Annotated in this window: 48 protein-coding genes (1 of these 48 running past the window's edge); 26 read left to right on the top strand and 22 right to left on the bottom strand. The window is 73.9% G+C overall.

Translation table 11 applies throughout. The features are described from left to right. Together ilvD and IE99_RS0116760 are read right to left on the bottom strand one after the other, a co-directional pair. Positions 1 to 610, bottom strand: partial view of a dihydroxy-acid dehydratase gene (gene ilvD / locus IE99_RS0116765; RefSeq protein ID WP_030171061.1) — the 5' portion only. 1,244 nt of this gene lie to the left of the window's left edge; only the first 610 of its 1,854 coding nucleotides appear in the window; the start codon lies at positions 608 to 610; its stop codon lies beyond the left edge, outside the window. A 234-nt stretch (positions 611 to 844) separates the two neighbouring features. Then, positions 845 to 1,660: a nuclease-related domain-containing protein gene (locus tag IE99_RS0116760; RefSeq protein ID WP_030171058.1), complete on the bottom strand. Its 816-nt coding sequence runs from the start codon at positions 1,658 to 1,660 to the stop codon at positions 845 to 847. A gap of 204 nt (positions 1,661 to 1,864) precedes the next feature. On the opposite strand from IE99_RS0116760, the gene IE99_RS0116755 reads away from it, so the two are divergent. Both IE99_RS0116755 and malQ read left to right on the top strand, forming a co-directional pair. Beyond that, positions 1,865 to 3,286, top strand: a complete 1,422-nt coding sequence (locus tag IE99_RS0116755; RefSeq protein ID WP_211258828.1) for an amidase — start codon at positions 1,865 to 1,867, stop codon at positions 3,284 to 3,286. A 56-nt stretch (positions 3,287 to 3,342) separates the two neighbouring features. Beyond that, on the top strand, positions 3,343 to 5,382 hold the full coding sequence (malQ, locus tag IE99_RS0116750; protein ID WP_425423835.1) for a 4-alpha-glucanotransferase: 2,040 nt from the start codon (positions 3,343 to 3,345) through the stop codon (positions 5,380 to 5,382). 45 nt (positions 5,383 to 5,427) lie between these two features. Here malQ and pepN read toward each other — a convergent pair whose 3' ends face one another. Further along, on the bottom strand, positions 5,428 to 7,965 hold the full coding sequence (gene pepN, locus IE99_RS0116745; RefSeq protein ID WP_030171049.1) for an aminopeptidase N: 2,538 nt from the start codon (positions 7,963 to 7,965) through the stop codon (positions 5,428 to 5,430). Between the two features lie 155 nt (positions 7,966 to 8,120). Between pepN and IE99_RS0116740 the strand changes: the two genes are divergently transcribed. From IE99_RS0116740 to IE99_RS0116710, 8 genes are all read left to right on the top strand, one after another. Beyond that, the gene (locus IE99_RS0116740) at positions 8,121 to 8,735 is read left to right on the top strand and encodes a mycothiol-dependent nitroreductase Rv2466c family protein (protein ID WP_030171046.1); all 615 of its coding nucleotides are present in this window, start codon (positions 8,121 to 8,123) and stop codon (positions 8,733 to 8,735) included. A gap of 149 nt (positions 8,736 to 8,884) precedes the next feature. Beyond that, entirely contained in the window at positions 8,885 to 9,580 is a 696-nt protein-coding gene (locus IE99_RS29290; RefSeq protein ID WP_037559584.1) for an energy-coupling factor ABC transporter permease, read from the top strand. Positions 9,581 to 9,606: 26 nt separating this feature from the next. Further along, complete coding sequence (locus IE99_RS32700) at positions 9,607 to 9,933, top strand: PDGLE domain-containing protein (RefSeq protein ID WP_037559583.1); 327 nt, start codon at positions 9,607 to 9,609, stop codon at positions 9,931 to 9,933. Next, on the top strand, positions 9,933 to 10,697 hold the full coding sequence (gene cbiQ / locus IE99_RS0116730) for a cobalt ECF transporter T component CbiQ (protein WP_030171043.1): 765 nt from the start codon (positions 9,933 to 9,935) through the stop codon (positions 10,695 to 10,697). Before IE99_RS32700 ends, cbiQ begins: the two co-directional genes overlap by 1 nt. Further along, on the top strand, positions 10,694 to 11,446 hold the full coding sequence (locus IE99_RS0116725) for an energy-coupling factor ABC transporter ATP-binding protein (protein WP_030171041.1): 753 nt from the start codon (positions 10,694 to 10,696) through the stop codon (positions 11,444 to 11,446). Before cbiQ ends, IE99_RS0116725 begins: the two co-directional genes overlap by 4 nt. Positions 11,447 to 11,566: 120 nt before the next feature. Further along, positions 11,567 to 12,505, top strand: a complete 939-nt coding sequence (locus tag IE99_RS0116720) for an ATP-binding protein (protein WP_030171039.1) — start codon at positions 11,567 to 11,569, stop codon at positions 12,503 to 12,505. 41 nt (positions 12,506 to 12,546) lie between these two features. Next, positions 12,547 to 13,527, top strand: a complete 981-nt coding sequence (locus IE99_RS0116715; RefSeq protein ID WP_030171036.1) for a hypothetical protein — start codon at positions 12,547 to 12,549, stop codon at positions 13,525 to 13,527. A gap of 43 nt (positions 13,528 to 13,570) precedes the next feature. Then, positions 13,571 to 14,047: a ribose-5-phosphate isomerase gene (locus IE99_RS0116710; protein WP_030171033.1), complete on the top strand. Its 477-nt coding sequence runs from the start codon at positions 13,571 to 13,573 to the stop codon at positions 14,045 to 14,047. Positions 14,048 to 14,050: 3 nt separating this feature from the next. On the opposite strand, the gene IE99_RS0116705 is transcribed toward IE99_RS0116710, so the two are convergent. After that, a complete protein-coding gene (locus IE99_RS0116705; protein ID WP_157610349.1) occupies positions 14,051 to 14,236 on the bottom strand; it encodes a hypothetical protein in 186 nt (61 codons plus the stop codon). 193 nt (positions 14,237 to 14,429) lie between these two features. Here IE99_RS0116705 and IE99_RS0116700 point away from each other — a divergent pair, with 193 nt between their 5' ends. After that, on the top strand, positions 14,430 to 15,548 hold the full coding sequence (locus tag IE99_RS0116700) for a PP2C family protein-serine/threonine phosphatase (protein WP_030171028.1): 1,119 nt from the start codon (positions 14,430 to 14,432) through the stop codon (positions 15,546 to 15,548). 25 nt (positions 15,549 to 15,573) lie between these two features. Here IE99_RS0116700 and IE99_RS0116695 read toward each other — a convergent pair whose 3' ends face one another. Next, entirely contained in the window at positions 15,574 to 16,758 is a 1,185-nt protein-coding gene (locus IE99_RS0116695; protein WP_051712584.1) for a serine/threonine-protein kinase, read from the bottom strand. A gap of 266 nt (positions 16,759 to 17,024) precedes the next feature. On the opposite strand from IE99_RS0116695, the gene IE99_RS0116690 reads away from it, so the two are divergent. Then, positions 17,025 to 18,512, top strand: a complete 1,488-nt coding sequence (locus IE99_RS0116690) for a carboxyl transferase domain-containing protein (protein WP_051712641.1) — start codon at positions 17,025 to 17,027, stop codon at positions 18,510 to 18,512. A gap of 9 nt (positions 18,513 to 18,521) precedes the next feature. Here IE99_RS0116690 and IE99_RS0116685 read toward each other — a convergent pair whose 3' ends face one another. Beyond that, positions 18,522 to 19,679: an epoxide hydrolase family protein gene (locus tag IE99_RS0116685; protein ID WP_030171019.1), complete on the bottom strand. Its 1,158-nt coding sequence runs from the start codon at positions 19,677 to 19,679 to the stop codon at positions 18,522 to 18,524. Between the two features lie 273 nt (positions 19,680 to 19,952). Here IE99_RS0116685 and IE99_RS0116680 point away from each other — a divergent pair, with 273 nt between their 5' ends. After that, on the top strand, positions 19,953 to 21,002 hold the full coding sequence (locus tag IE99_RS0116680; RefSeq protein WP_030171016.1) for an alpha/beta hydrolase: 1,050 nt from the start codon (positions 19,953 to 19,955) through the stop codon (positions 21,000 to 21,002). Here IE99_RS0116680 and IE99_RS0116675 read toward each other — a convergent pair. The 4 genes from IE99_RS0116675 to IE99_RS0116660 form a co-directional block, all read right to left on the bottom strand. Further along, positions 20,997 to 21,962: an LLM class flavin-dependent oxidoreductase gene (locus IE99_RS0116675; RefSeq protein ID WP_030171014.1), complete on the bottom strand. Its 966-nt coding sequence runs from the start codon at positions 21,960 to 21,962 to the stop codon at positions 20,997 to 20,999. The genes IE99_RS0116680 and IE99_RS0116675 overlap by 6 nt on opposite strands. Before the next feature lie 38 nt (positions 21,963 to 22,000). Then, positions 22,001 to 22,294, bottom strand: coding sequence for a hypothetical protein (locus tag IE99_RS0116670; RefSeq protein WP_030171012.1), 294 nt, complete (start codon positions 22,292 to 22,294; stop codon positions 22,001 to 22,003). 63 nt (positions 22,295 to 22,357) lie between these two features. Next, positions 22,358 to 24,046 carry an ExeM/NucH family extracellular endonuclease gene (locus IE99_RS0116665; RefSeq protein ID WP_030171009.1) on the bottom strand — a complete coding sequence of 563 codons (1,689 nt, stop codon included), beginning with the start codon at positions 24,044 to 24,046 and terminating at the stop codon, positions 22,358 to 22,360. A gap of 135 nt (positions 24,047 to 24,181) precedes the next feature. Next, the gene (locus IE99_RS0116660; RefSeq protein ID WP_030171006.1) at positions 24,182 to 25,432 is read right to left on the bottom strand and encodes a PucR family transcriptional regulator; all 1,251 of its coding nucleotides are present in this window, start codon (positions 25,430 to 25,432) and stop codon (positions 24,182 to 24,184) included. A 118-nt stretch (positions 25,433 to 25,550) separates the two neighbouring features. Between IE99_RS0116660 and selA the strand changes: the two genes are divergently transcribed. The 3 genes from selA to selD are packed head-to-tail and all read left to right on the top strand — an operon-like array spanning position 25,551 to position 29,601. Further along, positions 25,551 to 26,825: an L-seryl-tRNA(Sec) selenium transferase gene (selA, locus tag IE99_RS0116655; protein WP_030171003.1), complete on the top strand. Its 1,275-nt coding sequence runs from the start codon at positions 25,551 to 25,553 to the stop codon at positions 26,823 to 26,825. Positions 26,826 to 26,827: 2 nt separating this feature from the next. Continuing rightward, the gene (locus IE99_RS0116650; protein ID WP_030171002.1) at positions 26,828 to 28,573 is read left to right on the top strand and encodes a selenocysteine-specific translation elongation factor; all 1,746 of its coding nucleotides are present in this window, start codon (positions 26,828 to 26,830) and stop codon (positions 28,571 to 28,573) included. A gap of 11 nt (positions 28,574 to 28,584) precedes the next feature. Continuing rightward, positions 28,585 to 29,601, top strand: coding sequence for a selenide, water dikinase SelD (gene selD, locus IE99_RS0116645; protein ID WP_030171000.1), 1,017 nt, complete (start codon positions 28,585 to 28,587; stop codon positions 29,599 to 29,601). A gap of 13 nt (positions 29,602 to 29,614) precedes the next feature. On the opposite strand, the gene IE99_RS0116640 is transcribed toward selD, so the two are convergent. From IE99_RS0116640 to IE99_RS0116625, 4 genes are all read right to left on the bottom strand, one after another. After that, a complete protein-coding gene (locus IE99_RS0116640) occupies positions 29,615 to 31,354 on the bottom strand; it encodes a hypothetical protein (protein ID WP_030170989.1) in 1,740 nt (579 codons plus the stop codon). 170 nt (positions 31,355 to 31,524) lie between these two features. Next, complete coding sequence (locus tag IE99_RS0116635; RefSeq protein ID WP_030170987.1) at positions 31,525 to 33,678, bottom strand: acyl-CoA dehydrogenase family protein; 2,154 nt, start codon at positions 33,676 to 33,678, stop codon at positions 31,525 to 31,527. A 48-nt stretch (positions 33,679 to 33,726) separates the two neighbouring features. Continuing rightward, positions 33,727 to 34,362: a response regulator gene (locus tag IE99_RS0116630; protein WP_030170984.1), complete on the bottom strand. Its 636-nt coding sequence runs from the start codon at positions 34,360 to 34,362 to the stop codon at positions 33,727 to 33,729. Further along, the gene (locus tag IE99_RS0116625) at positions 34,359 to 35,537 is read right to left on the bottom strand and encodes a sensor histidine kinase (protein WP_051712582.1); all 1,179 of its coding nucleotides are present in this window, start codon (positions 35,535 to 35,537) and stop codon (positions 34,359 to 34,361) included. Before IE99_RS0116625 ends, IE99_RS0116630 begins: the two co-directional genes overlap by 4 nt. Before the next feature lie 169 nt (positions 35,538 to 35,706). Here IE99_RS0116625 and IE99_RS0116620 point away from each other — a divergent pair, with 169 nt between their 5' ends. Both IE99_RS0116620 and IE99_RS0116615 read left to right on the top strand, forming a co-directional pair. Continuing rightward, complete coding sequence (locus tag IE99_RS0116620; protein ID WP_030170979.1) at positions 35,707 to 36,759, top strand: ABC transporter permease; 1,053 nt, start codon at positions 35,707 to 35,709, stop codon at positions 36,757 to 36,759. Then, a complete protein-coding gene (locus IE99_RS0116615) occupies positions 36,756 to 37,442 on the top strand; it encodes an ABC transporter ATP-binding protein (protein ID WP_030170978.1) in 687 nt (228 codons plus the stop codon). The genes IE99_RS0116620 and IE99_RS0116615 overlap by 4 nt, the downstream gene beginning before the upstream one ends. An 11-nt stretch (positions 37,443 to 37,453) precedes the next feature. Here the strand turns inward: IE99_RS0116615 and IE99_RS0116610 are convergent, their stop codons facing one another. Together IE99_RS0116610 and IE99_RS0116605 are read right to left on the bottom strand one after the other, a co-directional pair. After that, on the bottom strand, positions 37,454 to 38,599 hold the full coding sequence (locus IE99_RS0116610) for a serine hydrolase domain-containing protein (protein WP_030170976.1): 1,146 nt from the start codon (positions 38,597 to 38,599) through the stop codon (positions 37,454 to 37,456). Between the two features lie 169 nt (positions 38,600 to 38,768). Next, positions 38,769 to 39,680 (bottom strand): LysR family transcriptional regulator, encoded by a 912-nt coding sequence (locus tag IE99_RS0116605; RefSeq protein WP_030170974.1) that lies wholly within the window; start codon positions 39,678 to 39,680, stop codon positions 38,769 to 38,771. Between the two features lie 88 nt (positions 39,681 to 39,768). On the opposite strand from IE99_RS0116605, the gene IE99_RS0116600 reads away from it, so the two are divergent. Then, entirely contained in the window at positions 39,769 to 40,809 is a 1,041-nt protein-coding gene (locus IE99_RS0116600) for an aminotransferase class V-fold PLP-dependent enzyme (RefSeq protein ID WP_030170972.1), read from the top strand. Here IE99_RS0116600 and IE99_RS0116595 read toward each other — a convergent pair. Then, positions 40,806 to 42,071: an MFS transporter gene (locus IE99_RS0116595; RefSeq protein ID WP_037559581.1), complete on the bottom strand. Its 1,266-nt coding sequence runs from the start codon at positions 42,069 to 42,071 to the stop codon at positions 40,806 to 40,808. The two genes, IE99_RS0116600 and IE99_RS0116595, sit on opposite strands and share 4 nt — an antisense overlap. A gap of 130 nt (positions 42,072 to 42,201) precedes the next feature. Beyond that, on the bottom strand, positions 42,202 to 42,783 hold the full coding sequence (locus IE99_RS0116590; RefSeq protein WP_030170968.1) for an Rv1733c family protein: 582 nt from the start codon (positions 42,781 to 42,783) through the stop codon (positions 42,202 to 42,204). Between the two features lie 207 nt (positions 42,784 to 42,990). Here IE99_RS0116590 and IE99_RS0116585 point away from each other — a divergent pair, with 207 nt between their 5' ends. From IE99_RS0116585 to IE99_RS0116560, 6 genes are read left to right on the top strand one after another with little or no spacing between them, the layout of a single operon-like run. Then, positions 42,991 to 46,671 (top strand): nitrate reductase subunit alpha, encoded by a 3,681-nt coding sequence (locus IE99_RS0116585; protein ID WP_030170965.1) that lies wholly within the window; start codon positions 42,991 to 42,993, stop codon positions 46,669 to 46,671. Beyond that, positions 46,671 to 48,215 carry a nitrate reductase subunit beta gene (gene narH / locus IE99_RS0116580; protein ID WP_030170962.1) on the top strand — a complete coding sequence of 515 codons (1,545 nt, stop codon included), beginning with the start codon at positions 46,671 to 46,673 and terminating at the stop codon, positions 48,213 to 48,215. The genes IE99_RS0116585 and narH overlap by 1 nt, the downstream gene beginning before the upstream one ends. A gap of 3 nt (positions 48,216 to 48,218) precedes the next feature. Next, positions 48,219 to 48,920 carry a nitrate reductase molybdenum cofactor assembly chaperone gene (gene narJ, locus IE99_RS32695; RefSeq protein ID WP_084219550.1) on the top strand — a complete coding sequence of 234 codons (702 nt, stop codon included), beginning with the start codon at positions 48,219 to 48,221 and terminating at the stop codon, positions 48,918 to 48,920. Beyond that, entirely contained in the window at positions 48,917 to 49,615 is a 699-nt protein-coding gene (narI, locus tag IE99_RS32690; RefSeq protein WP_037559580.1) for a respiratory nitrate reductase subunit gamma, read from the top strand. Before narJ ends, narI begins: the two co-directional genes overlap by 4 nt. A 6-nt stretch (positions 49,616 to 49,621) precedes the next feature. After that, a complete protein-coding gene (locus IE99_RS0116565; RefSeq protein ID WP_037559578.1) occupies positions 49,622 to 52,174 on the top strand; it encodes a multicopper oxidase domain-containing protein in 2,553 nt (850 codons plus the stop codon). Next, positions 52,171 to 52,605 carry a hypothetical protein gene (locus IE99_RS0116560; protein ID WP_030170950.1) on the top strand — a complete coding sequence of 145 codons (435 nt, stop codon included), beginning with the start codon at positions 52,171 to 52,173 and terminating at the stop codon, positions 52,603 to 52,605. Before IE99_RS0116565 ends, IE99_RS0116560 begins: the two co-directional genes overlap by 4 nt. Here the strand turns inward: IE99_RS0116560 and IE99_RS0116555 are convergent. Together IE99_RS0116555 and IE99_RS0116550 are read right to left on the bottom strand one after the other, a co-directional pair. Then, entirely contained in the window at positions 52,549 to 52,857 is a 309-nt protein-coding gene (locus IE99_RS0116555; RefSeq protein ID WP_157610347.1) for a hypothetical protein, read from the bottom strand. The two genes, IE99_RS0116560 and IE99_RS0116555, sit on opposite strands and share 57 nt — an antisense overlap. Positions 52,858 to 52,959: 102 nt before the next feature. Then, positions 52,960 to 54,291, bottom strand: coding sequence for a sensor histidine kinase (locus IE99_RS0116550; protein ID WP_030170944.1), 1,332 nt, complete (start codon positions 54,289 to 54,291; stop codon positions 52,960 to 52,962). 70 nt (positions 54,292 to 54,361) lie between these two features. Between IE99_RS0116550 and IE99_RS0116545 the strand changes: the two genes are divergently transcribed. Then, positions 54,362 to 54,862 carry a hypothetical protein gene (locus IE99_RS0116545; RefSeq protein ID WP_030170943.1) on the top strand — a complete coding sequence of 167 codons (501 nt, stop codon included), beginning with the start codon at positions 54,362 to 54,364 and terminating at the stop codon, positions 54,860 to 54,862. Positions 54,863 to 54,866: 4 nt separating this feature from the next. Here IE99_RS0116545 and IE99_RS0116540 read toward each other — a convergent pair whose 3' ends face one another. Together IE99_RS0116540 and IE99_RS0116535 are read right to left on the bottom strand one after the other, a co-directional pair. After that, a complete protein-coding gene (locus tag IE99_RS0116540; protein ID WP_030170939.1) occupies positions 54,867 to 55,544 on the bottom strand; it encodes a response regulator transcription factor in 678 nt (225 codons plus the stop codon). 157 nt (positions 55,545 to 55,701) lie between these two features. Next, positions 55,702 to 56,925 (bottom strand): MFS transporter, encoded by a 1,224-nt coding sequence (locus IE99_RS0116535; protein ID WP_245623233.1) that lies wholly within the window; start codon positions 56,923 to 56,925, stop codon positions 55,702 to 55,704. Positions 56,926 to 57,052: the final 127 nt, after the last annotated feature.

Genomic DNA, 57,052 nt, shown 5'->3' with positions numbered 1-57,052 from the left:
AGTTGGCCGTGAACATGCCGGAGCAGGACCCGCAGGTGGGGCAGGCGCTCTCCTCCATCTCGAGGAGCTTGTCGTCGGGGACGGAGCCGTCCGCGGACGCGATGATCGGGTCGATCAGGTCGAGCTTGTTGCCGCCCATGACGCCCTCGACGGGCTTGCCGGCCTCCATCGGCCCGCCGGACACGAACACCGTCGGGATGTTCAGCCGCAGCGCGGCCAGCATCATCCCCGGAGTGATCTTGTCGCAGTTGGAGACGCAGACGAGCGCGTCGGCGCAGTGCGCGTTGACCATGTACTCGATGGCGTCCGCGATCACCTCGCGGGACGGCAGCGAGTAGAGCATGCCGGCGTGGCCCATCGCGATGCCGTCGTCCACGGCGATCGTGTTGAACTCGCGGGGCACGCCGCCGGCCTCCCGGACGGCCCCGGCGACGACCTTGCCGACCTCGTCCAGGTGCACGTGGCCCGGCACGAACTGGGTGAAGCTGTTCGCGACGGCGACGATCGGCTTGCCGAAGTCCTCGCGCTGGACGCCGCTGGCCCGCATGAGGGCGCGGGCGCCCGCCATGTTCCTGCCGTGCGTGACCGTGCGTGACCTGAGCGGGGGCATTGTCGACTCTCCAACCTGGGATGTTCCGTGACACCGATCGTACGGCCGCGGGGCCGGTGTTCGGCGCGGCCGGGCGTTGCATCGGAGGGAGATCGGCGGCGGCGGATCGCGGCGCTGCCACCGGCCGCGGCGGAGATCACGCGGGGCCGGTCCTGTGCGTTCGATGCTACCCGACGGCGCGGGGCGTCCGGTGGGAGAGGACGCGGGCGACCCGGCCGGGCCGCCCGCCGGCCGTCAGTCGTCGGTGTACTTCGGCGGCAGGGCCTTCTGCGCCGCGTCGAAGATGCGCTGGACGTCGGTCTCGGTCAGGATCTTGGGGCGCCGCCGCAGGTAGGCGCGGGCGCGGTTGCCGGCGTAGACGTCCACGTCCCGCACCCGCATGACCTTCCACGGGATGGACGGGCCGTAGATCGCCACGGACGGCTGCACCGGGACGTCGAAGCCGACCTGCCCGCCGATGATCCGGCTGGCCTGGTCCGCCTCCCAGCGCGCCTCGTCCAGCCGGTCCTTCCGGTTGAACGGGCCGTGGAACAGCTTGCGGTGCGAAAGGGTGCGCACCGGGAGCCGTTTGTCCCAGTTCTCGGAGTCGATGGCGTAGACGCCGGACGGCCCGATCACCAGGTGGTCGATCTGCCCGTCGCTGACGCCCTCGTCGTCGCGGGGGACGGCCCGCGCGTGCAGCACGAGGTAGCCGTTGCGCTCCAGGGACCGCAACTGTTTCTCGGTCCGCCGCTCGGCGGCCGAGGACTTCCGCCACGCCGTGACGCTGGAACTGCGGCGCGACGTCCGGACGGTGTCCGCGACGACCACCAGGACGGCCACCGCGAGCCCGAGCCGGAACCCGAGGACGAGCCCGGCGGCGGCGCCGATCGCGACCCCGATCCCGATCCGGCGCAGCCACCGGCGAATCCGAGGGTCGCCGAACCTGGAACCGGTGGGCCGGTCGTCCGGCTCCTTCACGGGAGCCCCGTGTGCGTGGTCACGCGACTCCTCCTGCACCCGGGGCTGGGCCCGGGCCTCCTGCGTATCGCCCCGCTCCGTCATCGCCATGAGTGACGCTCCGTATACCTCTCCACTCGGGGGCATGATCCTCCGTGCGCAGAGTAATCATTCCCATGGTCGCCGACCAGTCATGCCGGGTTAATTCTTTCGTCGCCGCGAGTATCCGGTTACAGGCGTCCCGGACGGGTTCGTCCGTCCCGTCGCCCCTGCCATCTTTGATGCTCGTCCACGCGCCGTCTACCGTTCGGCGGTGTGACACTTCCCCATGACCTCACCGCCATGCGGATGGCCGCGGCCGTACGCGCCCGCGAGCTGTCCCCCGTCGAGATCACCGACCACTACCTGGATCGCATCGAACGGCTGAATCCGCAGGTCGGGGCCTATGTCACGGTCACCGCGGAGCGGGCCAGGCAGGAGGCGCGCGCGGCCGAGAAGGCGGCCCTGGACCTGCCGCCGGACGAGCTTGCACCCCTGCACGGGGTGCCGGTCCCGATCAAGGACCTGAACATGGTGAACGGCGTCCGGATGACTTTCGGATCGGCGGTGTTCACCGATCTGACGGGTTTCGCGGACGATAACGTCGTGTCACTGCTGAGGCAAGCGGGGTCTGTCCTTCTCGGTAAGACCACCACCCCCGAATTCGGTCTGCCCTGTTATACGGAAAGTGCCGTCGCGCCCGCGGCGCGCACACCCTGGGACCTCGAGCGCTCCGCGGGCGGCTCCAGCGGCGGCGCCGCCGCGGCGGTAGCGGCCGGCCTCGCCCCGATCGCGCAGGGCAGCGACGGCGGCGGCTCGATCCGGATCCCGTCCAGCGTGTGCGGCCTGTTCGGCATCAAGCCGACCCGCGGGCGCGTCTCGCAGGGCCCGATCATCCCCGACCTGTTCGGGCTGTCCACGAACGGGCCGATCGCCAGGTCCGTCCGCGACGCGGCCCTGATGCTGGACGTCATGTCCGGCCCGATGCCCGGCGACATCTACCTCGCCCCACCGGTCGAGGGAACGTTCCTGGCGCATGCGGACCGGCCGCCGGGCCGGCTGCGGATCGCGCGCGGGGCCCAGCCCGCCGTCGCCGGCGCCGAGGTGCACCCGCACTGCCTCGCCGCCTACGAGGAGGCGTCGGCGCTGCTGGAGGAGCTCGGCCACGAGGTCGTCGAGCTGCCGCCCGTGTTCGGGCCGGAGCTCGTGCCGCACTTCGAGCTGCTGTGGGGCGTCATGGCCACCCTCACGCCAGTCCCCCGCGAGCGGGAGCACCTCCTCCAGCCGCTCACGCGGTGGCTCCGTGAGAAGGGCTTCGCCACGTCCGCGCCGCAGCTGTTCGAGGCGCATGCCGCGCTGCAGGGCGCGCTGCGGAGCGCGTTCCCGGTGACGGACCGGTTCGACGCGATCCTGCACCCCACCCTGGCGCTGCCCCCCGCGCCCGTGGGCCACTTCCACGACCAGGAGCCCGAGGAGAACTTCGCCCGGCAGAAGGACTTCACCCCCTTCTGCGCCGCCTACAACATCTCCGGGCAGCCCGCCGTGAACGTCCCCCTGCACTGGAGCCCCGACGGCCTCCCGATCGGCGTCATGCTGGCCGGACGGCTCGGCGGCGAGGGAACGCTCATCTCACTGGCCGCCCAGCTGGAGGAGGCCCGCCCCTGGATCGACCGCAAGCCCGCCATCTGGGACGCCTGACCCTTTTGGTCCCGCCCTGACCGGGCATGCCTCCGGACGTGGCAGCGGATGTGGCAGTGGACGAACTGAGCAGGCTGGCGGAGGCGCACCGGGTCGCGACCCGGTACACCGACTGGCGGGGACGGGAGGCGGAGGTCTCCCGCGACACCCTCGTCGCCGTCCTGGGGGCGTTGGGCGTGGACGTCTCGTCCGAGGCCGCCATCCGGGAGGAGCTCCACCGGACGACAGGACGGCCGGAGGCGCTGCTGCCTCCGGTCGTCGTCCTCCGGGAGGGGGCCGCGGTGAAACCGGAACCGGACGTCGACCTCTTCGTGGAACTCGAGTCGGGAGAGGTGATCCGGTTCGCCCTGGACGATGTCCCGCTGGGCTGGCACCGCCTCCACGCGCACCGGGGCGAGGAGCACGCGACCGCCCCGCTCCTCGTCGCGCCGCACGCCCTGGAGCCGCCCGCGCCCGCCTGGGGGTTCACGACGCAGCTGTACTCGGTGCGCTCGCGCGCGTCGTGGGGGATGGGCGACCTGCGCGACCTCGCCGACCTGGCGGCCTGGAGCGCCCGCGAGCTCGGCGCCGGGTTCACGCTCATCAACCCGCTGCACGCCACCGAACCCGCCGCGCCGATCGGCCCGTCGCCGTACTCGCCGATGAGCCGCCGGTTCCCGGCACCGATCCACCTGCGGATCGAGGACCTCCCCGAGTACGGGGCGCTGCCGCCCGGGGAGCGCGCGGAGATCGACTCCCTCGCCGCGCCCCTTCGCGGGGCCGCCGGTGCCATCGACCGGGACGCGGTCTGGGCGGCCAAGAGCCGTGCCCTGGAGATCCTCCACCGCGTCCCGCGCGGCACCGAGGCCCAGCGCGACTACGAGGCGTTCCAGGCGCGCGAGGGCAGGGCGCTCACCGCGTTCGCGACCTGGTGCGCGCTCGCCGAGTCGCACGGTGCCGACTGGCGCCGCTGGCCGGCCGCGCTCCAGGACGCGCAGGGGCCCGCCGTCGCCGCCGAGGCGGCCCGGCTCGCGCCGCGCATCGGCTTGCACACCTGGCTGCAGTGGCGGCTGGACGGCCAGCTCGGCGCCGCCCAGCGGGCCGCCCGCGACGCCGGGATGCCGGTCGGGATCGTCCACGACCTGGCGGTCGGCGTGGCGCAGGGCAGCGCCGACGCCTGGATGTACCGCACCCGCTTCGCGCCCGGCATGAGCGTCGGCGCCCCGCCGGACGAGTTCAACCAGCGCGGCCAGGACTGGGGCCAGCCGCCGTGGGATCCGCGCCGCCTCGCCGAGGCCGCGTACGTCCCGTTCCGGGAGATGGTCGCCGCCGCGTTCCGGTACGGCGGGGGGCTGCGCCTCGACCACGCGATGCAGGTGTCGCGGCTCTGGTGGGTGCCGGAGGGCGCGTCGCCGGCGGACGGCACGTACGTCGCCTACGACCGGAACGCGCTCCTCGGCTGCCTCACCTGGGAGGCGTACCGCGCGGGGGGCGTCGTCATCGGCGAGGACCTCGGCACCGTCGAGCCCGGTGTGCGCGCGGACCTGGCCGAGCGGGGCGTGCTCGGCACGTCCCTGCTGTGGTTCGAGCGGGACGGCGCGGGCCGCCCGAAGCCGCCGGGGCAGTGGCGGGAGCTGTCCCTGGCCACGGTCGGCACCCACGACATGCCGCCCATCACCGGCTTCCTGCACGGCGACCACATCGGGCTCCGCGACCGCCTCGGGCTGCTCACCCGCCCCGTCGCGGAAGAGGAGGACGACCATCACCGCCAGCTGGCCGACTGGCTGGCCGTCCTGCACGCCGAAGGTCTCCTGGAGGCGGCCCCCGAAACGGTGATGGACGCGCTGAAGGAGGGATCGGACGTGTACGACGAGCAGGTCGTCGCGGCTCTGCACGCCTTCCTCGCCCGCACCCCGGCCCGCCTGACGGGGATCGCCCTCGCGGACGCCGTGGGGGAGCGCCGCACCCAGAACCAGCCGGGGACCACGGACGAGTACCCCAACTGGCGCGTGCCCCTCGCCGACGCGAACGGCGACCCCGTCCTCCTGGAGGACCTCGCGGCCCATCCCCGCATCAGGACCACCGTCGCCGTGCGGTCGCCGCAGGGACGTCCCTGACGGCCGACCGCACGGCCACGTGCGCCGGACGGAACGGGCGCAGGATCAGGCGGACGCCCGGTCCTTCGCACGGGCGCGCAGGGCGCGGGTCACGCCGTCACGGCCCTCGGACAGCAGCCGCCGGAGCGCCGCGGGCGGGTCGTTCTCCGCGATGTACGCCTCGGTGCGGTCCACCGTGGACTGCTCGACCACCAGGAAGGGGTAGGCGACCTCGGCGAACGTCTGCGACATGTCGCTCGTCCACTCCTTCCAGACCCGGCCCACCTCGGCGAAGTACCCGTCCACGTAGGGGACGAGCAGGTCCACCTGGTCGGGCTCGACGAAGCCGCCGAGGGTCGCGCGGAACACCGCGTTCGGCAGCGTCCCCGAGATGATCCGCTCCCACGCGGCGGCCTTCGCGTCCGCGGTCGGGATCGCCGCCTTGCAGGCGGCGGCGTGCCGCTCGCCGGCGGCGGTGCGGTCGCGCTCGTGCTCGGCGTCGATCTCCGCCTCCCCGGCCCTGCCGGTGACGACGAGACGGCGCAGCAGCGCCCAGCGGAGCTCGGTGTCGACCTTGAGGCCCTCCAGGGTGTCCGAGCCGTCCAGCAGGGCCCGCACGTGCGCGAGGTGCTCGTCGGTGACGGCCACGGTCGCGAACGCCTGCACGTAGGCGAGCTGGAAGTCGGATCCGGCCTCGGCCTCACGGGCGAGCGTCGCGAGGGCGTCCGCCATCAGGCCGAGGCCCTCGCCGCGCCACGCCGGGTCGGCGTACTGCTGGACGGCGGTGCGCGCCTGCCGCAGGAGCGTCTGCGTGACCGAGATGTCGGTGACGCCGCGGATGCCCCGCACGACCAGCTTCACATAGTCGCGCGTCGCCATCTCGGCGTCACGCGTCATGTCCCACGCCGCCGACCAGCACAGCGCGCGCGGGAGGCCGTCCCTGATGTCGCCGATCGCCTCGACGAGGGTCCTCTGCGAGTGCTCGTCGAGGCGGATCTTCGCGTAGGTGAGGTCGTCGTCGTTCACCAGGACGAGGTCGGGGCGTTTTCTCCCGATGAGGTCCGGGACCTCCGTGCGGGCGCCCACGATGTCGAGCTCGGCCCGGTCGCGCCGGACGATCCCGTCCGGCGTGCGGTCGTAGAGGCCGACCGCCACGCGGTGCGAGCGGAGGGTCGGGTGGTCGGCCTTCGCCTCCTGGAGGACGGCGAACGACGTGAAGTTCCCCTCCGCGTCGACGTCGTAGGACGGGCGCAGCGTGTTCACGCCCGCCGTCTCCAGCCACTCCTTCGACCACGACCCGAGGTCGCGCCCGGACGTCTCCTCCAGCGCGCCCAGCAGGTCGCTCAGGACGGTGTTGCCCCACGCGTGCCGGTCGAAGTACCGCCGCACGCCCTCCAGGAAGTTGTCGCGGCCGACATAGGCCACGAGCTGCTTCAGGACGGACGCGCCCTTCGCGTACGTGATCCCGTCGAAGTTCACCTCGACGGCGCGGATGTCGGGGATGTCCGCCGAGATCGGGTGCGTCGACGGCAGCTGGTCCTGCCGGTACGCCCACGCCTTCATCAGGTTCGCGAACGTCGTCCACGACCCGGTCCACTTCGTGGCCTCCGCCTGGCACAGGACGCTCATGTACGTGGCGAACGACTCGTTCAGCCACAGGTCGTCCCACCACCGCATCGTCACGAGGTCGCCGAACCACATGTGCGCCATCTCGTGCAGGATCGTCTCCGCGCGGCGCTCGTAGGCGGCGTCGGTGACCCGCGACCGGAAGACGTAGTCCTCCAGGAACGTCACGCACCCGGCGTTCTCCATCGCGCCCGCGTTGAACTCCGGCACGAACAGCTGGTCGTACTTCGCGAACGGGTACGGACGGCCGAAGACCTTCTCGAAGTACGCGAAGCCCTGGCGCGTCACGTCCACGATCGCGTCCGCGTCGAGGTGCTCGGCGAGCGACGCCCGGCAGAACACGCCGAGCGGGATGACCGTGCCGTCCTCGCGCCGGTACTCGTCCCGGACGGCGTGGTACGGGCCCGCGACCAGCGCGGTGATGTACGTGGAGATCTGCGGGGTCGGCATGAAGTGCCAGGTGCCGCCGCCGGACGTCTCCGCCGCCTCGTTGGTGACGACCTCCCAGCCCTCCGGGGCCCGCACCGTCAGCTCGAACGTCGCCTTCAGGTCGGGCTGGTCGAAGCAGGTGTACATCCGGTGCGCGTCGGCCGTCTCGAACTGCGTGTAGAGGTAGACGCTCTCGTCGACCGGGTCCACGAACCGGTGCAGGCCCTCGCCCGACCGGGAGTACGCGCAGTCGGCGACGACGCGGAGCTCGTTGTCCGCCGCGAGTCCCGGCAGCGGGATCCGGCCCTTGTCGGCGTCGTAGGTCGAGGGGTCCAGGGCCCTCCCGTTCAGCGTCACCTCCCGCACGGCCGCGCCGTGCAGGTCGATGAAGGTGTCCGCGCCCGCCTCCGCGCTGCCGAACCGGACCACCGTGGTGGAGCCGAACCTCTCGGCGTCGTCCCCCGCGAGGTCGAGCTCCACCGCGTACGACTCGACGCTGAGCAGCCTGGCCCGTTCCCGCGCCTCGTCGCGCGTCAGGTTGCCTGCCACATGCACTCCTTGGTCGGTTCATTGCCTGTTCCCCCATGTCTACCAACCGGCCGGTGCTCCGGTCCTGGCGCCACGGCCTTCGAATCGCGCCGGCGGGGAATCAGCGGCGGCGGCGGAGGGTTGATCGGGGCGGACACGACTACTAGGAGGCTCTCTTGTCGAACGGCGACCGCACCCCCGTGGACTTCTGGTTCGACCCCAAGTGCCCGTGGGCGTGGATCACGTCCCGCTGGATCCTGGAGGTGGAGAAGGTCCGCCCGATCCAGGTGCGCTGGCATGTGATGAGCCTCGCCGTCCTCAACGAGGACAAGGACATTCCGGCCGAGTACCGGGAGCTGCTCGCCGACGCGTGGGGCGCGGTACGGGTCTGCGTCGCGGCCGAGCGGAAGTACGGCCCGGAGGTCCTGGGCCGGCTCTACACGGAGATGGGCACGCGCAAGCACCACGAGGACCGCGCGCTCGACGAGGCCGTGCTCGCGGAGGCGCTGACCGCCGCCGGCCTCGACCCGGCGCTCGCGGCGGCGGCCGAGTCGACCGAGTACGACGAGGCGCTGCGGGCCTCGCACAAGGACGGCATCGACCGCGTCGGTCAGGAGGTCGGCACCCCGGTGATCGAGGTCGAGGGCTCGGCGTTCTTCGGCCCGGTCGTCTCCCCGATCCCGCGCGGCGAGGCCGCCGCCAAGCTCTTCGACGGCGTCGTGGCCGTCGCGTCGACGCCGGGGTTCTTCGAGCTCAAGCGGACGAGGACGGTCGACCCGATCTTCGACTGAGCCCCGGCCGATCTCCGGCGGCCCCCGCGGATCCGGACGTCTCGCCACACCGCCACCAATAGGTTGCTATTGCGAGTAACTTGCAACTACCAGGGATGTGCCAGCACACTGGTCCCATCAGGCCATCCAGGTAGGACGGTGAGTACGGAATGCACGTGCCCAATGGCTTCATCGACGCGCCGGTATCCGTGGGGGCGGGCCTCGTCGCGGCGGCCGGGGTCGCGGTCGCGCTGCGCGGGGCCCGGCGCGAGCTCGACGACCGGACGGCGCCGCTCGCCGGGCTGACCGCCGCGTTCGTGTTCGCCGCGCAGATGCTCAACTTCCCGGTCGCGTCCGGGACCAGCGGGCATCTGCTCGGCGGCGCGCTCGCGGCCATCCTGGTCGGGCCGTACACGGGCGTACTGTGCGTATCGGTGGTGCTGCTGGTGCAGGCCCTCCTGTTCGCGGACGGCGGGGTCAGCGCGCTCGGCGTCAACATCGTGCTGATGGCGATCGTGACCGTCCTGGCCGGATACGGCCTGTTCCGCGGGCTGCTGAAGGTCCTGCCGAAGAACCGCGCCGCGGTGACCGGGGCCTCGTTCGCCGCCGCGCTGGTCTCGGTGCCGGCGTCGGCCGCCGCGTTCACGCTGATCTACGCCCTCGGCGGCACCGCCGACGTGCCGATCGGCGGGCTCGCGACCGCGATGCTCGGCGTGCACGTCCTGATCGGGATCGGCGAGGCGCTGATCACCGCCGTGACCGTGTCGAGCGTGCTCCGCGTCCGGCCCGACCTCGTGTACGGGGCCCGCGAGCTGATCGGGCGTCCGGAGCTGCGGGTGCAGGCGCCCGTTCCGGCGCAGGCGTGAACGTGAAAGGCGGGAGAGGGACCGACATGAACCGCAAGCGCTTCTTCCTCGGGTTCCTGCTGGTGTCGCTGGTCCTCGCGGGGGTCGTCAGCTTCTACGCCAGCGCCAGCCCGGACGGCCTGGAGAAGGTCGCGACCGACAAGGGCATCGCCGAGAAGGAGAAGGAGCACTCCCTCGGCGACTCGCCGCTCGGCGACTACGGCGTCAAGGGCGTCGACGACGCCCGGCTCTCCGGCGGCCTCTCCGGCGTGATCGGCGTCGGGGTGGTGCTGCTCGCGGGCGGCGGGCTCTTCTGGATCATCCGGCGGCCCGGAGCGAAGGACTCCGGGGGCGCGTCCGGGACCGCCTCCTAGTGGGCGCCGGGCACGTCCACCGGCTCTACCTGGACCGCGCGTCCCCGGTGCACCGGCTGCCGCCGCACTGCAAGCTGGTGGCGGTCCTCGCGTTCGTGCTGCTGGTCGTCGCCACGCCGCGGGAGCGGATGTGGGCGTTCGCGGCGTACGCGGTGCTGCTGGCGGCGGTCGCGGCGGTCGCGCGGATCCCCTTCGGGACGGTCGTGCGCCGGACCGCCATCGAGGTGCCGTTCGTCGCGTTCGCCCTGCTCATGCCGTTCGTCGCGACCGGTGAGAAGACCACGGTGCTGGGGCTCTGGCTCAGCGAGAGCGGGCTGTGGAGCGCCTGGGACATCCTCGCCAAGGGCACGCTCGGCGTCGTCGCGTCGATCCTGCTGGCCGCGACGACCGAGCCGCGGCTGCTGCTGCTCGGCCTCGACCGGCTCCGCATGCCGCAGCTGCTCACCCAGATCGCGACGTTCATGCTGCGCTACGGCGACGTCGTCGCGGCCGAGCTCGGCCGGATGCGGGTGGCGCGCGCGTCCCGGGGATTCGAGGCGCGGGACGTCCGCGCCACCGGCGTCCTGGCGAAGTCGGTCGGGGCGCTGTTCCTGCGCTCGTACGAGCGGGGCGAGCGGGTCCACCTCGCGATGGTGAGCCGCGGGTACGACGGCCGCATGCCGCTCCTGGACGACGTGGGGGCGACCGCGGGGCAGTGGTCGGCGGCGGCCCTGCTCCCCGCGGCGGCCCTGCTGGTGGCGGCGGGTGCTTGGATGGGGATATGACGGCTTCCCTGGAGGTCGAGGGGCTCGCCTACGCCTACCCGGACGGGACGCAGGCGCTCTTCGGCGTCGACCTGACGATCGGGCGCGGCGAGCGCGTCGCGCTCCTCGGGCCGAACGGGGCCGGGAAGACCACGCTCGTCCTGCACCTGAACGGCATCCTGCACGGCGGGCTCGGCGAGGTGCGGGTCGGCGGCCTCGCCGTCGACCCGAAGGACAAAAAGGGCCTGCGGGAGATCCGCCGCCGCGTCGGCATCGTCTTCCAGGACCCCGACGACCAGCTGTTCATGCCCACCGTCCGGGAGGACGTCGCGTTCGGCCCGGCGAACCTCGGGCTGCGCGGCGCCGAGTTGGAGGGGCGCGTCCGGGTCGCCCTCGACCGCGTCGGGATGGCGCACGCGGCCGACCGGCCGCCGCAGCACCTCAGCTTCGGCCAGCGCCGCCGGGTCGCCGTCGCGACCGTGCTCGCGATGGAGCCGGAGATCCTGGTGCTGGACGAGCCGTCCTCCAACCTGGACCCGGCGAGCCGCCGGGAGCTGGCCGAGATCCTGCTGAGCCTGGACGTGACCGTGCTGATGGTCACGCACGACCTCCCGTACGCGGCGGAGCTGTGCCCGCGGTCGGTGGTCCTCTCCGGCGGGGTGATCGCGGCGGACGCGCCGACCCGCGACCTGCTCGCCGACGCGGACCTGCTCGCCGCGCACCGGCTGGAGCTGCCCTTCGGGTTCGACCCGGCCGCCGCGCCGCGCTGAGGTCCCCGCGCGACTCCGGCCCGCCCGTCTTCGGCCGTTCCGCTTGAAAACACCTGTCACGCTGCGTCACACTCGTGCGTGGAAAATGGCAACGGTTTTCATATCCGAATCGAGGCATTTGTGAAGGTCGCATTCGTGGGCAAGGGCGGCAGCGGCAAGACGACCCTGTCGTCGCTGTTCGTCCGGCACCTCGCCGGACGGGGGCTGCCGGTCGTCGCCATCGACGCCGACATCAACCAGCACCTCGGCGTCGCGCTCGGCCTGGACGAGGACCGCGCCGCCAAGGTCCCGGCGATGGGCGACCACCTCCCCGAGATCAAGGAGTACCTGCGCGGCGACAACCCCCGCATCCCGTCCACCGCGCAGATGGTCAAGACCACCCCGCCCGGCGCCGGCTCGCGGCTGCTGCGGTTCCGCGGCGACGACCCCGTCCACCACCTGGGCCAGGAAGTCGACGGCGTCACCCTGCTGGCCACCGGGCCGTTCAACGACGACGACCTCGGCGTGGCCTGCTACCACTCCAAGACCGGCGCGGTCGAGCTCTACCTCAACCACCTCGTGGACGGGCCGGGGGAGTACGTCGTCGTCGACATGACCGCCGGGGCCGACACGTTCGCGTCCGGTCTGTTCACCCGGTTCGACCTCATGTTCCTGGTCGCCGAACCCACCCGGAAGGGCGTGGGCGTCTACCGCCAGTACGTCGAGTACGCCCGCGACTACGACGTCGCCATCCGCGTCGTCGGCAACAAGGCGCAGAGCGCCGACGACATCGCCTACCTGCGCGAGCACACCGGGGACGACCTGCTGACCTGGCTCGGGCAGTCCGCCGCCGTCCGGGCGCTGGAGCAGGGGCGGGACGGCGTCGCCCTGGAGGACGGCAACGAGGAGGCGCTCTCCCGGATGCTGGCCGAGGTCGACGCGCGCGCCAAGGACTGGGGCAAGTTCCACCGCCAGGCCGTGGAGTTCCACGTCAAGAACGCGCGGAGCTGGGCGAACCGCGCGACCGGCGCGGACCTCGAGCGCCAGGTGGACCCGGCGTTCCGCTACCCGGCGGCCTGAGGGCCTACCGGCGGCGGAGGATCCGCACTACCCTGCCCGGCATGACGATGCGGCGGATGATCGCGATGGCGCTCGGCGCCCTGCTCCCCGTCCTCGCGATCGCGCTGGTGATGGGCAACCAGTGGGTCGCGGACGAGATCAACGAGAGCGATCTCGAACGCGGCGAGGGTCTCGCCCCCCTGGTGACGTGGCTGCAGGTCCCCATGTGGCGGATCAGCGGACCGGGCTCCCGCACCGAGTGGAAGTACATCTTCGCGATCGACTTCACCCTGCTCGTCATGCTCGGGCTCCTCGCCGCCCTGGTGGTGGTGGGGGCGCGGAGCGTCGATCCGCGGCGCGGGGCGTTCGGCGCCTTCATCACCGGCTGGTGGGCGGCCGTCCTCGCCGCCGGCCTGTCCGGCATCGTGGAGGGGGTCCTGCTCAACTGGGCCTTCCCCTTCCCCGGCGGCGCGTCCAGGACCATCTGGATCTCCATCTCCACCGGCCTCGGGTTCGGGTTCGCCTACGGCTGGCTCGTCGGGCTCGGCACGCTCGCCGGATACGCCGTCGGGCGTTCCCGCACCCCCGCCGCTCAGCAGCCCTACGGGCAGCCGCAGCCGTTCGGCGGGGGGACGGGGCCGCAGCCGATGCCGTTCGGCGGAAGCACCGGGCCGCAGCCGATGCCGTACGCGCCGCAGCAGCCCTACGGGCGGCCCGCGGGCTACCCGCCCGTGCAGCCCGGCCCGCAGATGGGGACGGGGCCGCAGCACCCGGCGGCCGTTCCGTACACTCCGCCGCCCGGGACGCCGCAGCCGCCCGCCTGGGGCGCGGCCCCCGCCCCGGGCCAGCCGCCGGCCCAGCCGCCCGCCCAGCCGGGGCCACCGGCTCAGGACGAATCGGACGGCGACGCCGGCCCGCCGCGCGAGGCCCCGCCCCGGGACGAACCGAAGGACGGGCCGCAGGAACCGCCCGAGGACGGGCCGCAGGACCCGCCGCGGGACCCGTCCGGCGACACGGGTCCGCGCCTCCCGCCGCCGAGCTGACCCCGGGGCCGGAGCGCGGCGGCGGCCTGGGAGAATCGGTGCCATGCGCGTCTTTCTTGGAACCGACCATGCCGGGTACGAGCTGAAGGAGTACCTGGTCTCCTGGCTGAAGGAGAACGGTCACGAGCCCGTCGACTGCGGTGCGTTCGCCTACGACGCGGTGGACGACTACCCGCCGTTCGTGCTGCGGGCCGCGCAGCGGACCGCCGCGGAGCCCGGCACCGTCGGCATCGTGATCGGCGGATCCGGCAACGGCGAGGCGATCGCCGCGAACAAGGTGCGGGGCGTCCGGGCCGCGCTGGTCTGGAACGAGGAGATCGCCACGCTCGCCCGCGAGCACAACGACGCGAACGTGATCAGCATCGGCTCCCGCCAGCACGACCACGAGACGGCCGCCCGCTTCGTGGAGCTGTTCCTCGGCACGGCCTACTCGGACGAGGCGCGCCACACGCGCCGGATCCGGATGCTGACCGACTACGAGACCACGGGGCAGCTCCCGCCCCTCCCCGGCGAGGCCTGAGCCTCACGGGTTCCGCTGGGCGCCGCCTCGCTTGCCGAGGCGGCGCCGTTCGTTCTTCTGGGCCTTGGTGCGCCGGGGCGGCTCGGCGGCCCGCGCGGAGGCGGGTTCGCCGGCGGCGGGACGCTCCCGCGCCACGTCCCGTGCGCGCATCGCCGCGTCCACCGTGATCCGCATGCTGGGCTGCCCCATCGTGTCCCCCACCGCATCCGCGCGCCCGCCCCGCCGGCCGGCCTCGCGGGGAACCTTCCCTGAACGGACGTAGGGGAATCAGCGCGCGACCGGTTTCATCTCCCCCCGAAGCGGACGGGGTGGAGCGTTGCAAGTCAGCTCGGCGCCGCCGAGGGGAGCGGCGCCGCACCATTGCTCGATACAGTGCGGAATCATGCTGCAGCGACTCGTCCACCGCCTCCCGCCCGGGGTGCGGGCCGTGCTGCGCCGCATCCCCCCGCTCGTGCTGCTGTACCGGTGGATGCGGCAGGGACGGCTGATGCGCGAACGGCATGTCTTCGTCGTCCTCGCCGTCCTCGCCGTGGCGATCGGCCTGGCCGCGGTGACCGACCGGCGCGGTCTGGCGCCGTCCGGGGCGCTGGTGCTGACCGTCCTCGGCGGCGGCCTGTGGCTGCGCGTCCGCAGCCTGGTCGCGCTGCTCGCCATCGTCGCGGTCATGGTCGGCTACAACGGCTGGCAGGACAGCGCCGCCGCGGGCCCCGGCATGATCGCCACCCTGGGCATCACGGCGGTGCTCTCGCTGACCCTCGCCCGCACCCGCCAGCAGCTCGGCGTGCAGGGCCTGCGCGGCGACACGATGCTGCTGGAGCTGCGCGACCGCCTGCGCCGGCAGGGCGAGATGCCGAGCCTCCCGGACGGCTGGGCGTCCGAGATCGTTTTGCTTCAGGCGGGCGGCTCGTCGTTCGGCGGCGACTTCGTCGTGTCGGCGTGCGACGGAGACATCCTCGAGGTCGCGCTCGTCGACGTCTCGGGCAAGGGCATCGACGCCGGGACGCGGGCGCTGATGCTGTCCGGGGCGTTCGGGGGGCTTCTTGGATCGGTCCATCCGGAGGACTTCCTGCCCGCCTGCAACACCTACCTGCGCCGCCAGCGCTGGGACGAGGGCTTCGTCACCGCCGTGCACCTCGTCGTCAACCTGGCGACGGGCGAGTACACGGTGGAGTCCGCGGGCCATCCGCCCGCCGTCCAGTTCGACGCCGCCACGGGCAACTGGCGCGTCAGCCCGGCGAAGGGCGTCGTCCTCGGCGTGGTCCCCGACCTGAACTGCGTCCCCGAGCACGGGCGCCTGCGCTCGGGCGACGCCCTCCTGCTCTACACCGACGGCCTGGTGGAGTCCCCCGGCAGCGACCTCGACGAGGGCATCGACCGCCTGCTCGGCGAGGCGGAGCGGCTCGTCCCGCAGGGCTTCGGCCATGGCGCCCGGGAACTCGTCGAGACGATGGCGGCGGCCCGCGACGACGACTGCGCGCTGGTCGTCATCAGGCGCGTCTGACCCGGAGCCGCGGAGGCGGGGCCGCTCAGCCCCGGTCGGCCGCCCGGGGCCGGTCGCGGTTCCGGTTCTTCTTCTTGCCGCGCTTCTTCTTCTTGCCGGGCCTCGTCGGCGCGGCGGAGGTCGCCGCCTCGACGGGCGCCGGTGCCGCGCCCTGCGTCGGCGTGACCGACGCGCTCGGGGCGGCCGGCCTGGGCGTGACCGGGGCGCTCCGGTCGCTCAGGAGACCGATGAGGAGCGCGCCCACCAGCGCGACCCCCAGCGCGGTGACGGAGCCGGCCAGCACGCGGACGCGGGTCGTGGAGCGGGCGCCCACCATGCCGATCGGGGTGAACGCGCGGGTCGCCACCTCCACGCCGGCCGTCCGCCCCGACGGCGGCGCCGGCGTCTCGTCGCCCGACCCGGGCTGCTCCACCAGCCCGAGCAGCAGGTCCGCCGCGGACGGACGGTCCGAGGGCTCGCCCGACAGCGCGGCCCGGACGGCGGGGACGATGGGGTCGGGCACGCCGCGCAGGTCCGGCTCGGCCGACGTCATCAGCGCGGTGACGGGATCGTGGCCGAACGGCATGCGCCCGGTGCCCGCGTTGGCGATGAGGCAGCCCCACGCGAACACGTCGGCGGCCGGGGTCGCGGTGCCGCCGCGGAGCAGCTCGGGCGCCATCCAGCCCGGGGTGCCGAGGACGGTGCCGGAGACGGCGGTGAGGCCCCCGGAGTCCAGGCTGCGGGCGATGCCGAAGTCGATCACGCGGCAGCCCGACAGGGTGAGCATCACGTTGGCCGGCTTCAGGTCGCGGTGCACCAGCCCCGCGGCGTGGATCGCCGCGAGCGCGGACGCGACGCCGACCGCGACGCCGTGGAGTTCGGCGGGCGGCAGCGGGCCGTCCTGCGCGAGCCGCTGGCGCAGCGAGACGCCGCCCACGTACTCGGTGACGAGGTAGGGGCGGCCGTCCTCCTCGCCGTGCGCGAGGACGCGCGCCGTGCAGAACGACGCGACGCGGCTCGCGAGGACGGCCTCGTCCCGGAACCGCTGCCGGTACATGGGGTCGCCCGCGAGGTGCGGATGGATCGTCTTCACCGCGACGCGGTTGCCGGAAACGGGGTCGGCGCCCAGGTAGACGGTGCCCATGCCGCCCGACCCGAGCCGCCCGAGCAGCCGGTGCCCGCCGACCATCCGGGGGTCCGCGGGATCCAGCGGGCGAATGTCTCCGTCCATGCCGTGTCCTGGCTCCCTTGTTCCACTTGCGTCCATCCATCCCCGCTGGGCGCGAAAGTATGGCGCCCCGATCCGGGTTCCTGGGTGGCGAAGCGAAACGTGACCGTCACGCCGATGTTCCGTCCTGTGCATATGGAACGTGCAGGATCAGAGTCACTCCGGTTCACCGAAGCACCGGACGAGCGGACCGCGCGACCGGCGCCCCAGGGGTGGGAGGCGCCGGCGCGCGGCCCCCGCCGCCCGGTCCTCCCGACGCCCCCGTCATCATGCTGGTGACGGCGGAGGGAGTTCACGTGACCGACCGGGTCGGAGCCCGCGCACTGCTCGACCGCGTTCTGGACGGCTGGACGTCGTGGGACGCGCCGCCGCCCGCGGCCGGTGATGGAGCGCCCGGCGGGTACGCCGCCGAGCTCGACGCCGCGCGCGACCGCAGCGGCTGCGACGAGGCGGTCCTCACGGGCGAGGGCGGGCTGCGCGGCAGGCGGGTCGCGTTCGTGGTGTCGGAGTTCCGCTTCCTCGCGGGCTCGATCGGCCGCGCCACCGCCGACCGGATCGTCGCCGGCGTCGAGCGCGCCACGGCGGAGCGGCTCCCGCTGCTCGCCGCCCCCTCGTCCGGCGGGACCCGGATGCAGGAGGGCACGGCCGCGTTCGTGCAGATGGCGCGCATCACCGCCGCCGTCATGGCGCATCGCGCGGCGGGCCTTCCGTACCTCGTCTACCTGCGGCACCCGACGACCGGCGGCGTGTTCGCGTCATGGGGCTCGCTCGGCCATGTGACCGCCGCCGAACCCGGCGCCCTGATCGGCTTCCTCGGCCCGCGCGTCCACGAGGGCCTGTACGGCGAGCCGTTCCCGCCGGGCGTGCAGGTCGCCGAGAACCTCGCCGCGAAGGGCCTCGTGGACGCCGTGGTCGGCATCGACGACCTCGCCGGCGTGGCGTCCGCCGCCCTGGACGTCCTGTGCGGAGGCCCGTCGGAGGCGCCCCCGGAAGAACCTCCGGCACGTCCGGACGAGACCCCGGCCTGGGAGTCCATCCAGAGATCGCGCCGCGACGACCGCCCGGGGGTGCGCGAACTCCTCCGCCACGGCGCCACCGGCGTGACCCTGCTCTCCGGCACCGGCCAGGGCGAAGCGGACCCGGGCCTCCTCCTCGCCCTGGCCCGCTTCGGCGGCGCGTCCTGCGTCCTGGCCGGCCAGGACCGCCGCAGCCAGCGCACCGGTCACCCGCTGGGCCCGGCCGGCCTTCGCGTCGCCCGCCGCGGCATGGCGCTCGCCGCCGAACTGCGCCTGCCGCTGGTCACGGTCGTGGACACGCCGGGCGCCGTGCTGTCGGCCGAGGCGGAGGAGGGCGGCCTGGCCGGCGAGATCGCGCGCTGCCTCGCCGACCTCATCACCCTCCCGGCCCCCACGGCCTGCCTGCTCCTCGGCGAGGGCACGGGCGGCGCCGCCCTGGCGCTCCTTCCGGCCGACCGCGTCCTGGTCGCCCGGCACGCCTGGCTGTCACCGCTTCCGCCCGAGGGGGCGTCCGTCATCGTTCACCGCACGCCCGACCGGGCACCGGAGATGGCCGCCGCCCAGGGCGTCCGGTCCGCCGACCTGCTGTCCGCCGGTTTCGCGGACGTCCTCGTGGACGAGCGCCCGGACGCCGCCGACGAGCCGGAGGCGTTCTGCCGCAGGGCCGCGACCGCGATCGAGCGCGCCCTGCACGCCCTGCCGCCGGGCACCCCGGGAACGCGCTCCGCCCGCTTCACCTGAGGACCCGCCTCACCTGAGGGGGCGGAAGAAGGCGCGGACGTCCTCGGTCAGCAGGTCCGGCTTCTCCAGGGCGGCGAAGTGGCCGCCCTCGTCGAAGTCCGTCCAGTGGACGATGTTGTTGGCGTACTCGGCGTAGCGGCGGATGGCGACGTCCTCGGCGAACACCGCGACGCCCGTCGGCGTGGCGGGGGCCTCCCCGCCCCAGTCGCCGGCGGCGTGCATGTTCTCGTAGTACATGTTCGCGGCGGAGCCGATCGTGCCGGTCAGCCAGTAGAGCATCACGTTGGTGAGGATCCGGTCGCGGTCGATGACGGCCTCGGGGAGCGCGTCGGCCGGATGCGTCCACTCCTTGAACTTCTCCATGATCCAGGCGAGCTGGCCGGCGGGGGAGTCGGTGAGGGCGTGCGCGAGCGTCTGCGGGCGGGTCGCCTGGATCTGGAAGTAGCCGCTCCCGTCGTCCGTCCACGCCTTGAGGCGGTCGACGCGGGCGCGCTCGGTCTCGCTGAGCGACGCGCGCTCCTCGTCGGGGACCTCGCCGAACGGGATGAACCCGTAGGTCGCGGCGTTCACGTGGACGCCCACGACGTGCCCGGCGTCGAGGCGGCCGAGGGCGGGCGCGACGAACGCGCCCATGTCGCCGCCCTGCGCGCCGTACCGGTCGTAGCCGAGGCGGCGCATCAGCTCGGCGATGGCGCCGGCGACGCGGTCGCTGGTCCAGCCGGTGTCCTTCGTCGGCCCGGAGAACCCGTAGCCGGGCATGGACGCGGCGACGACGTGGAACGCGTCGGCCGGGTCGCCGCCGTGCGCGCGGGGGTCGGTGAGCGGGCCGATGACGTCGAGGAACTCGACGATGGAGCCGGGCCAGCCGTGGTTGAGGACCAGCGGCAGCGCGTCCGGCTCCGCCGAGCGGACGTGCAGGAAGTGGACGGTCTGCCCGTCGATCTCGGTGACGAACTGGGGCAGCTTGTTGAGCTCTGCCTCGTGCCCGCGCCAGTCGTAGGACGTCCGCCAGTATTCGGCGAGGTCCCGCAGGTAGTCGACCGGGACGCCGCGCTCCCAGGCCGCGCCGGGCAGCGGCGCGCCCCAGCGGGTCCGGGCGAGGCGCTCGCGCAGGTCGTCGAGCTGGGCTTCGGGTACGTCGATGCGGAACGGACGGATCTCGGTCATGCCCGGGGCCTCCTCGGAACGAATCATTCTGTTCTGATTATAGCAGAACGGAATGCTCTATTCCTCTTTTGTCGCCGTCCCGGAGCGGATTTCTCGCCGCCGCCGGATCCCGCCCCGCCGGTCGCGTCGCCCGCCTCCGGGGAACCGCCCTCGGACGGCCTTCGGTACCGCGTGCGCCTGTGCCGCCGTGCGCACGGGGCCGCCGTGTGGACGGGGCCGGAATGGCGTTCGGTTACCATCGGCGCACCGGACCCGTCCCCGCTGGAGGCCCCCATGTCGCAGCCGTTCGAGAAGATCCCGCCGTCCCTGGTCGGTGCCGTGCTGCGGGGCGTGTTCGCCCTGCCGGCGCCCGTCAAGCGGCTGATCGCCGGGGCTCCGGTCGTCCGGGACGGGCAGCGGCTCGCCCTGGACGCGCAGCTGCTGCTGAAGCTGTCGCGGCTGGAGCAGCGCAGCCTCAGCGCGTCCACGCCGGAGAAGGCGCGGCAGGCCATCACGCGGGCGCAGCAGATGATCACGCGCGTGCCCGCCCGGCCCGTCCTGACGCGGCCCGTCGCGATCCCCGGCGAGCACACCATCCCCGCCCGGCTCTACACCCCGAAGGGCCTTGCCGAGGGGTCGCCCCTGCTCGTCTTCTATCACGGCGGCGGCTGGGTGATCGGCGACCTCGACACCCACGACGTGGTCTGCCGGTACCTCGCGGTGAACGCGGAGACGCGCGTGCTGTCGGTCGACTACCGGCTGGCCCCCGAGTGCCCCTTCCCGGGGGCCGCGGACGACGCCGTCACCGCGTTCGAGTGGGCCGTCGAGAACGCCGGATCGCTCGGCGCCGACCCGGCGGCGATCGCCGTCGGCGGCGACAGCGCGGGCGGCAACCTGTCGGCGGTCGTGGGGCTGCGCGCGGCCGTCAGGCCCGCCTTCGCGCTGCTGCTGTACCCGGGCGTGGACTTCTCGACCCGCCGCCGCTCACGCGATCTGTTCGCCGACGGCTTCTACCTCACCGACGCCGACATGACGTGGTTCAGCGATCACTACTGCCCGCCCGAGCACCGCAAGGACCCCTCGGCGTCGCCGCTGCTCGCCGACGACCTGTCCGGATTCCCGCCCACCTACCTCGTCACGGCGGGCTTCGACCCGCTGCGGGACGAGGGCGAGGCGTTCGCGGAACGGCTCCGCGAGGCGGGCGTGCCGGTGGCGTCGCGCCGCCAGGAGGACCTCATCCACGGCTTCGCGAACATGTACGGGCTCGGCGGCCGGTTCCTGGAGGCGCTGGCGGAGGCGGCCGGCGCCCTGCGCACCGGCCTCGCCCTGCACCGCGGGTCATAGCCCGGCGAGGATCTCGTAGGAGCGGATCCGGTCGGCGTGCTCGTACACCTGCGTCACAGCCATGACCTCATCGGCGGCGGTGTCCTTGACGAGCGCGCCGAGCCGGTCGCGGACGGTCTCCGGGCCGCCGACGACCTGGTCCCGCACGCGGGACTCGATGAGCCCCCGCTCCAGCGGCGTGTACGGGTGCGCCGCGGTCTCCTCGGGGCTCGGCAGCGGCCCGGGGCGGCCCTGGCGCAGCCGCAGGAACGCGAGGGCCTGCGGCTGGGCGAGCTCGCGGGCCCGCTCGTCGGTCTCGGCGGCGACGACCGACACGGCGATCATCGCGTACGGCTCGTCCAGGACGCCGGGGCGGAACGCGTCCCGGTACACCGCCAGCGCGGGCAGCGTGTTCTCGGCGCTGAAATGGTGCGCGAACGCGAACGGCAGGCCGAGCAGCCCGGCGAGGCGCGCGCTGTACCCGCTGGAGCCGAGCAGCCACATCGGCGGCTCGTTCCCGGCGGCGGGCGTCACGGTGCCGCCCGCGGCGAAGTAACCGCGCAGCTCGGCGAGCTGCTCGGGGAAGTCGTCGACGGAGAGGGCGTCGGGGGAGCGGCGCAGGGCGCGCGCGGTGGCCTGGTCGGTGCCGGGGGCGCGGCCGATGCCGAGGTCGATCCGCCCGGGGTACAGCGCCTCCAGCGTGCCGAACTGCTCGGCGACGACCATCGGCGCGTGGTTGGGCAGCATGACCCCGCCCGAGCCGACGCGGATCGTCGCGGTGGCCGCCGCGACCTGGCCGATCAGGACGGCGGTCGCGGAGCTCGCGATCCCCGGCATGGCGTGGTGCTCGGCGAGCCAGTACCGGTGGTAGCCGAGCCGCTCGGCGTGCCGGGCCAGGTCGAGGGTGTTGCGCAGAGCGGCGGCGGACGTGGAGCCGCTGACGACGGGCGCGAGGTCGAGGACGGAGTACGGGACGCTCATGACCGGTCCCAACCCGTCCGCGTGCCGGACTCTTCCCGTCAGCCCGTGACCGCTGTGACGATCATGGCGATGCCGAAGCCGAGGACCACGACCGCGACCGGCAGGGCGGTGAGGCACAGCCACGACCAGATGACGAGGACGCGGGCACGTCCCGGGTCGGTCGCGAACTTCGGCTCGGCCCAGCTGTAGAGGAGGGCCGCGAGGACGGTCAGCGGCACGAAGACCACCGTCGTCAGCAGGCCGAGGACGAAGGCGAAGAACTGGCCCGGACGGGTGTAGGACCCGTCCGGGCCGATGCCGAGCGCCGGGTTGCGGGGGAGCGCGTCGTTCATGGGCCGCACCGTTCTGTCGATGTGACCCGGATCATACGCCCGGCGATCTTGATGCGCCAGAGGTCAGCGCAGCCGCAGGCCGATCAGGACGGGGTCGTGGTCGGACGAGCGGAACGCGTCCGGCCGGTAGAACCGCGCCGGGTTGAACTCGGTGTCGTAGTCGAGGAAGGTCGGCTCGTCCGCGTTGATGTGCCAGATCGTCGCGCCCGTGACGCGCCGGGAGAGGCCGCGCCCGGCCAGGACGTGGTCGAGTTCGCCCGCCTGGCCGTCGAACACGTACGAGTACCGCTCGGACGGCCGGACGAACCGCTCGGTCTGCCCGATGAGCCCGGCGCCGGTCAGCGCCTTCACGGGGTCCTCGCCGGTGTAGGCGTTGAGGTCGCCGAGGACGAGCGGGTTCTCCGTCCCCGCCGCGAGCGCGGCGACGGCCTTCGCCTGGAGGACGCGGCGGGCGTTGAAGCAGCTCTGCCCGTCGCCCTGGTCCCGGTCCGCGCCGGTCGCGCCGTCGCAGCCCTTGGACTTGAAGTGGTTCACGATCACTGTGGCCGTCGCGCCGCCCCCGACCGGCCGGAAGCCCTGGACGAGCGGCGGCCGCTCGAACACCGGCTCCGACGACGAGCGCGCCGCACCGACCGGCTCGACCTTCCTCGCCTTGTAGATGAGCGCGACATGGATCTGGTCGGTGCCCGGGTTCGGGTGCCGGACCCACGCGTAGGTCCCGGCGCCGGCCTCCTCGTTCAGCCGGGCGACGAGCGCGCCGATGGCGGTGTCGCCGTTGTTCTCGACCTCCATCAGCCCGGTGACGTCGGCGTCCAGGCCGCGCAGGGCGGCGGTGAGCTTGGCGAGCTGCCGCTCCTGCTCCTCGGGGGTGTCCGCGCCGCGCTCGTTCAGCGTCGTGAACCAGTTGAGCGTGTTGAACGCGGCGACCCGGACGTCGCCGCCCACGGGGCGGGGCCTCTTCGGACGCGGGTTCACCCGCGCGAACCGCGCGGTCGCCGTCGGCTGGAGCCGGTACGCGCCGAAGCCCTGGCTCAGGACGCCGGTCAGCCCGGCGGTCGCGTCGCCGATCCGGACGACGCGCGGCTCGGTGAACGGGACGGAGGCCGGGTTCTGCACGTTGGAGGCGTCGTCGACGAGGAGGCGGCGCGCGTCGTTCCCGGCCTGGGTGGGGCCCTGCCGGTCCGTGGGCTGGTACAGGCGGCCGCCCGCCGAGACGGTCAGCTCGCCGTAGCGGCCGAGCCGGTAGGTCTCGGTGGCGGTGAGCCGCTGCGGGAACCGGACGAGGACGCCCTCGTAGCGTTCCGGCGTGGTGCCGGCGGCCAGCGGCAGCCGGACCCTCACCGGCGCGACGCGGCCCGTCCCGCAGACGTTCACGGCGGTGACGGGCGACAGCTCGGTCAGCCCGCCGTACTCGATCGCCGTGCCCGTGACGAGGACGCGGTCGCCGACCGCGACCTCCTGCGTCGAGTAGACGAAGAGGCCGTCGGACGTGGCGGGGTCGGCGTCCGGCGACGGGTCCTGGACGAAGAACCCCTTGAGCTGGTCGGCCCGCTGGAAGTCGGCGGTCACGACGCCCTCGATCCGGACGGTCCGCCCGGCGACAGGAGAGGCGTCCCCGCTGCCCTGGACCTGGGAGATCCGGTGGGTGGCGGGGACGTCGCAGGTGGGCGTCTCCTCCGCCCGTGCCGTCTGCGCGCCGGCGGCCAGGCCGGCGGTCAGGACGGTCGCGAGTGCTGCTGCTGTTCGGCGCATGAGCGGCAGAGTAGAACGGGCATCACGTCCGAAGGCGAGCAATTGGTGAAGATTCCGCCAATTCGCTCCAGATTGGGGGGTCTCATGGCGATCCGTTGAACCGCACAGCAGCGTCGCTTCATCGATCCAGGTCGGTCATGCCTGCTCCTCGCCGTACGCCTGGATCCAGACGGGGAGGAGCAGCATCAGCTCCAGGCGGATCGCCGGGTCCTCGATGTCGTAGTCGAACAGGCCGTGCAGCTGCGTCATCCGGTACCGGACGGTCTGCGGGTGCACGCACAGCGCCTCCGCCGCGTCCGTCGCGTTGAAGCCGTGCCGCAGGCAGGCCAGCAGCGTCGCCGCGAGCCGCCCGCCGCGCTGCGGGCCGAGCTCGGTGAGCGGCGCGAGCCGTTGCCGCGCGGCCGCGTGGGCGAGCGTCCAGCCCTCCTGGAGGAGCAGCTCCGGCACGTGCCGCTCGGCGTGGACGAGCCTGCCCGCCCTGCGGGCCGGCCGGTCCGGCGCGGGGCCGGCCCCGCCCGCGGCCATGAGGTCCAGGGCGCGGTGCGCCCAGTGCAGGGAGACGCGCGCCTGGTCCGTCGGGACGGACGGCCCGACCGCGCCCGTCCAGCCCGCGAGGGTCGCGGCGAGCCGGTCGGTGCCGCCCGGCCGGTCCGGGTCGGGCAGGATCAGGCACGGACGGCCCCGGTCGAGGCCGCTGAGCAGCGCGGGCGGCAGCCCGGCCGGGCCCTCGCCGCCGCTGCCCGGCCGGGGCCGCAGCACGATCACCGCGAGCCGGTCCGGCAGCGGCCAGCCCGCGCGGGCCGCCTGCTCGGCGACGACGTCGTGCGGCGCCGGCGGATCGGACAGCAGCAGGCTCAGCAGCCGGCCGCGGCGCTGCTCCCGCTCGCCCGCCGTCCGCTCCCTGGCCCGCGCGTAGCCCTGCGCGGCGGCGGACGCCAGCATGTCGAGGTAGACGAAGTTGAACTCGGTGAGCGAGAACGCGATCTCCGGGGGCCGCCGCAGCCGGAGCGCCTCCCCGGAGAGGTACCGCCACGCCGTCCGGGACGCGACCCGCAGCGCGTTCTGCAGGTGCTCCAGGTTCCGGCCCTCGATGGCCTCCCCGTACCCGATGTCGAAGAAGAGCTGGTGAACGCCCTGCCACGGGGCGTCCGGGTCGGCGATCATCTGGATGAAGTGGCCCATGCCCTCCGTGACCGCGCTGCGGATGACGTCGACGTAGACGGCGTCGTCGCGGCGCGCGTACTCGGGGACGTGCCGCAGCACCCCCTCCACCATGGCGTCGGCGAGGGCGGGCAGGTGGGGGCGCATCCACTGCGCCTCCTCGCGCGGGACGTCCCGCCACGGTTCCCCCGACAGCGCCTCGATCGCGGCGGGTCCGTCGTGCACGTCCGTCAAAGAGACACCTCCACTGGGCCGGGTGGCCAGACTAGGTAACCCACGTCACATCCGACACCCACAAGCGCGACAAATCAGCCGGAGTGCCCGGCCGTGCGATGCTGTGCCGATGGACGAAAGGCGCCGGATCGCCCGTACCGACGTGCTCCTCGCCGACCCGAGGCTCGCCGAGGCGGCGGGCCGGCTGGGCCGGGACCTGGTGAAGGCGGCGGTCGTGGACGCCCAGCGGCGCGCACGCGCCGGGGAGGTCCCGGTGGACGCGGTGGCCGACGCGGCGGCGGCGGCGCTGCCGGAGTCCGCGTCCGGGCTGCGCGAGGTCGTGAACGCGACCGGCGTCCTGCTGCACACCAACCTCGGGCGGGCGCCCCTGTCGCCGGCGGCCCGGGACGCGGTGCTGCTGGCGTCCGGCGCCACCGACGTCGAACTCGACCTCGCGACGGGGGCGCGGGCGCGGCGCGGCCGGTCGATGCTGGCGGCCCTGCTGGAGCGGGTGCCCGCCGCCGGGGCCGCGCACGTGGTGAACAACGGCGCGGCGGCGCTCGTGCTGGCCGCGACCGCGCTCGCGGCGGGCCGCGAGATCGTGGTGAGCCGGGGCGAGATGGTGGAGATCGGCGACGGGTTCCGGCTGCCGGACCTGCTCGTCTCGACCGGCGCCAGGCTCCGCGAGGTCGGCACCACGAACCGGACCTCCCCGGGCGACTACGCCGCCGCGATCGGGCCGGACACCGGGTTCGTGCTGAAGGTCCACCCGTCCAACTTCCGCATGACCGGGTTCACGCGCGAGGCGTCGGTCGCCGAGCTGTCCGGGCTGGGCGTTCCGGTCGTCGTCGACATCGGGTCCGGGCTGCTCGCCCCCGACCCCGTCCTGCCCGGCGAGCCGGACGCCGCGACGCGGCTCGCGGCGGGCGCCGACCTCGTCACCGCCAGCGGCGACAAGCTGCTCGGCGGCCCGCAGTGCGGGCTGATCCTCGGCCGCGCCCCCCTGGTGGAACGGCTCGCCCGGCATCCGCTCGCCCGCGCGCTCCGGGTCGACAAGCTGACGATCGCCGCCCTGGAGGCGACCCTGCGCGGCCCCCGTACCCCGACCGCCGAGGCCCTGCACGCCGACGTCCGGACGCTGCGCGCCCGCGCGGAGCGGATCGCCGCCGAGACCGGCGCCGAGGCCGTGCGCTGCGACGCGGCGGTCGGGGGCGGCGGCGCGCCCGGCGTCGTGCTGCCGAGCGCGGCGGTCGCGCTCCCGGAGCCGTACGCGGAGCGCCTGCGGCTCGGCGCACCCGCCGTGATGGGCCGCGTCGAGGACGGCCGCTGCCTGCTCGACCTGCGCTCCGTCCCGCCGGAAAGCGACGGCGCGCTGATCGAGGCGATCCGCGCCGCGGGCTCGTGACGATGCACGTCGTCGCGACCGCCGGGCACGTCGACCACGGCAAGTCGACCCTGGTGCGCGCGCTCACCGGGATGGAGCCCGACCGGCTGGCCGAGGAGCGCCGCCGCGGCCTGACGATCGAGCTGGGCTTCGCCTGGACGGCCGACGGGCTCGCGTTCGTCGACGTCCCCGGGCATGAACGCCTCGTCACAACGATGCTCGCCGGGGTCGGGCCGGTCCCCGCCGTGCTGTTCGTGGTCGCCGCCGACCAGGGCTGGCAGCGGCAGTCGGCGGAGCATCTCGCGGTGCTGGACGCGCTGCGGGTCCGGCACGGGCTGCTGGCCGTGACGCGCTGCGACCTCGCCGGCGCGCGGGCGAGGGCCGCGACGCGGGCGGCCGCGCTGGAGCACATCGCGGGGAGCACCCTCGGCGCGGTCGAGTCCGTCGAGGTCAGCGGCCGTACCGGCGCGGGCCTGGACGACCTGCGCGCCGCCCTGCGTCGGCTGACCGCCGCGCTGCCCCCGCCCGACCCGGACGCCGACGTCCGGCTCTGGATCGACCGGGTCTTCACCGTGCGGGGCCGGGGCACGGTCGTGACCGGCACCCTCCCCGCCGGGACGATCGCCGTCGGCGACCGGCTGGCACCCGCGTCGGGCGGCGACGCGCTGCGCGTCCGGGGACTTCAAGCGCTGCGGCGCGACCGGGACGCGGTCGGGGCGGTCGCCCGCGTCGCCGTCGACCTGCGCGGCGACACGTCGTCCGTCCGGCGGGGCGACGCGCTCGTCACCCCCGGCCGCTGGCTCGCGACCGAGGCCGTGGACGTCCGGTTGCGCGGCGACCGGGCCGCCGACCTGCCCGCGCAGCTCACCTTCCACGCCGGGACGGCGGCCGTCCCGGCGCACGTCCGCCCCCTCGCCGACGACACGGCCCGGCTCATCCTCCGCCGCCCGCTGCCGCTGCGCGTCGGGGACCGGGCGCTGCTCCGCGACCCCGGACGGCATCGCGTCTCCGCCGGGGTGACCGTCCTGGACGTCCGCCCCGAGCCGTTCACGCGCCGGGGCGCGGCGAAGGCCCGCGCCCGCGAACTCGCCGTGCTGACCGGCCGTCCCGACGGCGCCGCCGAGCTGCGCCGCCGCGGCCTGATCCGGCGCGCCGACCTGCTCGCGATGGGCGTCCCCGCACCGTCCGAGCCCGTCGCGGGCGACTGGCTCGCCGACCCCGCCCACTGGGACGGCCTCCGCCGCGCCCTGGCCTCGGCCGTCGAAGCGCACGCGGCGGCGCACCCCTCCGATCCCGGGATGCCCGTGGAGGCGGCCCGCCGCGCCCTGGACCTCCCCGACCGCGCCCTCGTCGAGGCCCTCGCGTCCGGGCTGGCGCACCGCGACGGCCGCCTGTTCGGGGCGGCGCGCCGCCCCGAACTCCCGCCCGCCGTCGACACCGTCCGCCGCGACCTGGCCGAACGGCCGTTCCACGCGCCCGACGCGGGCCGCCTGGCCGAACTCGGCCTCACCCCCGCGCTCCTCGCGGCCGCCGCGGCGGCCGGCGCCCTGCTCCGGCTGCCCGGCGGCATCGTCCTTCTCCCGGACGCCGCCCGCCGCGCCGCCGCGATCCTCGCCGGCCTGGACGGGCCCTTCACCCTGAGCGAGGCCCGCCGCGCCCTCGGCACCACCCGCCGGGTCGCCGTCCCGCTGCTGGAACACCTGGACGCCCAGGGCTACACCAAACGCATCGACGACCAGCGCAGAATCCGAACGGAGCGGACGCCGTGACGAACAACGCCGTGACCGACCACGCCGCGACGAGCGACGCCCGCGCCCCGCGGCTCACCCGGTACGCGCGCGGTGGCGGCTGCGCCTGCAAGATCCCGCCCGGCGAGCTCGAGGACGTGGTCGCCGGCCTGGTCCCGCCGCCGCGTCCCGGCTCCGACCTGCTCATCGGGCTCGACACGGGGGACGACGCGGCGGTCGTCCGGCTGTCCGGCGACCTCGCGGCCGTCGCGACCGCCGACTTCTTCACCCCGGTCGTGGACGACCCCTACGACTGGGGCCGGATCGCCGCCGCGAACGCCCTGTCGGACGTGTACGCGGTCGGCGGCCGTCCGCTCGTCGCGGTGAACCTGCTCGGCTGGCCCCGCGACGTCCTGCCGTTCGACCTGGTGCGGGAGGTGCTGCGCGGCGGGGCCGACATCGCCGCCGAGGCGGGCTGCCACGTCGGCGGCGGCCACAGCGTGGACGACCCGGAACCGAAGTACGGGATGGCCGTCACCGGCGTCGCCGACCCGGCCCGGCTGCTGCGCAACGACACCGGCGCGCCCGGCGTCCCGCTGTCGCTGACGAAGCCGCTCGGGATCGGCGTCCTCAACAACCGGCACAAGGCGACCGGCGAGGTCTTCCCGCAGGCGATCGCCGCGATGACCGCCCTGAACCGGGACGCGTCCGCCGCCGCTCTCGACGCGGGCGCGGTCTGCGCGACCGACGTGACCGGCTTCGGGCTGCTCGGGCACCTGTTCAAGCTGGCCCGCGCGTCCGGCGTCACGGCAATGATCGACGCCGCGGCCGTCCCGTACCTGGACGGGGCGCGCGAGGCCGTCCGGGACGGCTACGTCAGCGGCGGCACCCGCCGCAACCTCGGCTGGGTCGCCCCGCACACCGACTTCGGCGCGGCCGGCGAGCACACCCGACTCCTGCTCGCCGACGCCCAGACGTCGGGCGGCCTGCTCATCGCCGGGGAGATCCCCGGCGCCCCGGTGATCGGCGAACTCGTCCCGTACGACGGCAGCGCGGTGCGGGTGCGCTAGCCGCCGTCCGCGCTCACCTGAGGGCGAACGCGGCGAGGTTGAGGGAGATCGGCTCCGGCCTCCCGTCGTTCTGCCTCGCGGACGCCGTCAGCACGTCGATGTGCTGGTATCCGGGCGCGATCACGTCGCCCGGCAGCGGGGCGGCGGAGACGAGCCCGTCGCCCGCCTCCAGGTTGATCGTCGGGTTCGCCGCGATGCCGCCGTCGTGGACGGCCCCGTCCGCGACGCCCTCGGCGTCGGCGAACGCGATGTCGGTCACGATTCGCGTCGGGAAATAGTGCTCCGTGAAGTCGAGGGGGTGCTCTGACAGGCTGCGGGCGAGTTCGGCGATGTCGGTGACCTCCTTGCCCGCCGCGGTGAACGGCTTCCCGTCCTTCGACCTGTGGACGGGGTCGTCCGCCGCGCCGACCCGGTCGTAGTTCCGCCATGTGAAGAGCGGGCCGTTCGGCTCGTCCGGGATGGCCTTCTTGTCCGGGCCGACGAGCTGCTTCAGTCCGCCCAGTCCGATCTCCTCCAGGTCGTTCGGTGCCGGGAACCCCTTGTCGACGATCTTCCCGCCGTCCCAGAACCCGACGCTCGCCTGCATGAACGCGAGCGGCTGCGAGTTGTCGTCGAGGAGCCCGCCGAGCGCAGCGGCGTTGGAGAACCGGAAGTCCTTCACCGTCGGCGTCCCCTTCAAAAACGTCGGGTAGTCCTTCGAGAACAGGAGCCGGTACGTCATCGACTGGTTGAAGCCCTCGGGCACGTACGTCGCGAGGTCGGACAGGCCGTCCGGCGCGACGCTCGCCGCGAGGCCCGCGATGCCGAGCAGCTGCATCGTCTCGGGGTTGATCACGGCGGGGGCCGACAGCGTGCGCGGCACGACCCCGCTCTCCAGCCCGAGCCGCACCGCGCCCGCCCCGAACTCCATGAGCGGCACCATGCCGGTCGGCACCTGCGCCTCCAGGCCCGGTACGCCCTTGCGGATGCGGGTGTCGAGCGCGAAGTAGCCGGAGCACTGGTTGTATCCGGCGTCGGCCGTCGTGGCGGGATTCCCGTCGAAGTCCCATTCGGCGAAGAACGCGGTGAGGATGCCGCCGAGCGAATGGCCGCCGCACAGCATCTTCCGCTTCCGGGCGGCCTGGTCCGGCAGTTCACGCGCCATCAGGTCGTACTGGTCCCGGACGGTCTGCGCCAGGCCCTGATTCTGCAGCCAGGTCACCTTGTCGTTGCCGAGGAACCCGCCGAACCTCTTCCCGCCGATCTCCTTCTGCCGGTAGTAGTAGTCGACCGCCAGGTGCGGGTCCTTCGCGGCGACCCCGGCGAGGACGCCGGTGTTGTCCTCCAGGCAGTTGGAGCGCCGGTCCAGCGCCCAGAACTCGATGTACCTCCCGCTCTTCGCGGCCTGCGCGATCGTGTTGCGGGCGACGCTGTCGAACGCCCCCGCGCCCTCCAGCACTCCGGGCTGAGCCACCAGGATCCGGTCGGCGCGCGCCGCCGCGGCCGGCCCGTCCTTGTGCCGGAACCGCAGGTAGGACAGCCAGTCGCAGGCTTCGGGATGCGGACCGGCCGAGGCGGGCAGCGGGACCTTCACTCGGACGGCCGTCTCGGTGACCTCCGTGACGGGCGAGCCGGACGCCACCGGCGTCTCGACCCGGCCGGTGTCGCGCGCCGCCGCCGGACCGGCCGCGACGACGGACGCGCCCGCGACGACCAGCGCCGCCACGACCCGTGCCGCCGTGGAAGAGGAGAGGGCGGGGGATGAGTGCCTCATCGGGACTCCAGGGGGAGCGGTCGGATACCGGAGAGGATGCCGGGGCGGCGTGACCCGTGCCACTCACCGATCGCACAAACCACACCGGGAAATGCTCAGCCCCCGCGCGTCGGCGGCGCCGGGGTGAGGCGGTGCCCGGACGGGGAGTCCCGTCCGGGCACCGGCTCCGGTCAGCGGATGAGCGGGTCGCGGGGGAGGCCGAGGATGCGCTCGCCGATCTGGTTCCGCTTGATCTCGGACGTGCCGCCCGCGATCGCGAGCGCGCGCGTCCACAGCAGCATCAGGCCGGCCATCTCGCCAGGCCCCTCCTGGAACGCGAGGTCGGGGCCGGTCAGCTCCGCGAGGATCTGCGCGCCCTCCGCGCCGTTCTCCGTCATCACGAGCTTCGCGACGTTGCCCTCGGGGCCGGGTCCGCCACCCGCGACGGCGCGGTGCGCGGTGCGCAGGTTCAGCGCCCGCATCGCCTCCGTCGCGGCGATGTTGCGCCCGACCCTGCCCGCACCGCCCGCGAGCCGCTCGGGATGCGCGTCGAGCGCCGCGACGATCTGCCGCGTCGGGATGGAGACGGCGCCCTCGCCGCCGCCGATGCTGACGCTCTCGTTGCCGAGCGTCGCGCGCGCGACCGTCCAGCCCTCGTTCACCGGGCCGACGACCTGGTCGTCCGGGATGAACAGGTCGGTGAAGAACACCTCGTTGAACTCGGTGCCGCCGGACGCCAGCCGCAGCGGCCGCACCTCCACGCCCTCCGCGTGCATGTCGATCACCACGGTCGTGATGCCCTTGTGCTTGGGCGCGTCCGGGTCGGTGCGGACGGTGGCGAGACCGAAGTCGGCGACCTGCGCGCCGCTCGTCCACACCTTCTGGCCGTTCAGCCGCCAGCCGCCCTCGACCCGCGTCGCCTTCGTCCTGACGCTCGCCGCGTCCGACCCGGCCTCCGGTTCGCTGAACAGCTGGCACCAGGTGATCTCCTGGAGCAGCGTCGGCCGCACCCACCGCTTCGCCTGCTCCTCGGTGGCGTGCTGGGCGACGGTGAGGATCACCCACGCGGTGATGCCGTAGCTCGGCTTCCTGACGCCCGCCCTGCCGAACTCCTCCTCGATGACGAGCTGCTCGACGGCGCCCGCGTCCCGCCCCCACGGCCGCGGCCAGTGCGGGACGGCGTACCCGGAGTCGACGAGCGCGAGCCGCTGCTCCTCCGGCCCGAGGTCCTTGACCTCCTCGGCGAACGCGCGGACGGTGTCGCGGATCCGCTCGGCGCCCTCCGGCAGATCGATCTTCCGCTTCCGGCGGGCGCCCGCGCGGGCCAGGTCGGTGACCCGGACGGCCGCCGCCTCCGGGTCGAGGATCGCGGCGAGCGCGTGGGCCCGGCGCGCGTACATGTGCGCGTCGTGCTCCCAGGTGAACCCGATGCCGCCGTGCACCTGGATGTTCAGCTGCCCGTTGCGGACGGCCGCCTCCAGCGCGAGGGACGCCGCCATCGCGGCGGTGTAGGAGCGCTGGGTCTCGTCGTCGGACGCGGCGCGCGCCGCGTCCCACACGGCGGCCGTCGCCATCTCGGCGGCGACCAGCATGTTCGCGCAGTGGTGCTTGACCGCCTGGTACATCGCGATCGGCCGGCCGAACTGCTCGCGGACCTTCGCGTACTCGACGGCCAGCTCGGTGGCCTCGCGGGCGATGCCGGTGGCCTCGGCGGCCAGCACGATGCGGGCGAGGTCGTCCAGCACGGCGCGGGCGCCGGGGATCACCTCGGCGGAGGCGCCGTCGAGGGTGATCCGCGCGGCGCGGCGCGTCCGGTCCAGGTTGACGGGCGTCTCGACCGTGACGCCGCTCGCGGTGTCGACGACGGCGACGTCATCGCCGACCCCGACGAGCAGGACGTTCGCGAACCCGCCGCCGAGCACGACCCCCGCGGAGCCGCTCGCGGTCCCGCCGCCGAGGGTGACGTCGGCCTGGAGGGCGACGGCGCCGAAGGCCGACCCGTCGGCCAGCCCCGGCAGGAGGCGCGCCTGCACGTCCTCGGGCGCGGCGGCGGCGAGGACGGCGCTCGCGATGGCGGTCGGCACGAACGGGCCGGGCGTCACGGCGCGGCCGAGCTCCTCCACGACCACGACCAGCTCTTCCAGCCCGAAGCCGGCGCCGCCGTGCTTTTCGGGCAGGTGCAGGCCCGTCCAGCCGAGTTCGCGGAGCTCGGGCCAGAAGGCGGGCAGCGTTTCGTCGGCGGCGTCCAGCAGGGCGCGGGCGGCGCCGCGGGCGTCCTTGCGGCGCAGGAAGTCGGCGGCGGTCTCGGCGAGGGACCGGTGCTCGTCGTTGATGGCGATCGACATGACCGAACCATATTCGGAATGGTTTGCTCTGGCCATGGGTTCCGGGACCTAGACCGGACGGATCAAGCCGCGTCGCGTCGCCACCGCCACCGCCGCCGTCCGCGAGTCCACCCCGAGCTTGGCGTAGATGTGGACGAGATGGGTCTTCACGGTCGTCTCGCTCAGGAAGAGGCGCTTGCTGATCCCCCGGTTCGACAGGCCCTCCGCGACCAGCCCGAGCACCTCCAGCTCGCGCCCGGTCAGCGTCACCGACGGCTCCCGCATCCGCCCGAGCAGCCGGGACGCGACGCTCGGCGCGAGGGCGCCGGCCCCGGCGGCGGCCGCCCTGATCGCCGCGTGCAGCTTCTCCGGCGGCGCGTCCTTCAGCAGGTACCCCGTCGCGCCCGCCTCGATGGCGGCGAGGACGTCGGCGTCGGTGTCGAACGTCGTCAGCACCAGCACGCGCGGCGCGTCCGGGCCCGCCCCGGTGATCCGCCGGGTCGCCTCGCCGCCGTGCATCCCGGCGCCCAGCTGAAGATCCATGAGGACCACGTCGGGCTTCAGCCGGCCGGCCTCCGCGACGCCCTCCTCACCGGTCGCGGCCTCGCCGACGAAGACGAAGTCCGGCTGGTCCTGGAGCATCGCGCGGATGCCGGAGCGGACGACGGGATGATCGTCCACGAGCAGGATCCGGATCGGGCTCATGCGCCGCCCGGCCGCAGCGGCACGCTCGCCGCGACCGCCGTGCCCTCGCCCGGCGCCGACTCGACCGTCAGCGTCCCGCCGAGCGCGGCGGCCCGGTCCCGCATCGCGCGCAGCCCGTAACCGGTGCCGCCGGACCGCGCGGGCCCGTCCGGGACGAACCCCTTGCCGTCGTCCACAACGTCCAGCAGTACCTGATCGTCGAGATACGTCAGCGTGACGCCGACCCGCCCGGCGCCGGAATGGCGCGCCGCGTTGCCGAGCGCGCCCTGCGCGATCCGCAGCAGCGCGGCCTCGTGGCCGACCGGCAGCGCCGCCGGGGTCCCGGACACCTCGAACCGGACGGTCGTGGTGGTCCGGGCGGCCGCCGCCTCCGCCACCCGCCGCAGGGCGTCGGGCAGCGACGCGTCCCGCAGGGCGGGCGGGGCCAGCGCCCGCACGAAGCCGCGCGCCTCCTCCAGATTCTCGGCCGCCGCGTCCTCGGCCTCCCTCAGCCGCGCCTCCGCCGCGTCGGGGTCGGCCCGCAGATCGCGGCGGGCGGCCCGCAGCAGCAGGATGATGCTGGACATGCCCTGCGCCAGCGTGTCGTGGATCTCGCGGGCCAGCCGCTCCCGCTCCGCGAGCCGCGCCGCGTCCGCCTCCGCCGCCACCAGGCGCTCGCGGGTGCGCACGAGGTCGCCGATCAGCAGCCGCCGCTGCTCGCTCTCCCGGTAGAGCGCCCGGTAGGCCAGCGCCATCAGCACGGCGACGGCCGCTCCGATGCTCGGCCCGAGCACCGCCGGGAGGCGCGGCCCGCCGTCGTGCCAGGCGGTCGCGCCGATCGCGGCGGCGGCCAGCAGCGCGACACCGGGCACCCCGGCGCGCGGCGGCAGCAGATGCAGGACGACGAAGAAGAGCGGGAACGCGACCCAGACGAAGCCGGGTGAGGCGAGCGCCAGGGCCGCCCACCCCGCCGTGAGCACCGCCAGCCAGCCGCGCGCGAGACCGGCGCGGTCGCGGCGTTCCAGGCTCGCGACCCCGCCGGCGTAGAAGGCGCCCAGCAGCACTCCGCCCGCGACCGGGCCGGGACGGCCCGCGTCCAGGTCCCGGGCGACGGCGATCGCGAGCAGCACCGCGAACGTGCCGTGCACCGCCCAGCCGAGCAGCCGCATCGCGGGTGAGAACGGGTCGTCACGCATTTCCTACCCAGAGTAGGCGCCCGCTCGCGGCCGCGCATCGATCGAAAGGTTGATTTCCGGCTGACCGTAAGAAGGCCCGGCGGCGGTTCCGCTGGACGATGCCCCGGATCCCGTCCGCCGCGCACCCTGGAGACGTCCGGACAAGGCGACGGAGAGCAGGGGCTTCAGGATGTTCGTGGCGGTGCGGGATCTGCGGTTCGCCAAGGGGCGGTTCGCGCTGATGGGGTCGGTCGTCCTGCTCATCACCCTGCTGGTGACCATGCTGTCGGGGCTCACGGCGGGCCTGGCACGCGACAACACCTCGGCGATCACCGACCTGCCCGCCGACCACATGGTGTTCGCCGTCCCCGAGGGCGCGAAGGCCGCCTTCTCCGACAGCCGCATCGACGCGGCGGCCCTGAACGGCTGGCGGAACGTCCCCGGCGTGCGGACCACCCCCCTCGGCATCGCCATGGGACGCGTCGAGCACGGGAAGGCCGGCGCGTCCGCCGCCCTGTTCGGTACCGAGCGGGGCGGCCCCCTTCCCGCCCCGCCGCCCGGCGGAGTGGTCCTGTCAGCCGACCTGGCCACCGAAACGGGCTGGGCTCCGGGCGCGCGGGTCGAGATCGCCGGCCGGCCCCTCACCGTCACGGGGATCGGCGGGAGGTCGTCCTACAGCCACGCCCCGGTCGCCTGGCTGAGCCTTCCGGACTGGCGCGCCGTCTCCCACCAGGGCGCCGGCACCGTGGCGACCGTCCTGCTCGTCACCGGTGATCCCGACGCGACGGCCGTCGACGCGCGCCTCGGCACCACCACCGTCGCCCGCGACGACGCCGCGGCCGCGATCGCGTCCTTCACCGCCGAGAACGGGGCGCTGCAGCTCATGCGCGGCTTCCTGTTCGCGATCTCCGCGCTCGTCATCGGCGCGTTCTTCACCGTCTGGACGATCCAGCGCCGCGCCGACATCGCCGTCCTGAAGGCCCTCGGCGCGAGCACCGGCTACCTGCTGCGCGACGCCCTCGCCCAGGCCGTGCTGGTCCTGCTCGCGGGAGCCGGGACCGGCGGCCTGATCGGCGCGCTGGCCGGATGGTGGGCCACCGGCACCGTGCCGTTCGCGCTGTCCGCGTCGACCACGGTGGTGCCCGTCCTGATCATGATCCTGCTGGGCGCGGCCGGCGCCGCGCTCGCCGTCCGCAAGATCACGTCCGTCGACCCGCTGACCGCCCTGGGAGCCGCACGATGAGCCTCCACCTCGACGACGTCGTCCTGACCTACCCCGACGGCGACCGCACGCTGACGGCCCTCGACCATGTCGGCCTGGACGTCGGGCGGGGCGAGTTCGCCGCCGTGACCGGCCCGTCCGGCTCGGGCAAGTCGAGCCTCCTGGCCGTCGCCGCGACCCTCATCACCCCGGCGTCCGGCACCGTCCGGATCGCGGGCCGCGACGTCACCGCCCTCGCCACCGCCGAACGCGCGCGGTTGCGCCGCGAGCACCTCGGCATCGTGTTCCAGCAGCCGAACCTCCTGGCGTCCCTCACCGCCCTGGACCAGCTCACCGTGATGGCGCACCTGGCGGGCCGCAGCCCCCGCCGCGTCGAGGCCCGGGCGAAGGACCTCCTCGCGTCCGTCGGCCTGGCGGGCATGGAGCACAAGCGTCCCCGCCAGATGTCCGGCGGCGAGCGCCAGCGCGTCAACATCGCCCGCGCCCTCATGAACGCCCCGGACGTCCTCCTGGTGGACGAGCCCACGAGCGCACTCGACCACGAACGCGGCGCCCACGTCGTGGACCTCCTGGCCGCCCTCACCCGCGACCGCGGCCTCGCCACCGTCATGGTCACCCACGACGTCGCCCAGCTGGACGCGGCGGACACCGTCCACGCGATGCTGGACGGCCGCCTCCGCGCCACCTCCCCCCGGCCCCGCTGACGCCGCTCGGCTCAGCGGGTCCGGGCGACCTCCGCCGCGACGGCGCGCAGCGCGGCGAGCGTCTCCCCGGATCCGGCGTTCAGGAACGTGGTCCGGACGATCACCACGCGGTGCCGCGTGGACACGTAGATCTTCTGGTCGCCGAGCCCGGACGCGTAGTAGCCCTCGTCGCCGTCCACCCACCAGTGCAGGCCGTAGCGGGGGCTGACGCCGGACGGTGACGTGCTCGCCGCCACCCAGGACGCGGGAAGCACCCGCCGCCCGGCGGCCACGCCGCCGTCCAGCATCATCTTCCCGTACCGGGCGAAGTCCCGGACGGTGGCGTAGATGCAGCAGTAGCCGAGCCCGTTGCCGTGGGAGTCGTTCCCGACATAGGCGGTGCCCGCCATTCCGGACGGTCCCCAGAGCCTTTTCTGCACGTAGCGGTGGAGCGGCATCCCGGTCGCCCGCTGCACCGCCAGCGCCAGGACGGCCGAGTTGGGGCTGCTGTACTCGAACCGGCCACCGGGTTCCCAGGCGCGGCGCAGCGTGCCGGCGACCTGCGGCGTCGACGTCCAGCCCATGCTGACCCCGACGTGCATCGGGATGTCGTCGATGTTCTCGTTCCACCGGACTCCGGACGACATGCGCAGCAGATCGCGCAACGAGACGTCCCCGTACCCGGAGGAGGCGAGTTCGGGGAGGTATCGCGTGACCTTGTCGTCGATGGAGCGGATGGCGCCGTCCGCCAGTGCCGCTCCGACCGCCCCCGCCGTGAACGATTTCGCCATCGACCAGGATTGGAACAGCGACCCCCGGGTGTAGCCGGCGGCGTACCATTCCTTCACGATCTCGTTTCCGTCGAGGACGATGAATCCCTGCGCGGTGCGGTCGAGGTACTCCTGGAGAGTGCGGGTCCTCCCGTCGGCGGTGTAGGTGACGTCCAGGTCGCGCGGCGCGCTCACCAGATCCATCGGACGGACGGACGCGCGCAGCGGATCGAAGCCGGGCAGCACGGAGTACGGCCAGACGTCGGCGGAGGGGCGGGCCGCGGTGGTCGAGGCGGCGGCGGGTGCGGTGAACCCGAAGGTCAGGCCGGCGGCGAGGACGAGCGACAGCGCCGTGGCGAGGAGCGGCAGGGCGGCGGCTGGGAAGAGGGGCAGGGTCCGGCGGCGCATGGGAGCTCCTGGAAGTGGGGTGCCAGGGTTGATCGGTAAGACGCCGTATCGCTTTGTATGACCGGACGGTAAGCCGCGGAACAACTTTTAGCAATGATCCCGCAGGCCAAACCATATTGCCCTTTTGTCGCCGTGGTTCCTGCCGTCACACGGGTATCGGGAATTGCCCCTATTCACTGTTCATGTCGTCGAGGGACGCGGCGACGGCGGTGAGTTCGTCCAGGAGGGCCGTCACCGCGGGCGGACGCGGGCCGGCCGGGACCAGCGCCGCGATGTGGCGGCTGCCCAGGGCAGGGGCGCGCGGTACCACCACGTCCGGTTCGCTGTGCAGGCCGAGGGCGAGGCCGGGCAGTGCCGTGACGGCGAGGCCCCGGGCCACGAATCGCTGGATGGCCACGTGGTCTTCGGTCGCGAAGGCGATGGACGGGACGAATCCCGCTTCGGCGCAGGCCCAGACGAGGTGGTCCCGGCAGCGGAAGCAGCCCGATGCCCAGGTCTCCTCGGCCAGGTCGGCCAGGTTCACTTCGTCCTTCTCCGCCAGGGGGTGCGAGGACGGGATCGCCAGGCGGATGGGGTCGTCGCAGAGGGGGATCTCGCGGAACCGGGTGTCGGTGTCGGGTGGGAGGTGGTCGTAGTTGAAGACGATGGCGACGTCGGTCTCGCCCTCCCGGAGGGCGGCGACGGCCGTGTTGGGTTCCGCCTCGTCCAGGGTGACGGTCACGCCGGGGGCTCGGGCGCGGAGGCGGGCCAGGGCGTCGGGGATGAGGGCGGCGGCGGCCGTGGGGAAGACGGCGGCGCGGACGCGGCCCGCGCGGAGCCCGGCGATGGCGGCGATGCGCTCCTCGGTGTCGTCCATGCGGGCCAGGACGTCGTCGATGTGCTCCACCAGGATGCGGCCCGCCTCCGTCAGGAGGACCCCGCGGCCGTGGCGGATCACGAGAGGGGTGCCCACCTCGGCCTCCAGGCGGGCGATGTGGTGGGAGACGGCGGGCTGGGTGTAGGCGAGGGAGCGGGCGGCGGCCGTCATCGAGCCGAGGCGCGCCACCTCCCGGAGGATGCGGCCGCGGTGGAGGTCGAGCATGGCCGCCACTCTAGTCATAAACCTGCTTGATGGTTCCTCTAGAAAACATGACTTTGTGTTATCGACAACGGTGGCAGATCATCTGTGCATGAGCATCTCGATCGGGGACGCGCAGCGGGAGTTCACCGCCGGCGTCACGTATCTGAACACCGCCACGTACGGGCTGCCCCCTAAGGCGGCGCACGAGGCGGCGCTGGCCGTCGAGCGGGACCGCGCCGCCGGGCGGATCGAGCCCGTCGCCATGGACGCGGTGATCGCGCACTGCCGGGACGCGTTCGGGCGGCTGGTCGGAGTGCCGCCGGAGCGGATCGCGATCGGGTCGCAGGCGTCGTACTTCGTGGGGCTCGTCGCGGCGTCGCTGCCCGCGGGGGCGCGGGTGGTCGTCGCCGAGGGCGACTTCACGTCGGTGCTGTTCCCGTTCCTCGCACGGCCGGAGCTGGACGTCCGGGCCGTGCCGCTCGACGGCCTCGTCGAGGCGATCGACGGGCGCGTGGACCTGGTCGCCGTGTCGGCGGTGCAGTCCGCCGACGGCCGCATCGCCCCGATGGACGAGCTCATGGCGGCCGCTCGGGCGTGCGGCGCCCGGGTCATGCTGGACGTCACGCAGGCCGCCGGGTGGCTGCCCGTTCCCGCCGGCGAGGTCGACTGGCTCGTGTGCTCCGCCTACAAGTGGCTGCTCGGGCCGCGCGGCACGTGCTTCCTCGCCGGGACGCAAGAGGCCCTCGCGTCGCTGCCGCCGGTCGGCGCCGGCTGGTACGCGGGCGCCGACGTCTGGGACTCCATCTACGGGACGCCGCTGCGGCTCGCGGACGACGCGCGGCGTTTCGACCTGGCGCCCGTGTGGCCGGCGTGGTCCGGGCTCGCGCCCGCCCTGGACCTGCTGCTGGACGTCGGCGTCCGGCGAATCCAGGAGTTCAACGTCGGGCTGGCCCGGCGGTTCCAGGAGGGGCTCGGGCTGCCGCCCGGCGACTCGGCGATCGTGTCGGTCGCCGTTGCGGACGGCACGGCCGAGCGTCTCCGGCAGAACGACGTGATCGCGTCGGTGCGGGCCGGGCGGCTGCGGTGCGCGTTCCACCTGTCCACCACCGAGGCGGACGTCGACAAGGCCGTCGCCCTGCTCCGGGGCTAGGCGACCGGCAGGCGCCGCCACTGCCGGTACAGCAGGGCCAGCGTCATCGGCAGGACGACGGTCATGGTCGCCGCCGCCAGGGCCGCGTAGGACGCGGCGGCGACGATGCCGCCCGCCGCGATGCCGCCGACGGCGGCGCCCGCGTTCATCAGCAGGTCCGACAGGCCCTGGACGGACGGGCGGTGCTCGACCGGCACCGATGACGTGAGCAGCGCCGATCCGGCGACCAGGCCGCAGGACCAGCCCGTGCCGAGCAGGATCAGCCCGGCGGTCAACTGGGCGACGTCGCGCGGGGACGCCGTCCCGGCGAGGAGGGCGGCGCCGAGGAACTGCGCCATTGCGGCGAGCAGCACCGGCAGCGCGCCGATCCGGTCCGACAGCCAGCCGACCAGGGGCGACAGCGCGTACATGCCCGCGATGTGCAGGCTGATGACCATGCCGACGACGGTGATCGTCGCGTGCCCGTGGTCGAGGTGCACCGGCGTCATGGACATCAGCATCACCATCGTGGTGTGGCTCGCGACGATGGCGGCGACGGCGGTGAGCGCCATCGGCGCCGAGCGCAGCACGGGCCACGCCGCCTTCACGCCCGAGCCGGGTGCGCGGGGCGTGCCGGGGGAGTCGGCGCGGTGCAGGGGGTCGGGGCGCAGGAACGCGAAGACGCCCAGGGACGCCAGCGCGAACGACAGGGCGGCGAGGAGGTAGGGGCCGGTGTCGGCGGGCATCCCGAGCCACCGCCCGAAGCGGTCGGCGGGGCCGCCGAAGTTGGGGCCGGCGACCGAGCCGAGGGTGGTGGCCCACACGACGACCGACAGGTCGCGTCCGGCGCGTCCGGGCGGGGACAGGTCGGTGGCGGCGTAGCGGGCGGCCAGGCCGGCCGTGGTGGCGCCGCCGAACAGCAGCAGCCCGGCGAGCAGCAGCGGCCACGCCTTCACGCCCGTGCCGAGGGCGGCGATGAGACCGCCGAGCGCGCCGACCCCGTACGCGAACGCGAGCGCGGGACGGCGGCCCCGGCGGGCGGCGAGCCGGGCCGCGGGCAGGGCCAGGAGGGCCGCGCCGATCACCGCGCTGGTCTGCGAGACGCCGCCGATCGCGTCGGACCCCGACAGCGACGCGGCGATCATCGAGCTGACCGCGATGCCGGTGCCGACGCCGATGCCGCCGAGCACCTGCGTCGTGGTGAGGACGGCGAGGACGCGCCGCTGGTCGTGCCGCGGCTCCCTGCCGGTCGCCGCCGGTTCCGCCGCCGTCAGCCCTGTCATCTGAGCACCATGGAGGAGAGCCTGCCCGTTCTGTCGCCCGGCCGGGGTGGTCGGTGGCACTCCGGCGGCCACCCCCCGCAGAGATCTTCGTCGGGTGCTAACCCCGGGGCAAGCCGGGAGATTCCGGACGTCAGGGGTTGATGTGCCGGGCGGCGAATCCGGCCCAGGCGGCGTCCCACATCTCCTCGCGGCGCCGGTCGCAGCGGCGCCGCATCAGCACGTACGCGCCGAGCGACGGGACGGCCATCAGCACGAGGACGCCGATCACGGCGGCGGTCGCGTCCCCGACGGTCTGGGAGTGCCGGCGCGGCGGGACGTCCGACACCGTGCCGGCGTTCTCGGGACGGGAGCCCGCCCACAGCCGGACATGGTCGTCTTCCACGGGGCCGCGCGCGGTGGTGTAGGTGGCGGTGCGGGCGACGCCGTCCAGGCCCGTCCAGGTGACGGTGACGACATGCCGGGGCCGGCGGCCGTCGACCTTCACGACGGTGGCCTCGACGGCGTGCCGGGCCGCGGAGTCGCGCCGCTCGACCGCGACGCCCGCGTCGTAGACGACCCGGGCCGCCTGCGCGCCGATGAACGGGGCCGCGGACGCGAACGCGAGGAGCAGGAGAAGCCCGAACAGCCACTGGGCGCGGTCGACGTCGCGGCGCAGCGGGTTGCGGGTGAAGCCGCAGCGGCGGCGCCAGTGGTTCAGGTCCATCGTGTGCATGCTGCCTCCGTCCCACGCCGAGGCTAGGCGGACCCCCGCCGGCCGGGTAGGGGCACACCGCCCGTGCGGACGGGGGACCTAGGTCCCGGACGGGCCGCCGGGTCCATCGGGTCCCCCCGGACGGGACCTTAGGCCCTGATGTGAGACCTCGGCAAAACGCCAGGGTGAATGCATGATCCAGTTCCCTCCACCGCCACGGAACCCGTCATGACCGCTGGGGAGCGGGGCAGGCCCCGAACCGACGGAGTTCCCGGCACCCGGCCGCTGCTGGCCGCCCGGACGTTCTTCACCAAGTCGCAGGTGTCCGCCGACGGCCGGACGCTGCACGAGATCGACCCGGGAGCGTGGGACCGGTTCTACCGGGACCGTTGGGCGCACGACAAGGTGGTCCGCTCCACGCACGGGGTGAACTGCACGGGGTCGTGCTCCTGGCAGGTGTTCGTCAAGGACGGCCTGATCACCTGGGAGCACCAGGCGACGGACTACCCGTCGGTCGGGCCGGATTCGCCGGAGTACGAGCCGCGCGGGTGCCCGCGCGGGGCGTCGTTCTCCTGGTACACGTACTCGCCGTCCCGCGTCCGCTACCCGTACGTGCGGGGCGTCCTGCTGGAGATGTGGCGGGAGGCGAAGGAGCGGCTCGGCGACCCGGTCGCGGCCTGGGCGGAGATCACCGGCGACCCGGAGAAGGCCCGCCGGTACAAGAGGGCGCGCGGCAAGGGCGGCCTGGTGCGGTCCACCTGGGACGAGGTGACCGAGCTGATGGCCGCCGCGCACGTCCACACGGTGAAGGAGTGGGGACCGGACCGCGTCGTCGGTTTCTCCCCGATCCCGGCGATGTCGATGGCGTCGTTCGCGGCCGGCACCCGGTTCCTGTCGATGATCGGCGGGACGCTGCTGTCGTTCTACGACTGGTACGCCGACCTGCCCGTCGCGTCCCCGCAGGTGTGGGGCGACCAGACCGACGTGCCCGAGGCGGCGGACTGGTGGAACTCCCGCTACCTGATCATGTGGGGCTCGAACATCCCGGTGACCCGGACGCCGGACGCGCACTTCATGACGGAGGCCCGCTACAAGGGCACGAAGGTCGTCGCGGTCAGCCCCGACTACGCCGACAACGTCAAGTTCGCCGACGACTGGCTCGCCCCCCACCCGGGGACGGACGGCGCCCTCGCGATGGCGATGGGACACGTCGTCCTGAAGGAGTTCTTCGTCGACCGGCAGGTCCCGTACTTCACGCGGTACGTGAAGAAGTACACCGACCTGTCGTGCCTGGTCACCCTCGAGGAGCGGGACGGCGCGCACGTCCCGGGCCGCTTCCTCACCGCGTCCGACATGGGCGAGACGGGGGAGAACGCCGAGTTCAAGACCGTCGTCCTGGACGCGGAGACCGGCGAGGCCCGCGTCCCGAACGGCTCGCTCGGGTTCCGGTGGGGCCAGGAGGGCGAGGGCCGCTGGAACCTCGACCTCGGCGACATCGACCCGGAGCTGACGCTGCTCGGCCGCGCGACCGGCACCGCGGAGGTCGACCTGCCGCGGTTCGACGTCGGCGAGACCGAGGGCGGCTCGGCGATGCGCCGGGGCGTCCCCGTCACGGAGGTCGCCGGGCGCCGCGTCACGACGGTGTTCGACCTGCTGATGGCGCAGTACGGGGTGGGCCGCGAGGGCCTGCCCGGCGACTGGCCGCGCGACTACGAGGACCCGTCGCAGCCGTACACCCCCGCCTGGGCGGAGGAGATCACGTCGGTGCCGGCGGAGACGACCGCGCGGATCGCCCGGGAGTTCGCCCGCAACGCCGAGCGCACCGAGGGCCGCTCGATGATCGCGCTGGGCGCGGGCACGAACCACTGGTTCCACTCCGACCAGATCTACCGGGCGTTCCTGTCGCTGGTGCTGCTGACCGGCTGCCAGGGCGTCAACGGCGGCGGCTGGGCGCACTACGTCGGGCAGGAGAAGGTCCGTCCGGTCACGGGGTTCCAGCATCTGGCGTTCGCGTTCGACTGGCAGCGGCCGACCCGCCACATGGTGAGCACCCCGTTCTGGTACCTCGCGACCGACCAGTGGCGGTACGAGGGGTTCGGCGCGGAGGAGCTCGCGAGCCCCCTCGGCGCGGGCAGGTTCGCGGGGCGGTCGTTCGCCGACTGCAACGCGCAGGCGGCGCGGCTCGGCTGGCTGCCGTCCTACCCGGCGTTCAACCGGAACTCCCTGGACCTCGCCGACGAGGCGAAGGCGAACGGCGTCCCGGTCGCCGACCACATCGTCGCGGAGCTGAAGGCGGGCCGGCTCCGGTTCGCCGCCGAGGACCCGGACGACCCGGTGAACTTCCCGCGCGTCCTCACGGTGTGGCGGGCGAACCTGCTGGGCTCGTCCGGCAAGGGCAACGAGTACTTCCTGCACCACCTGCTGGGCACCGACGGCGCCGTCCGCGGCGAGGAGAGCGGGGCGGACCTGCGGCCCGAGGAGGTCGAGTGGCGGGACGAGGCGCCCGAGGGCAAGCTCGACCTGCTCACCGCGATCGACTTCCGAATGACGTCCACCGGGCTGTTCGCGGACATCGTGCTCCCCGCCGCCACCTGGTATGAGAAGCACGACCTGTCCAGCACGGACATGCACCCGTTCGTCCACGCGTTCAACCCGGCGATCGCGCCGCCGTGGCAGGCCCGCACCGACTACGACGCGTTCCTGACGATCGCCGACAGGTTCTCGGAGCTGGCCGCCGACCACCTCGGCACCCGCACCGACGTGCTGTCGATGCCGCTGACCCACGACACGCCGGACGAGCTGGCCCAGCCGGGCGGCCGCGTCCGGGACTGGAAGCGCGGCGAGTGCGAGCCGGTCCCCGGACGCACCATGCCGAAGCTCATCGAGGTCGAGCGCGACTACGCGGCCGTCGGGTCCCGGATGCGCGCGATCGGCCCGCTGTTCGAGAAGCTCGGCCTCACCACCAAGGGCATCACCTACCGGGTCGAGCCCGAGCTGGACCACCTGGCGAAGAAGAACGGCGTCACCGAGGACGGACGGCCCTCCCTCGCGACGGCGGCGGACATGTGCGAGGCGATCCTCGCGCTGTCCGGCACCACCAACGGGCGGCTCGCCACCCAGGGGTTCCACACGCTGGAGAAGCGGACCGGCACCGAACTCGCCGACCTCGCCGCCGAGAACGAGGGCAAGCGGATCACGTTCGAGGACACGAAGAAGGGCCCGCAGCCCGTCCTGACCTCGCCCGAATGGTCCGGGTCGGAGACCGGCGGGCGGCGCTACTCCGCCTTCGTCATCAACGTCGAGCGCGACAAGCCGTGGCACACGCTGACCGGGCGGCAGCAGTTCTACCTCGACCACGACTGGATCGCCGAGCTGGGCGAATGGCTGCCCGCCTACCGCCCGCCGCTCAACATGCACCGCCACTTCGGCGACCAGACCACCGGGGAGGGCGCGGAGGTCACCGTCCGGTACCTCACGCCGCACTCCAAGTGGTCGATCCACTCCGAGTACCAGGACAACGCGTTCATGCTCGCGCTGTCGCGGGGCGGGCCGGAGATCTGGATGAGCGTCGAGGACGCCGCGAAGATCGGCGTCGCGGACAACGACTGGATCGAGGCGTACAACCGCAACGGCGTCGTCGTCGCCCGCGCGATCGTGTCGCACCGCATGCCGGCCGGGACCGTGTACATGTACCACGCGAAGGACCGCAACGTTAACGTCCCGCGGACCGAGACGTCCGGCAAGCGCGGCGGCATCCACAACTCCCTCACCCGGGTGCTGCTCAAGCCCAGCCACCTGATCGGCGGGTACGCGCAGTTCACCTACGCCTTCAACTACTACGGGCCGACCGGAAACCAGCGTGACGAGGTCACCGTGATCCGCCGCCGCTCCCAGGAGGTCGAGTACTGATGCGCGTCATGGCACAGATGGCCATGGTCATGAACCTGGACAAGTGCATCGGCTGCCACACCTGCTCGGTCACGTGCAAGCAGACGTGGACGAACCGGGACGGCGTCGAGTACGTCTGGTTCAACAACGTCGAGACCAAGCCCGGCATCGGGTACCCGAAGCGCTACGAGGACCAGGACCGCTGGCGCGGCGGCTGGACGCTGGACCGGCGCGGCCGGCTCAAGCTCCGCGCCGGCGGCCGGATCAAGCGGCTCGTCAACCTGTTCGCCAACCCGGACCTCCCGACGCTGGACGACTACTACGAGCCCGCCACCTACGACTACGACACGCTGATCAGCGCCCCGGCGCAGGAGCACACCCCGGTCGCCCGCCCCAAGTCGATGATCACCGGCGAGGACATGGCGATCACGTGGGGGGCGAACTGGGAGGACGACCTGGGCGGCGCCCCGCAGCACGCCCCGTCCGACCCCAACATGAAGGACCTCGCCGACAAGGTGAAGATGGAGTTCGAGCAGACCTTCATGTTCCACCTGCCGCGGATCTGCGAGCACTGCATCAACCCCGCGTGCGTGTCGGCGTGCCCCTCCGGCGCGATGTACAAGCGGGAGGAGGACGGCATCGTCCTGGTCGACCAGGACCGCTGCCGCGGCTGGCGGGCGTGCGTCTCGTCCTGCCCGTACAAGAAGGTGTACGTCAACCACAAGACCGGCAAGGCCGAGAAGTGCACCTTCTGCTTCCCGCGCATCGAGGCGGGGCAGCCGACCGTGTGCGGTGAGACGTGCGTGGGCCGGCTCCGGTACATCGGGCTCGTCCTGTACGACGCCGACGCGGTGACGGAGGCTGCGAGCGTCCCCGACCCGCGCGACCTGCTCGAGGCGCAGAAGAAGGTGTTCCTCGACCCGAACGACCCCCGGGTCGTCGCGGCGGCGCGCGCGGCCGGCATCCACGACGACTGGATCGAGGCCGCGCGCATGTCCCCGGTCTACCGGCTGGCGATCGACTACGGGGTCGCGCTCCCGCTGCACCCGGAGTACCGGACGATGCCGATGGTCTGGTACATCCCGCCGCTGTCGCCGGTCATGGACGCCGTCACCGGCCGGGGCGCCGACCCCGACGACGCCGACGAGGTCTTCCACGCCATCACGGACCTGCGCATCCCCATCGAGTACCTCGCGGAGCTGTTCACCGCCGGGGACACCGAGGTCGTCGCGGGCGTCCTGATGAAGCTGTCGGCGATGCGCCACCACATGCGGTCCCGGACGATCGACGGCACCCCCGCCGCCGGCGTCCTCGACGCGGTCGGCATGACGGCGGCCGAGGTGGAGGACATGTACCGGCTGCTCGCCATCGCCAAGTACGAGGACCGGTACGTCATCCCCGCCGCCCACAAGGAGGACGCCGCCGCCCTCGAGGCGCTGGCGGATGGATGCAGCCTCGACGGCGACGGCGGGCCGGGCATGACCGGCTTCCACATGGAGGGCAACGCCTCCGGGAAGCGCGCCGACGGCCGCGTCGGGCTGCCGCTGTTCGTCCGGAAGGGATGACCGGTGAAACTCAGAGAACGCCGAGCCCTGGCCGCCGCACCCGCGTCCGCCCTGGCGGACGCCGACCGGGCCGCGCTGCTCCGCCTGGTGTCGCTGCTGCTCCAGTACCCCGACGAGGAGCTGCTGGCCGCCCGCGTCGACCTCGCGGCGGCCGCGGCGGACCTCCCGGAGGGGCCGTGGCGGAGGTCGCTGGTGGAGTTCACCGCCTGGTTCGCCGCGGCCCGCCCGATGGAATGCGCCCGCCACTACGTCACGACGTTCGACCTGCGCCGCAGGTCGAGCCTCTACCTCACCTACTACCTGCACGGCGACACCCGCCGCCGGGGCATGGCGATGCTGACGCTCAAGCAGCGGTTCCGCGCGGCCGGGCTCACCCCGCCGGCCGACGAGCTCCCCGACCACCTGCCCGTCGTCTGCGAGTTCGCCGCGCTCGCCGGGCCGGGCACGGGCGAGGCGCCGCTGCGGCAGCACCGGCGCGGACTGGAGCTGATCCGGGCCGCTCTGCGCGACTCCGGCTCGCCGTACGTCCACGTCCTGGACGCGCTGTGCGCCGCGCTGCCGCCGCTGACGGACGGCGACCGCGACGCCGTCGCGGACCTCGTCGCCGCGGGGCCGCCCGCCGAGGACGTCGGCCTCGCCCCGTTCGGACCCCCCGACCACATGACCGGAACCCCGTTCATGTCGAGCAGAGAGGCCTGCCGGTGAGCGACTTCGCCCTGTGGGTCATCGCCCCCTACCTCGCCCTCACGGTCTTCGTGGTCGGGCACGTGTGGCGGTGGCGCACCGACCAGTTCGGCTGGACGACCCGCACCACGCAGGTGCTGGAGAGCAGGCTGCTGCGGCTCGGCTCCCCTCTGTTCCACCTCGGCGCGTTCATGGCGATCGGCGGCCACGTCCTCGGCCTGCTCGTGCCGAAGTCATGGACGGAGGCGGTCGGGGTGTCCGAGCACCTCTACCACCTGGTCGCCGTCACCGCCGGGACGATCGCGGGCGTCATGGTCGTCGCGGGGCTGGGGCTGCTGCTCGCCCGCCGGTTCACCAACGGCCGCGTCCGGCGCACCACGACCCGGATGGACAAGGTCCTGTTCACCGTCCTCGGCGCCGTGATCTTCTTCGGGATGGCGGAGACCGTCGGCGTGAACCTGTTCGGCGGCGGCTACGACTACCGGGAGACGGTCGCCGTCTGGTTCCGCGGCATCTTCTACTTCCAGCCGGAGCCCGACCTCATGGCCGGCGCCCCGCTGGTGTACCAGCTGCACACGCTGTCCGCCTGGGTCCTGATCGCGCTGTGGCCGTTCACCCGCCTCGTCCACGTGTGGTCGGCGCCGATCGCCTACCTGTGGCGGCCGTACGTGGTGTACCGCCGGCGCGCACCCGCCCCCCGTTCCGTAGCGAGGTAACGCGCCATGCCCCAGGTAGAGATGGAGTTCAAGCGGACCGGGACGCGCCTGCCCCGCGCGTCCTGGCACGCCGTCGCCAACGCGGTGGTGCTGGTGTGGCTCGGGCTGACCGCCGTCGCGGTGGTCGCCCGCGATCACCTGCCCGCGCCGCAGTGGCTGCTGATCCACGTGTTCGTGCTCGGCGCGGTGACGAACGCCATCGTGACCTGGACGGAGCACTTCTCGCACGCCCTGCTGCGGATGCCCGCCCCTCCCCGCCAGTGGCCGCTGGCACGGCTCGTCCTGCTGAACGTCGCGATCGTCGCGGTGCTGTACGGGACGTCCGGCGGCCACGCGTGGCTCGCCGTCGCGGGCGCCGCGCTGCTCCTCGCCGTCGTGTGCGCGCATTTCACCGTCATGGCGCTGCGGTCCCGGAACGCGCTCGGCGGCCGGTTCCGGCACGTCCTCACCTGGTACGTGTGGGCGGGCGTCGCGCTCCTCGCGGGCGGGACGCTCGGCGGCTGGATGGCGTCCGGGCACGTCCCGGCACGGTGGCACGCGCGGATCGAGGCCGCGCACATCCACGTCAACATCCTCGGCTGGGTCGGCCTCACCGTCCTCGGCACGCTGTTCACGCTGTGGCCGACCGTGCTGCGCACCCAGATCGCGGAGAGCACCGCGAAGATCGCCCGGTTGTCGCTGCGGCTCGCCGTGCCCGGTCTCGCCGTCGCCGTGACCGGGCTGTCCGCGGACCTCCGCTGGGTCGCGGCGGCCGGGCTCGCCCTCTTCACCGCGGGCGCCGTGCTGTCGCTCCAGCCGTTCGTCACGACGTTCCGGCGCCGCCGCCCGCACAACGCCGCGTCCTGGACGCTAGCCGCCGGCACCGGCTGGCTCGTCGCCGCGCTGATCGCCGACCTCGTCATCGTCGCGACGCACCCGCCCGGGGAGGTCGCGGAGAAGACCGAGGCGTACGTGCCCGTCGCCCTCGCGGGGTTCATCGGTCAGGTGCTGCTCGGCTCCCTGCTGTTCCTGCTGCCGGTCGTGCTCGGCGGCGGGCCCGCCGCCCTGAAGCGCAACGCGGCGCTGCTGGAACGGTTCTGGATCGTCCGGCTCGCGGCCGTCAACATCGCGGTGCCGCTGGTGGCGGCGCCCGTACCCGGATGGCCGCGGACACTCGCATGGGCCGTTCTGCTCGCGGCGCTCGCCGCGTTCGTGCTGCCCGCGCTGATCGCCGTCGGACGGTCGCTCGGTGTCCGCCCGCCGGCCGCGGGCATCGCTGTCGGGGCGCTGCTCACCGCGGCCGCCGTCGTGTTCGCCGCGAGCGGGACGTCCGCTCCGTCCAGCGTCACCGTGACCGGCGGCCGGACGGTCGACGTCACGCTCGCCGGCATGCGGATCCTGCCCGGGACGATCAGCGTCGCGCCCGGCACCCGGCTCACCCTCCGCGTCACGAACAAGGACGCCCAGCGGCACGACCTGAGGCTCGGGACCGGCCAGGCGACCCCGATGCTCGCCCCGGGGAAGACGGCCACGATCACCGTGACCGTGGCCGAGTCGATCGACGGCTGGTGCACCGTCCCCGGGCACCGCGCCGCCGGGATGACGATGCGGATCGAGACCAAGGCCGTCGCGTCCGGCGGCGGGGGGCGCTCCGGCGGCCACTCCGGGCACGCCTCGACGCCCGGGACGGACCACCACGACATGCCCGGCCCGCTCAACCTGGCCGCGCCGCCGAGCCCCGGCTGGAAGCCCTACGACGCGACGCTCAAGCCCGCCCCGGGCGGCGAAGAGCACCGCCTCGAACTGCACGCCGTCGAGAAGGAGCTCGAGGTAGCGCCCGGCGTCAAGCAGACGATGTGGACGTTCGGCGGGACCGTCCCGGCCCCGACCCTGCGCGGCAAGGTCGGCGACGTTTTCACCATCACGTTCGTCAATGACGGCGGCATGGGGCACGGCGTCGACTTCCACGCGGGCTCCCTCGCCCCGGACGTCCCGATGCGCACGATCCAGCCGGGGGAGCGGCTCACCTACCGGTTCAAGGCGGCCCGCGCGGGCGCCTGGCTGTACCACTGCTCCACGATGCCGATGACGCAGCACATCGCCAACGGCATGTACGGCGCCGTCGTCGTCGACCCGCCCGACCTGCCCCGCGCCGACCGCGAGTACATCCTCGTCCAGGGCGAGCTGTACCTCGGCGGCCCGGACGACGCCGCCCGCATCACCAAGATCAACGAGGGGCGCCCGGACGGCTGGATGTTCAACGGCACGGCCGCCGGATACGACCACGCCCAGCTCAAGGCGCGCGTGGGTGAGCGCGTCCGCGTCTGGGTCGTGGCCGCCGGACCCGATACCGGGACCGCGTTCCACATCGTCGGAGCCCAGTTCGATACCGTCTACAAGGAGGGCGCGTACCTGCTGCGCCCCGATGACGACGGAGGTGCCCAGGTGCTCGACCTGGCACCCGCCCAGGGCGGCTTCGTCGAGACGGTGTTCCCCGAGCCCGGCCACTACCCCTTCGTCGACCACGCGATGCGCAGGGCGGAGACCGGTGCCCACGGCATCTTCGAGGTGAGCAAGTGACCTGGTGGTCCGTCGTCCGCTTCCTGCACGTCACCGGGGCCGCGCTGTGGGTCGGCGGGCAGCTGACGGTCTCCCTGATCGTCCTGCCGCTGGCCCGCCGCACCCTCTCCGACGAGCAGCGGGCCGTGACGCTGCGCGCCATCGGCAAGCGGTTCGGCATGTTCACCGGCGCGGTGTTCCTGCCCGTCCAGATCGCGACCGGCATCGCGATCGCCGTCCACAAGGGCGTGACCTGGGAGTCCCTCACCGAGCCGGGCTACGGGCGGATCCTGGCGTCCAAGCTGCTGCTGTTCACCGCCGTCATGGCCTGCGCGGGCCTGCACGGGTGGGCGAACCAGCGGCACCCGCCGTTCGCGCGCGCCATGGCGGTGGCGTCACTCGTCGGATCGGTCGGGATCGTCCTGCTGGCCACGGCTCTCCCCGCGACCTAGCGCCACCGGGGCGGGGCGGCGCCGTCCCGTGAGGAGGAGGCCGCCGATGCCCCCGAGCGCCAGGCCGGCCACCCCGGCGATCATGCCGGTGCCCTTCGCGTCGGCCGGCGCTCCGGCGGACGCGCCCTCCACGGCCACATGGTGATCATGCGCCGTGCAGGGCCGCGCGTCCGCGAACGACGGCGCGCTCACCGCGCCCAGCGCCATCCCCGCACCTACGACGACCAGCGATGACTTGATGTGCCTGCGCACCGGCGGCTCCCTCCGACTCCGAAGCACACTAGGGCCGCGGAGCACCCGGAAAGCGGCACTTCAGGAGGCCTTAAGGCGCGCCTCAGCGAGGCATAACCGGGGTCAGGCCCCGGCGCGGCGGCGGGCCGAGCGGCGGGGCGCGGGCTTCGGCGACGTCCGCAGCCACACCTCGATCTGCGCGCCCCCGAGCGGCGACCGGCCGATCTTCAGTGACCCGCCGGTCGCCTCGGCGAGCCGGCGGGCGATGTCCAGGCCCAGCCCGGTGGACCCCGCGCCGCTCGCGCCCCGGCGCAGCGCGTCCGCCGGCGCGTCGATCCCGGGGCCCGCGTCGCTGAACAGCAGGCCCGTCGAGTTCCGCCCCCGGTGCACCGTCAACCGGAACCCGCAGCCCTGCGGCGTGTGCCGGAACACGTTGCCGAGCAGCGCGTCGACCGCCGCCGCCAGGTCGTTCTTCGCGACCGGCACCGGCGCGGGCCCGTCCGGCGCGACGAAACCCCACTCGCGGCCCTGGTCCTCGGCCAGCGCCGACCAGAACCTGAGCCGCTCCCGGACGACCTCCGCCGCGTCGCAGCCCACCGCCCCGCCGCCCGGCCGCCGCGCCGCGATGATGATCTCGTCGACGGCCTCCTCCAGCCGTCCGAGCGCCTCCTGGCTCTGCGTGAGGCGCGCCCGGTCGCCCGGGTGCTCGGCGAGCCCGCTGAGGTTCACCCGCAGCGCGGTCAGGGGCGTCCGCAGCCGGTGCGAAAGATCCGCCGCGCCCTCCCGCTCCGCCGCGAGGAGGCCGGCCAGCCGCCCCACCATGTCGTTGAACGCCTCGCCGGCGACCCGCAGCTCCGCCGGGCCGTCGGGGGCGATCCGCGCCGACAGGTCGCCCCGCCCGACCCGGGTCACCGCCTGGGCGAGCCGGTCGGACGCCCGCACGACCCGGATCGCGAGCCGGTCCGCCATCGCCACCGACACCAGCACCAGCGCCAGCGCCACCAGGGCGAGGACCAGCCACGACTTCGCCACGCCCCGGCTCAGCTCCGCCTCCGGGACGAAGACCTCGATGACCGCCGTCCGGTCGCCGGTCAGCACGACCGGGCGCAGCAGCACCGTCCCGCCCTTGATCCCGACCGCGGACGTGCGGCCCCGCTCCCGCACCGCCGCCGGCCGCCCGGCCGGTGCGCGCGGAACGCCGATCACCGGGCCGGCGGGCAGGTACAGCGCGAGCCGCCCCGCCGCGCCCGCCGGGATCGACCCGATCGCCGCCGTCAGATCGTCCGGACGGGTCGTGACCGTCAGCACGGGCACGAGCGACGACGCCTGCCGCTCCGCCGCGGTCAGCGCCCGCTCGCGCGCCATCTGCCCGTTGAGCAGCCCGAGCGGCACCACGAACGACAGCGCCACCATGGCCGTGACCGCCGTCGCGACCCGGGCGAGCGCTACCCTCATCCCACCTCCACGAAGACCACCGCATCATGTCAGACCCGTAAACACCCTGCGTATGCCCATAATGGGGGCCATGCGGTCACGGATCCTCTTCGTCGCGGTATGGCTCGCCACCACGGCCGCCGGCATCGCGATCAGCTGGGCGGGCGTCGGCGACGCCCTGCGCGGCACCGTGCTGCCCACCCGCGACCTCGCCGCGGACGTCCCCGTCCGCGAGGGCCGGCCGCCCACCGCGACGCCCGTCCCCGAGCGGACGCCCGAGCGGACTCCCGCCACCGCCCGCGAGACCCGGCGACCGAGCCCCTCCGCGTCCCCGGGCGGCGGAGGAACGGCGAAGCCGCCCGCCCCGTCCGGCAAGGTCCGCGCCTACACCGTGAAGTCGGGCCGCGTTGTCCTTTCGATCGGGACGGACTCCGCCCGCCTCGTCTCCGCGATGCCGAACAGCGGCTTCCAGGTCAAGACCTGGCGCAACACCGCCTGGCTCCGCGTCGACCTGACCGACGGCACGCACGGCTCCGCCGTCTTCGTCACCTGGAACGGCCACCCGCCGCTCGTCGAGGTATACGAGTACTGACGCCTCACTCCGGCGCCGTCAGCATCAGCCCCACGCCCCGCACCGTGTGCAGGTAGCGCGGCTTGGCCGCGCTCTCGCCCATCTTCCGCCGCAGCCACGACACATGGACGTCGATCGTCTGGTCGTCCCCGTAGGGCTGCTGCCACACCTGCGCGAGCAGCTCCTGCCGCCGGACGACCCGTCCCGCGTTCCGCGCGAGGAACGCCAGCAGGTCGAACTCCTTGCGCGACAGCTGCAGCACGGCCCCGGCCAGCGTGACCTGCCGCCGCTCGGTGTCGACCCGCAGGTCGCCGATCACGAGCGCGTCCTGCTGCGGCGCCGTGCGGGCCCTCCGCAGCACCGCCGTGATCCGCGCGTGCAGGTGCCCGGCCGAGAACGGCTTGATCACGTAGTCGTCCGCGCCGGACCCGAGCAACCGGATGATCTCCCGCTCGTCGTCCCGCGCCGTGGCCACGATCACCGGGACGTCCGACACGGCCCGCAGCATCTTCAAAGCCTCGCCGCCGTCGAGGTCGGGCAGCCCGAGATCCAGCACCACGACCTCGGGCGCCTCCGCCGTGACCTCCCGCAGCGCGTCCAGCGCCCGCCCGGCGCTTCGCACCGCGTGCCCGAGGTCCCGCAGCTCCCGCAGCAGCGCCTGCCGAACGTAGTCGTCGTCCTCGACGAGCAGAACCGTAGCCACGCTCGGACAATAGAGCATCTTTCACCCCGCGCCACCGCACTTCCCTGCATCCCCCTCAGCCCACGCACCTGGTACAACACGGCCGATCCGCAGCTGAAGTGGATCCAGGCCAACGACTGACGCGTCCGCGCCGGGCGGCGAGACGATGCGGGCATCCTCAGCCCCGGCCGCCGCCACGGGGTGATGCTCCGACGGACGTTCCGGCTGCGGTCAGCGCGGCCGAAGCGGCGATCAAGGCCAGGACGGCGTACAGCGCCGGGTAGCCCCCGAGGGGGCCGAGGAGCGCCGCGCCCGCCGCCGGGGCGATCGCCCCCGCGATCGTGGCCGGTGCGACGAGGATGCCGGTGAGCGTTCCGTAGGCGCCGGTGCCCCAGCGGTCGGTGACCGCCGTCGCCTGGAGCAGCGTGGTGATGCCGCGGATGACGCCGGCGAGCACCACCACGCATATGAGCAGCCACAGCGGCCCGGGGACGGCGGCGAGCGCGCCGGTCGTGGCGGCGGCGCCCGCGAGGATCCCGACCGTCCGGGCGCGGACGCTCGTGCGGCGGGCCAGGGCCGCGTAGCCGAGCCGCCCCGCGACCTGCCCGACGCCGCCGAGGCCGAGCGCCCACGCGGCGGTCGCAGGCGACGCGCCCCGCGCCATGAGCAGGCCGATGAGGTGGATGAGCACGGCGGACGCGGAGAAGGCCGACAGCGTCAGCGCGGCCATGAGCAGCAGGAAGGGGGCGCTGCGCACGACGTCCCCGCGCCATGGCCCGCAGGGCTCGTCCGCCTTCCGCGCGGCCTCGGGCCACGGGCGGCGCAGGGCGAGGAAGTGCAGCGGGACGGTGACCACCCCGAGGATCGCGGCGAGGACCACATAGACGGCCCGCCACGGCAGATGCTCGGCGAGCACGCCCGTCAGGGGCGCGAACACGGTGCTGGCCAGCCCCCCGACCAGCGTGAGGGTCGTCAGCGCCCGGACGTGGTGCGGCGCGTGGTAGCGGGTCAGGGCGGCGAACGCGGGCTGGTAGAGCACGGCGCTCATCGCCGCCCCGGCGAGCAGCCAGGCGGCGGCGAACCAGCCCGCGTCCGGCGCGGCGGCCAGGCCGAGGACCGCCAGGACGGCCAGCATCGAACCGGCGGTCATCGGCAGGCGGGGGCCGCGCCGGTCCAGGACGCGGCCGAGTGGGACGCCGCCGAGCGCGGCCACCACCAGCGCGGCGGAGAAGCCCGCCGTGGTGGCCCCGGCGGACCAGCCCGTCTCGCGTCCGATCACGGGTGCGAGCACCGGGAAGGCGTAGTACAGGACGCCCCAGCTGGTGATCTCGGTGACGCACAGGGCCACCAGCGGAACCCGGGAGGCACGAGCGCCCGCCGACGCGGACCCGGCAGGCTTCACACGTCCCTCCAGAAGTCGAGCCCTGCTCTCGGCCATGCCTCCGCCAAGCAGGCGCGGACCCCTCCGCCCCTTTCGTCGCTCCCCGAACGGGAAAAGGACGAACGCCGCCACCCGACGAAATTGCTTG

Origin of the sequence: Spirillospora albida (assembly GCF_000718255.1) — a bacterium.
GTDB lineage: Bacteria > Actinomycetota > Actinomycetes > Streptosporangiales > Streptosporangiaceae > Spirillospora > Spirillospora albida.
Note: the sequence above shows the minus strand (reverse complement) of the source record. Positions and strands in the feature narration are given on the sequence as shown.

What these genes read in the sequence shown, in the direction of transcription:
- IE99_RS0116760 (WP_030171058.1), bottom strand. Translation starts at nt 1,660, where the DNA reads ATGGCGATGACGGAGCGGGGCGATACGCAGGAGGCCCGGGCCCAGCCC.
- IE99_RS29290 (WP_037559584.1), top strand. Translation starts at nt 8,885, where the DNA reads ATGCACGTGCCCAATGGCTTCATCGACGCGCCGGTATCCGTGGGGGCG.
- IE99_RS32700 (WP_037559583.1), top strand. Translation starts at nt 9,607, where the DNA reads ATGAACCGCAAGCGCTTCTTCCTCGGGTTCCTGCTGGTGTCGCTGGTC.
- IE99_RS0116725 (WP_030171041.1), top strand. Translation starts at nt 10,694, where the DNA reads ATGACGGCTTCCCTGGAGGTCGAGGGGCTCGCCTACGCCTACCCGGAC.
- IE99_RS0116715 (WP_030171036.1), top strand. Translation starts at nt 12,547, where the DNA reads ATGACGATGCGGCGGATGATCGCGATGGCGCTCGGCGCCCTGCTCCCC.
- IE99_RS0116710 (WP_030171033.1), top strand. Translation starts at nt 13,571, where the DNA reads ATGCGCGTCTTTCTTGGAACCGACCATGCCGGGTACGAGCTGAAGGAG.
- IE99_RS0116705 (WP_157610349.1), bottom strand. Translation starts at nt 14,236, where the DNA reads ATGGGGCAGCCCAGCATGCGGATCACGGTGGACGCGGCGATGCGCGCA.
- IE99_RS0116700 (WP_030171028.1), top strand. Translation starts at nt 14,430, where the DNA reads ATGCTGCAGCGACTCGTCCACCGCCTCCCGCCCGGGGTGCGGGCCGTG.
- IE99_RS0116695 (WP_051712584.1), bottom strand. Translation starts at nt 16,758, where the DNA reads ATGGACGGAGACATTCGCCCGCTGGATCCCGCGGACCCCCGGATGGTC.
- IE99_RS0116690 (WP_051712641.1), top strand. Translation starts at nt 17,025, where the DNA reads ATGCTGGTGACGGCGGAGGGAGTTCACGTGACCGACCGGGTCGGAGCC.
- IE99_RS0116685 (WP_030171019.1), bottom strand. Translation starts at nt 19,679, where the DNA reads ATGACCGAGATCCGTCCGTTCCGCATCGACGTACCCGAAGCCCAGCTC.
- IE99_RS0116680 (WP_030171016.1), top strand. Translation starts at nt 19,953, where the DNA reads ATGTCGCAGCCGTTCGAGAAGATCCCGCCGTCCCTGGTCGGTGCCGTG.
- IE99_RS0116675 (WP_030171014.1), bottom strand. Translation starts at nt 21,962, where the DNA reads ATGAGCGTCCCGTACTCCGTCCTCGACCTCGCGCCCGTCGTCAGCGGC.
- IE99_RS0116670 (WP_030171012.1), bottom strand. Translation starts at nt 22,294, where the DNA reads ATGAACGACGCGCTCCCCCGCAACCCGGCGCTCGGCATCGGCCCGGAC.
- IE99_RS0116665 (WP_030171009.1), bottom strand. Translation starts at nt 24,046, where the DNA reads ATGCGCCGAACAGCAGCAGCACTCGCGACCGTCCTGACCGCCGGCCTG.
- selA (WP_030171003.1), top strand. Translation starts at nt 25,551, where the DNA reads ATGGACGAAAGGCGCCGGATCGCCCGTACCGACGTGCTCCTCGCCGAC.
- IE99_RS0116650 (WP_030171002.1), top strand. Translation starts at nt 26,828, where the DNA reads ATGCACGTCGTCGCGACCGCCGGGCACGTCGACCACGGCAAGTCGACC.
- IE99_RS0116640 (WP_030170989.1), bottom strand. Translation starts at nt 31,354, where the DNA reads ATGAGGCACTCATCCCCCGCCCTCTCCTCTTCCACGGCGGCACGGGTC.
- IE99_RS0116635 (WP_030170987.1), bottom strand. Translation starts at nt 33,678, where the DNA reads ATGTCGATCGCCATCAACGACGAGCACCGGTCCCTCGCCGAGACCGCC.
- IE99_RS0116630 (WP_030170984.1), bottom strand. Translation starts at nt 34,362, where the DNA reads ATGAGCCCGATCCGGATCCTGCTCGTGGACGATCATCCCGTCGTCCGC.
- IE99_RS0116625 (WP_051712582.1), bottom strand. Translation starts at nt 35,537, where the DNA reads ATGCGTGACGACCCGTTCTCACCCGCGATGCGGCTGCTCGGCTGGGCG.
- IE99_RS0116620 (WP_030170979.1), top strand. Translation starts at nt 35,707, where the DNA reads ATGTTCGTGGCGGTGCGGGATCTGCGGTTCGCCAAGGGGCGGTTCGCG.
- IE99_RS0116615 (WP_030170978.1), top strand. Translation starts at nt 36,756, where the DNA reads ATGAGCCTCCACCTCGACGACGTCGTCCTGACCTACCCCGACGGCGAC.
- IE99_RS0116610 (WP_030170976.1), bottom strand. Translation starts at nt 38,599, where the DNA reads ATGCGCCGCCGGACCCTGCCCCTCTTCCCAGCCGCCGCCCTGCCGCTC.
- IE99_RS0116605 (WP_030170974.1), bottom strand. Translation starts at nt 39,680, where the DNA reads ATGCTCGACCTCCACCGCGGCCGCATCCTCCGGGAGGTGGCGCGCCTC.
- IE99_RS0116600 (WP_030170972.1), top strand. Translation starts at nt 39,769, where the DNA reads ATGAGCATCTCGATCGGGGACGCGCAGCGGGAGTTCACCGCCGGCGTC.
- IE99_RS0116595 (WP_037559581.1), bottom strand. Translation starts at nt 42,071, where the DNA reads ATGACAGGGCTGACGGCGGCGGAACCGGCGGCGACCGGCAGGGAGCCG.
- IE99_RS0116590 (WP_030170968.1), bottom strand. Translation starts at nt 42,783, where the DNA reads ATGCACACGATGGACCTGAACCACTGGCGCCGCCGCTGCGGCTTCACC.
- IE99_RS0116585 (WP_030170965.1), top strand. Translation starts at nt 42,991, where the DNA reads ATGACCGCTGGGGAGCGGGGCAGGCCCCGAACCGACGGAGTTCCCGGC.
- narH (WP_030170962.1), top strand. Translation starts at nt 46,671, where the DNA reads ATGCGCGTCATGGCACAGATGGCCATGGTCATGAACCTGGACAAGTGC.
- IE99_RS0116565 (WP_037559578.1), top strand. Translation starts at nt 49,622, where the DNA reads ATGCCCCAGGTAGAGATGGAGTTCAAGCGGACCGGGACGCGCCTGCCC.
- IE99_RS0116550 (WP_030170944.1), bottom strand. Translation starts at nt 54,291, where the DNA reads ATGAGGGTAGCGCTCGCCCGGGTCGCGACGGCGGTCACGGCCATGGTG.
- IE99_RS0116545 (WP_030170943.1), top strand. Translation starts at nt 54,362, where the DNA reads ATGCGGTCACGGATCCTCTTCGTCGCGGTATGGCTCGCCACCACGGCC.